Origin of the sequence: Marinilactibacillus kalidii (assembly GCF_017599325.1) — a bacterium.
Taxonomy (GTDB): domain Bacteria; phylum Bacillota; class Bacilli; order Lactobacillales; family Carnobacteriaceae_A; genus Marinilactibacillus; species Marinilactibacillus kalidii.
In genome coordinates this window covers 57,672-105,006 of the sequence record NZ_JAGFVM010000005.1, presented here as the reverse complement: position 1 = coordinate 105,006, position 47,335 = coordinate 57,672, and the positions used below count along the sequence as shown (strand labels likewise).

The following is a 47,335-nucleotide window of genomic DNA, read 5'->3' as shown; positions in this document are numbered from 1 at the left end:
CGCAAGGTATTGAACCGCCGTGTACGGAACCGTACGCACGGTGGTGTGAGAGGACGGTAAATCAACTAATGATTTACCTCCTACTCGATTGAAAATGAATTTACCAGTTCAACATACCAAAAATTAGAATAATTAGAATGGCAATTGGAGCAACGAACTTAGCAAAGAATAATAATGCTGGAGCATAAAAAGCATCTTGCAAATCAGCATACTCTAACAATTCATTAGATTTCCATGACCACGTACCATATAGTGTGATAATTAAACCACCAAGTGGTAGTAAAAGATTGCCCGAAAATTTATCCATAAAGTCCAAGAAAGGATCGCCAAATACTTTGATTGTTACCGCTCCGTTACTTAAAGAAGAAGGCACGCCCACTAAGAAAATAACGAAACCAATACCAATGGTCGCAAATTTACGAGAAACACCTAGTCTACGAATAAGGTAAGACACTGTTACTTCTAATAGTGAAATGGCAGATGATAGTGCAGCAAGTGCGAGTAAAATAAAGAAAGCTACACCAACAATTGCACCAAGGCCACTAATATTTTGGAAAATGGTCGGTAACACAACGAAAACCAGGCCTGGACCTTGAGTTGGGTCTATATCGAAAGCAAACAAAGCAGGGAAAACAACTAAACCGGCAATGACAGCAAATAAAGTATCTAAAATAATAATGTAGACAGCTGAAGAAGGTAGCTTTTCTTTTGGACTTAAGTAACTACCATAAGTCAACATGATACCCATACCAAGACTTAATGTGAAGAAAGCTTGGCCAACAGCAGCGAAATAAACACTTGGATCTGAAAATGCCGACCAATCAGGATGGAACATGAAGGTCATTGCTTCACTTGCGCCGCCTAATGTAAGACTATAAATGGCCAATAATATAAGCAATATACTCAAAATAGGCATCATCCATTTTGAGGAAGCTTCAATGCCTTTTTGGACACCTAACATAACGATTGCAATAGTAATACCCATAAAAAGGAATTGCCAACCGATTGGTTCAATCGTGGATCCTACAAACCCATTAAAATAGGTTTCAGTATCTCCAGACACGCCACCAGTAATATAGGTGAAGATATATTTAAGTGACCAACCACCAATAACACCGTAAAAGGATAAAATAATGAAGGCCGCTAGTACACCCATCCCACCAGCTACAACCCAGAAAGATTTCGGAGCTAACTTTTTAAAGGCATCAATGGCATCTGTTTGGGCACGACGACCAATAGCAAATTCGATCAACATTACAGGAAAACCAATAATGAGTACGCTAAGTAAGTAGATGATCAGAAATGTTGATCCACCACCAGCACCCATAGCGTAAGAAAACCGCCAAATATTTCCCAACCCAACAGCAGAACCCATTGCTGCTAAAATGAATCCCCATCGGGATCCCCATTGTTCACGTTCTTTTTTCATAGTTTGTTCTCCTTTTTTTTAAATTATCAGTAGCCTAAATCAATTGTAACTGCAGTAAAATAAATTATTATAAAATAATGGCAGTAAGGCTTACTGATTTCTCAATATTCTACGTTAAAAAATGAGAGAAATCAATATAATTATCTAAAAAAATAATAACTATTTATATTTTAACGATGAATACGTTTTTACGAAGACAAGTTAGGTTTTTGAGTTTATTTACTTAAGTTAATTAAATTATTTGCCTATTTACTTAATAAAATTCACCTAAGATATAAAATAATACTTATCCGATGGTCCTTGTTTTTAGCCTGAAAGGCCCATATTTCACACTCGGTTTTACTCATTATTCTATCATTTTTATAAGATTTAAGATTAGGATAATTCTAACAATAAGAAAACGATTGTTATCCTATTGAGTAATATCTATTAATTCATGACGGAAAATTGAAGGAATCTTATTTCCGAGGAGTGTAAAAGATACGATTTAAGAAGATTTATCTGACTATCTGTGCTGTTTTTATTAAAAAAAAGATAAATTCTACAGTTTTATGAACATCAACAAATATTTAACGTAAAGTCGCATTTTTGACACAGACAGATCAAATCAAGTGAGGTATAATCTAGGTATCGTGAATCACACAGATCCGTTCTTACGTTTAAAAAATACTAATAAACGTATATGAACGCTGTTAAGAAGGAAGGTTATCTTGATATGCATTTACAACAGAAAAAATTTATCTATATTCTAGAATCTGACGTGGAATCTAGAGAATTGTGTATTGAAGATGACGAAGTCATTGAAAATGCAGATGGCGAAATTGACATTCCTCTAGACTCAGTGCTTACAAAGCACCATATGAAATTAGAAGACCTTTTTGAAATGAAAGTAGCCAAAGTGTCATTAGTCGAACAGGCTTGCAAAGATCGTAAATTGGTCAGAAGTATTTCATTCGAACATCTTAGATTAAATAAATAATTCTTTGTGAAAATGACGTGTGTTAGTAGCCGTAAAAATTCCGTGTAGGAGTTTTTACGGCTCTTTTACTATCTTTATTAACGAGTGAAATACAATAAGTCGACCAATAGTCGCTGATTTACAACCGCTAGATTTTACCTTTTTATGGTACAATAATACTGATATCAGAGCTGAATGATCTTAAAAAGTTCTGGTTATTGATTTTATGTGACATAGATAGGTCATGTAAAACGAAAAGGGTGTAGGAGGAAAGATAGATGGAATGGTTATTAGGATTAATTATTATAGCAGTTGTACTTTTAATATATCTTTATGTACAGAATTATTATCTAGATATTGATGAATACGCTATAACGATACCGAGGTTACATCAATCAATAAAAGGAAAAAGAATCGTTCAGATATCTGATACGCATTTGAAACCGAGATATAATAGAGGATTTATTGAAAATCTGATACAGAAAATTAAAACACAAAAACCGGATATGATCGTGATAACAGGTGATTTGGTTCAAGCAGGTTTATCAGATTTGACGGATGTGCCCATTCGTAAGTTATGTGAGGGACTCAGTGCCATTGCACCTACATATATGGTGACAGGGAACCATGATATTCAAACAGCTGATTTTAAAGATTTGACCGATGAATTAGATCAGTCAAATGTACGATTATTGTTGGATGAGGCGGAGTGGATCACTTTTGGGGAAAGCGAAGGTGGCATCGTTTTGATGGGACTTGCAGAGCGTCAGGCAAATGATGAAAGTCCAAAGCCTATATTAAAATATATTGAGCTAACAGCTGAGATGAGTAAGCAACCTAAAATCTTGTTAGCGCATCGTCCAGAACATTTCAAAGAATACCTTGATGATAAAACAAAAGCACCCAGTTTGACCTTGTCAGGCCATACGCACGCAGGACAGATGAGAATTCCATTTATTGGAGGGGCCATTGCACCTGGACAGGGATTTTTCCCAAAATATGATTATGGTATTTTTTCAGACGAACAGGACCAGTCTAAACGTATGATCATCACTAGAGGGATCGGTAATTCTAGTTTTCCATTTAGAATCAACAACCGACCTGAGATCGTCGTAATTACTTTAAACTAAAAGAAGAGGATGATAGAGATGTCAGTTTTACAATTAGGTGTTATTGGAACAAGTAGTATCAGTGATGTATTTGTACAAGCCGCTTTAGAAACAAAAGCCTATGAACTAAAAGCTGTTTATTCAAGATCACTCGAAAAAGCAAAATCTTTTGGTGAACCTTATCATGCTAAAGAAGCAATAGTAGATTTTGATGCGTTTATCAATCATAAAGAACTTGACGTCTTATATATTGCTTCTCCAAATGGCCTTCATTTTGAGCAGACGATAGCTGGACTAAATGCCGGTAAACATATTATTGTGGAAAAACCTGCTTTCACAAATCCAGATCAATGGGAAGAAGCGAGTCAGCTAGCTGAAGCTAAAGGGGTAGTTTTAGTTGAGGCCGCTAGACACATCCACGAAGATAATTTCAAAAAAGTGAAGGAAGAAATTCAATCACTTGATCAAATACAAGGCGCTACTTTAACTTACATGAAATATTCTTCAAGATACGACTTGGTTCTTCAAGGAGAAGAACCGAATATTTTCTCAACGAAGTTTGCTGGTGGTGCCTTGATGGATTTAGGTATCTACACCTTGTATGCAGCGGTTAGTTGGTTTGGTGAACCAGAAGAAGCGCATTATTTTGCTCAAAAAGTTAGAACAGGTGTGGATGGAAAAGGAACAGCGATTCTTAGATACCCTGATTATGATGTGACTTTGCTGTTCGGCAAAACAGCTACTTCGCTTTTACCATCTGAAATTTATAGTATCGACAAAACGCTTAGAGTCAATGCAGTTGTGGGTATCGCTAAATTAGAAGAAATCAATACGAGAGATGCAAGCGTGAAAGAAGTACCGATTCATCCAGCAGCAGAAAATACGCTTTATGAAGAAGCACGTGTTTTTGCGGCGCTAATCAATACATTCGACGAAAAGGATACACAAGAAAAGTTGAAAGAATGGACGGCTTTAGGTAAAGCGGTCAATCGTACGCTATTTAAATTAAGAAAAAGTGCAGACTTGTCATTCAATGACGGTCAGTAAAGGTTGAAGGTATAAACATTATTGTGAGCTGTATTTTTGAGAAGTTCTATAAGGAGTGGTTCTATATGACAAAAGTATCAATTCTATTGATATGCACTGCTGGAATGAGTACAAATATGCTAGTTTCAAAAATGAAAAAAGCTGCTAAAGAACAAGCCAATGATGTTTCCATTGTGGCGGTTCCGGCTACAGAAGCACCGGCACAATTCGCTTCAAAAGAGTTTGATGTTGTCTTGCTTGGTCCTCAAGTCAGTTATATGAAAGCAAATGTGATGAAACAACTTGAGGAAAAAAACGTCGAGGTAGCTGTCATCGATATGAAAGATTATGGTATGATGAACGGAAAAAAAGTTTTAGCGGATGCCTTAAATTTAATTAAGAAAATAGAATGAGTAGGTAAAAAATAGAGCGTTTATTCGTCAGGGTATAGTGACGAGTAAACGCTTTTTTTAACTCGAAAACCAAACTATAACTAATTGTAAAAAAGGACGATTTTAACTTTTTTAAAAAAGATTCACAAATAAGCTTGTATTTGAATTTAAATTTGTGTATAGTAATTTTTGACAAGAGATTTAAATAATTCGACTTATCAAGTCGGCATTTTATCTCGAATTCACATTACATAGAAAAGGAGGGGCTGTACGATGAATAATTTGAAATTAGGTTTAGTACAGCAAAGTCAAATGACATTATACGTTAATATTTTACGACCAAAAACCTCCTTTTTCAAAGTAGAATGGTAGATTAGTTTTTATAGATATACTTGTCAGTGTGCAAGTGCTATTTCTAAAAAAACACACATAGTTGCCACAGTCTATTTCTCATGATGAGGGGTAGACTGTGTTTTTTTATGTGTAATAAAACGCTTTCGATTTAAATTGTATACTACGAAAGTAATGTATAAAAAAATTGAGCGACAAATTATCCTAGTGGATAAACCATTTATATTTTGTAAAAGGACGAAAGGATGAAATTATGTTTGATGTAATAAAGAAATTGAAATTTTTCTTCAAGGAAAATGCAACACAATATATATTATCATTCATTGCCTTAGGTTTAGGAAACCTTTGTGCAGTGCTCATTCCTAATATTGTTGGAAGAATGATCGATGATATTGTTACGGATGTGATGAACACACAGCGCTTGCAGTTCTACAGTATCATTTTTGTAGCTTTGATTGTGTTAACGTACTTACTGGATTTTTCGTGGGTATATGGATTGTTCTCAGGGGCATACAAATTACAAAATCAAATGCGCAGTAAAATGATGCGCCACTTGCTCCGGATGCGAGCGCCCTATTTTGAAAAATTCAGGACAGGCGATTTAATGGCAAGAGGAACGCAAGATATTCGTGCACTTGCTGATACGGCTGGTTACGGGATGGAAGTTTTAATGACATCTACTGTTTACTTGAGTATTCTAGTCATTATGATGGGCGTCTCTGTCAGCTGGGCACTTACCGCAGCAACAATTATTCCTCTATTACCAATGATTTATGTCTTTAGAAAAAAGGGTGCAGAAATCGATGAACGTTACGAAACCGCACAAAAATCATTTTCAAAAGTAAATGAAGATGTGCTAGAGATGGTAGATGGCACAAGAGTGATTCGTGCGTATGTTAAAGAACAAGATTTTATTAATAAATTTAGAAAACAGACAGAAGATTTATACAATAAAAACAACCTAGTATCGAAGACTGGAGCAGTATTTGGTCCGACAGTTAAATTTTTTGAAGGACTTAGTGTTGTGATCGCTTTGAGCTATGGTTCATACTTGGTTGCTTCGGGTGTATTGAGTGTTGGAGACATGATTGCTTTCCAACTATATCTTGGTATGACGATCTGGCCGATCATTGCTGTTTCAGAGTTGATTCTGATTCTTAGACAAGGGAGTGCATCCATGCGTCGTGTAGAAGAAATCATGAACGCGACGGATGGACTAGACTTGAATGGTGAAAAATCGATCTCAGAAGTAGAAGATATCAAGTTTGACCAGTTCGACTTTAGATACAACGGTAGTGAGTCGATCAACTTAGAGAAACTAGCATTAGACCTGACTAAGGGGAAAATGCTAGGTATTGTTGGGAAAACTGGCTCAGGGAAAACGACGCTGATTCGTCAGTTGCTGAATCAATATCCAGTTGGATCAGGCTCGTTTGACATGGGAGACCATGCTTATGCGCAGTACCAAGATCCAGAACTAAGAAGACTCATTGGATATGTTCCGCAAGATCACGTCTTATTCAGTCGAAGTGTAAGAGAAAATATTGCATTTGGGAAAAAAGATGCAAGGGATGATGAAATCATGAGAAGTATTCGTGATGCGTCATTCGAAGAGGATCTAAAGAAAATGGAGCATGGATTAGACACCATGATTGGCGAAAAAGGGATGTCCATTTCTGGTGGGCAGAAACAAAGGATTTCTATTGCGCGCGCTTTGATCAAAGATCCGCAAATTTTAATATTGGATGATTCCCTCTCTGCAGTAGATGCTAAAACAGAACAGCATATCATTTCAAATATTCAAAAAGTGAGACAAAATAAAACGACGGTCATTACGACCCATAGACTCTCTGCTGTTAAACAAGCAGATGAAATTATTGTATTGGATAATGGTCGTATCGCAGAACGTGGGACACACGATGAATTGATTACCCAAAAAGGCTGGTATTATGAACAATTCTTGCGACAAGAAATCAAATCAAAAGAAGCAATTGATGAGGAAGGAGAGGGTAAGTAATGAAAACAGTTAAAAGACTCCTCTCATATATGAAATACTTTAAATGTCAGTTTGGAATAGGCATTGCGTTCCTCTTGCTTTCAACTGTCACTGATTTAGGTGCGCCAATCATGGCGCAACGAATCATCGATAACGTGATCACACCAGCAGCAGAAACAGGAGAAGCATTTAGTGATACGTTAATGCAGTTGATTTTAATCTATGCTTTCTTGATGATGTCTACTGCAGCTTTCCGCTATTTTAGTCAAATCATTCGAATGAAAGCGGCGAATGGTTCAGTTAAAATGATTCGAGATCAAGTATATGAGAAAGTACAAGCACTACCCGTAGAATATTTTGATAACTTACCAGCTGGCAAGGTTGTTGCCAGAATTACAAATGATACAGAGTCACTGCGTCAGCAATTTTACGTAACGGCAATCGGTCAAATTTTGATGAATGTATTGTATGTCATTGGTACATTTACTGCGATTACGATTTTTAATCGCACACTAGGATTGATTTTACTGATTTTAATACCACTCATGTATTTCTGGGCGAAATTCTACAGTAAATATGCAAGTGTGTTTAACCGAAGAGAACGCGACTTGAATTCAGAAGTGAATGCGAAATTTAATGAATCGATTCAAGGGATGTCTATTATTCAAGCATTTGAACAAGAAGAAAAAGTTGATAAAGAGTTTTCTAAAATCAATGATGAATGGTATGACGTTATGAAGAAGTATGTTCTTCTAGATGCGACATCCCAATTCACGATTGCAGATTTATTGAGACGTTTAACGCTGTTGATTCTGATGGTTTACTTCAGCACTCAATATATCAATGGAACACTTGGAATCTCTGTCGGTATGCTTTATCTGTTCAGTGATTACATCTCAAGACTATACGAACCGATCAAAGGAACCATTCAACAAATGACCTTTGTCCAACAAGCCATTGCCGCTGGAGAAAGAGTATTTGAATTGATGGATCAAGAACCAGAAGAGAATGCGACAGAAAAAATAAGCATCACAAACGGTCAGGTTAAATTTTCTCACGTCGGTTTTGGTTATAATGAAGAGAAAAAAGTACTCAAAGATATCCAGTTTACCGCTGAACCTGGACAAACAGTAGCACTAGTGGGTCATACCGGATCTGGCAAAAGTTCGATCATGAATTTACTTTTCCGATTTTACGATCCACAAGAAGGAAAGATTGAGATTGACGGACAAGACACGAAGTTACACTCTAGACAGTCTGTCAGAGAAAAAATGGGGATCGTCTTGCAAGATCCTTTCTTGTTCACGGGTACCATATTATCCAATATTACGTTGGATAATCCCAAAATTTCTAGAGAAACAGCATTAAAAGCTTTAAATGACGTCGGCGGAGACGATATGTTGAGCAAATTCGAAAAAGGCTTGGATGAACCAGTTGTAGAAAAAGGCAGTACTTTAAGTTCTGGCCAACGACAACTGATCTCATTTGCGAGAGCCTTAGCATTTAATCCGAAAATTCTAATTTTAGATGAAGCGACATCTTCTATCGATACAGAAACAGAAGATATCATTCAACATGCGATGGATGTATTAAAAGAAGGAAGAACAACATTTATTATTGCGCATCGTCTTTCAACGATTCAACACGCGAATCAAATTCTTGTACTAGATCAAGGTGAGATCATAGAAGAAGGAGATCACGATTCTCTGCTAGAACAAGGCGGTTCATACGCTGAAATGTATAACATGCAGAAAAAAGGTCAAGAAATGGTTTCGTAATAGAAAAAGGTCCACCTCGTCAATAATGATGAGGTGGGCCTTTTAGATTATATACTAGTTAGCGAATGTTGTATTCTTTACTTTCCAGTCTTCTAACTTTATATGTAACCAGAATCCATAAATACCTAAAGTAATGATAGTTAGAGCGAACCATTTGATCCAATTACCAAATAGCCCCATAGCGCTTCCGGTAAATTTAAGTCTTCTACCATCAATGACTGTATGATTGATTTTCCAACCATAAGTAATGCAGACTGCCCATGGGTAACATATACCTAAGGTAATTGCTGTAATGAATGCTGCAAGTATACTATTAATAATATAGGATAACAAACCGCCGTCAAAAAATGAGGTTCTTCCTTTCTTTGATTCTGTAAACACTGTTTGAGTTGCCTCCATATATAAACTTTCCTTTCGTTCTTTACTTATTGATGAATATCTATCGTTATTCATCAATAAGTTAATACTATCACTATTAATAAAGTATTTAAATACGTTCAGTCAATTATGTATGACAACTTTTTTAATTATTAACGACTATATATTTTTTTATAATCAAAAAAATAAAGTATGTTTTGCTTTATCTCAATTTATTACATACTTCGAAGGTCTATTTTTATAGAATCCACTAGTAGAACAAAACAGTTCCTATTCAAAAATTTGCAACAAAAAGAAAAAGAAACACCTCTTTAATAATGATGAGGTGTGCCTTTTTTACTGATATGGTAATCAAATGACCCTAGAGGGAATCGAACCCCCGACCTAGTGCTTAGGAGGCACTTGCTCTATCCTACTGAGCTATAGAGTCAGAATTAAACGAATGACCTTATTGTACTATGGAAGTTCAATTGATACAAGTTAGGTTTAGGTTAGCATATGGCGTTAAATAAAAGTTTTTTAAGATAATTCGACTTTCTGTTATACTAAAAGAAAAAAGGATGAGTAGATGACGATTGCAAAACGTTTATTGAGTGCTTCAGCACTGGTAATTTTACTTGCTGGCTGTGCAACCGATGAGTCAAACGATGAAGAACAAGCTGCACAAGAAATGGAAGCAGAAACGGATGCGGAAGATCAAGAAACTGAAACAGCTGTTGAAGAGGAAAGCGATGATGAAGGAAGTATTGAAGTTGACAAAGGGTTGCTTAGTACAGAATTGACATTGCCGGCTGAATTAGCCGAAACATTTGATCCTGCTGATCTTGAATTGACAGAAGCCGATGTTACTCAAAATGAAGATGGCTCTTTAACGATCAAATTATCGAGAGCTCAGCATCAAGCGTTGTTAGACGAATTGAAACAAACCATTACTCAATCGGTAGAAGAACTGAAAACAGATGAGAATTATCAATCCTTTAAAGATATCACATTTAATGATGATTTCAGTGAATTTTCTGTTGTTGTTGATAAAGCAGTTTATGAGGAAGGGTTCGATGGCTTCGGTGTAATGGGACTAGCGATATCCGCTCTTTACTATCAAGTTTTTGAGGGCAAAGACCCTGAGAATCTGTCATCAACTATTGAAATTAAAGACGAAGCATCTGGTGAAGTCTTCAGTACAATCGTCTATCCTGATGATCTAGAAGAAAGCTTAGATTTAGAAGAATAAGGCAAATCACTATATAAAAGTAAGCTGTTCTTGGTTATAATAGAAATAAATGTATGAGATGGAGTGAGCTTATGAACGTTTCAACAGAATGGGAAGGCAACCTAGCTTTTAACATGAAGAATAGTAATGGTAAAGAATTAAAAATGGATGCTGGAGAAGCTGCGGGTGGTTCTGGATCAGGCGTATCACCAATGGAAGCTGTCTTGGGTGGTCTTGCAGGTTGTATGGGCATTGACATGTATATGATTCTTAAACCTTATCAAGATAAATTGGAAAGAATTGAAATTGAAACAGATGGTGAAAGAAATGAAGAACCACCAAAATATTTCAAAAAAATTCACATTACTTTACACGTAGATGGGGATGTTCCAGCAAGTAGAGTTTGGCGAGCAATTAAGCTAAGCGACGAAAAATATTGCTCAGTGGCTAATTCTTTGAAAGCTGAACTAAGTTATACACTTTTACTGAACGGCGAAAAAGTAGAAAACGATTAATGTATTGAATGAAGAGGTCACTCGTCGACAAGGCGAGTAACCTCTCTATTACTTTATGGAAAAAGACTATTGCTTTTTTAATTGTAAACGCTTAATATTAACACGGTAATCATGATAGAGGAGGAATCGTATTGGCAGTTATCTATGGAAATATTCAATCAGAAAGACTCATGCGGAAAGTACCGTTTGCGGCAATTTTACCATCTGAATTTCAAAATGGTGAAAAAGTAGAACCCTTTAGAACGCTGTACTTACTTCATGGTTGGAACGATGCATTTGATGCTTGGATCAATCAGACTAGGATCGTTGAACTTGCAACTAAATATAATATTGCTGTAATTATGCCTTCAGGTGAAAACAGCTTTTATGTTGATCTTGAAAATGGTAGTTATTATGGTCAATATATTGGTGAAGAGCTCGTTCGAATCACTAGAGGGATGTTCAATTTATCCCATGATGTCAAAGATACTTGGATAGCAGGATTATCGATGGGTGGATATGGTGCTTTGAGAAATGGGTTATTTTACAATAAAACCTTCTCTAAAATTGGAGCACTTTCAAGTAAAATTCTTCAATCACAAGAAAAAGATCACGATTTAACCGAAGAAAACAGAATGAATCAAGCGATCCAGTATATTATCGGCGCAAAAACTTACCAAGATATGGATCGGGAAAAAGATATTTATACATTAGTAAACAAAGAATCCTTACCAGACTTATTTATTGCATGCGGAACAGAAGATTTTATTTATAAAGAAAGTCTTCGTCTGCACCAATATTTAGATGAGTTGAAGATCGATCATATTTACAAAGAGTCACCCGGTGACCACTCATGGACATTCTGGGATGTTTATATCGAGCAAGTAATTGAATGGATGGTTAGCGACTCAAACCATTAAATTAAAAAAAGATTGGACGGATTAAATTAAAACCCGTCCAATCTTTTTTATGACTCGATTCGAAGCATTCGATAACCGACCCCTATATGCGTTTGGATATAGTCTTCATTAGGACTGTGCTGTCTTAATTTTTTTCTCAATCCAGCCATGAACACTCTCAAAACGGGGACATCATCATAATACTTACCCCATACCTCATTGAGAATATAGTTATGAGTAAGTACTTTTCCGATATTTTTTGCTAATAAACAAATTAGCTTGTATTCAATAGGTGTGACATGGAGTTCGGTATCATCAATCCAAACGATACCAGCTGCATAATCAATTTTCAATGAACCATTTGCAATGATTGATGACTGTATGTTAGAAGACTGCTGATCCGTTCGTAGTCGTCGCAAAATTACTCTTAATCTTGCCAATAATTCCTCGACACTAAAAGGCTTCGTTAAATAATCATCTGCACCAGCATCTAACGCTTTGATTTTATCTTGATCGTCACTGCGGGCACTGATGATAATAATGGGTAGGTTAGACCAACCTCTGACATTTTCAACAATGGAAACCCCGTCCATATCCGGTAAACCTAAATCAAGAATGAGAATATCGGGTTGTTTACTGACTAGTTCCATCAAGCCTTCTCTACCATTCTCAGCAGTACGGTACTGGTAGCCTTCTAATTCAACGGTCGTGGAGATGAGTTTCCGAACAGCTTGATCATCTTCTATAATCAAAATAGTGGGTTTATTCATGTGTTGAAACCTCCTCTGCTTCTAAGGTGAAGCCAAATGTAGTCCCTTTAGGCTGGTGATCTTTTACATAAAGAGTACCACCATGCGCTTCGATAATGGATTGACACAAGAAAAGTCCCAATCCTAGTCCTCTACGTCCATCGGGATTTGCACTATTAGTCGTGTAGAACATATCAAAAATATGCGCTTGTTCCTCAGCAGTCAGCCCATTACCGTCATCAGAGATCTCGATGCGCGCAAGTGGACCATCGCGAAGGGCTGTGATGGAAATAGTTGAACCAGTAGGGGTGTAGCGGACTGCGTTATTTAAAATATTCACAAAAACTTGGACGATCAGTTGGGGATCCATTTTAGCCATGAGTAAATCATCCGAGATTTCTACGGTTAAAGCATGTTCTTTGATAGCAGGATCTAAATGACTGATCGCTTCGTCGATGACTTCTTCAAACAACTCAATTTCAGTCCGCAGTTTTAATTGTCCACTATCCAGCTTGGTGATAGACAATAAGTTTTCAATCAAACGGATCAGCCAAGCGGAATCATCTTGAATCGTTTGATAAAGCGCTTGTTTATGTTCGACAGATAACTTGTCTGCACTAGCTGACAACAAACTGGCATTTCCTGAAATGCTAGTCAGGGGTAATCTCAAGTCGTGCGAGATAGCACGTAATAGTGTTGATCGCAGTTTTTCTTGTTGCATCTCTGTGTAAAGTTCATTTTGTGCTTCAGTAGCTTTTTCTTTATCAAGTGCTAGTGCACATTCATCTAACATGGCGATCGCTAAACTTTTTTCGAATATACCAAGTTTTTCTGATCGGTCGTAGACAATGCCGGCAACAGCTAACGGCTTTTCTCGGCCACGTATAACTAGATAAAGACATTTTGCATTCGAAAGTGTCTGTGTGCTAGCGCCAGCGCGTTTGTTATTAGTAAAAGCCCATTCGGCAACTGCTTTTTCATGTTCATTTAAAACAGATTGCTCATCACCAATTGCATTACCATGATCAAAAAATAGCGGTGTAGTCAAATGACCTGCTTCAGATGGATAGAAAACGATCGAACGATTTGTCAATTTCATGATTTGTTGAGCCGTCTCATTATAAATGGCTTGTTCATCAGAAGCTTTCTGTAATTTTTGACTTGTTTCTAAAAGAACTTCTGTGTAATAAGCCTTACGAGAAGCTTGTCTGGCTTGTTCAGCGATGCGCTTCGTTAAAGTCGATGTAATCAGCGCAGCGACTAACATGATAAAAAACGTGATGATATGACCGGGATCACTGACTTTAAAAGTGAAACGCGGTTCAGTAAATGTAAAATTGAAAATCAACACACTCACGATAGAAGCAATCAAACTATATTTTCGACCTTTTGTAAGTAGGGCATTAATCAAAATACCAAGAATATAAATAATGATGATATTTGCTTCGCTGAAACCAAGTGAATAGAACCATAATCCAATGAGTGTACAAATGAGCAGAAGAAAAATAGACTTCAAAGATTCTAAAAAAGAAAAAGAAAAGTCAACGATTTTTTTCTTCCGTGGAGGCTGACCATCTTGATTATCCGGTATGATATGCAAATCAATATTGGGATCATAATCTAATAATTTATCGACAAAAGATTGCTTAGATCGCCACTTGGTCAGATGTTTCGTGCGACCAGCAACGATTTTTGAAATTTTGCTAGCTTGAGCATATTCGATGATCTGTTTCGGTATATCCTCACCATAAATCGTCACGATTTGTGCACCTGAGTCTTCTGCCAAACGAATATTTGCTTGAAGGGACGATTGATAAGACTCGCTAGGATCATCGTCAGCAACTTCGACATAAATGGCAGTCAAGCGGGCACTGAAAGCACGAGCCATTCTAGCTGCCGTTCGAATCACTTTCATATTTGAAGGAGACCCTGATAAACAAACCAAAATATGTTCATTAGTGAAAGCAGGTGATGTCTTGCTCACGCTCGCATGCTGATTGGCTTTGCGATTGATATGATCCGCTGTTTTTCTAAGCGCGATTTCTCTTAATGCGACTAATTTTTCAATCGTAAAAAAGTGGGAAAGTGCCTGGGCGATTTTGTGTTTTTGGTAGATACGACCTTTATTCAACCGGTCAATCAACTCTATTGGTTCAATATCGACTACTTCAATCTGATCTGCTAAATCAAATAAACGGTCAGGAATACGCTCACGAACAACCACACCGGTTATTGCTGAAACTTGATCATTTAAACTTTCAATATGCTGAACATTGACAGTCGTATACACATCGATGCCTGCTCGCAATAATTCCTCTACATCTTGAAATCGCTTCTGATGACGACTGCCTTCCGCATTGGTGTGCGCCAACTCATCTACTAAAATCAAATCCGGCTGCCGATTCAAAGCCGCATTCAGATCCAGTTCTTGTAAAGTCATATTTTTATAAGAGAGAGATAAAGGGGATAACTGTTCAAAACCATGCAATAACGCAGTTGTTTCTGGCCTGTCATGCGGTTCAACATACCCAACCACTACATCCATACCATCTTTTAGTATTTCTTGAGCATCACTTAACATCGCATAAGTTTTACCTACACCAGCCGCATAACCAAAATAAATTTTGAGCTTACCGACGCGTTGGCTCGTTTCAGAAACATATGCTAAATCTTCTTGATCGCTTAAATCAGTAGCTACCATTTTCTATTCTCCTTAAAAAAAGCCCTTCTATATTAAAAGGATTATAGCACAGTTATGCGGCTAAAGATGTTAGGATTTTCAATGTCGCATTAAGATAGTATAAAGATTGATGAAGCACGCAATCTTTATGTCATCTTAATCCTAATCGGTATTTGCTTATCCCGACTTAATCATCTAACTGCTAAGATAACTTCATAAGCTGATAGACAGCAAACCTGTTTGATCAGTAAACATAAAAAAGGAGTTTATTATGGACATCGTTATTTTAGCAACCGGTATGATCGGAATGATTTTACTTGTTTACTTGTTTTACGTGCTGTTTAGGGGGGAAGACCTATGAGTATGATCGTTATTCAGCAGCTGCTATTTATACTGATCCTTATTGGTCTATCAATTCCACTAGGTATCTATCTTTATAACATTATGATTGGAAAATCTGTTTTCAAAAATAAAACAGGCAACCGATTAGAAGGAAGATTGTTTAAAGTAATGGGCGTAAAAGCGGAAGAGATGACGGCCAAGAAGTACGCGATCTCAGTTCTATTATTTAGTATAGTCGGTCTATTTTTCGTTTTTATCGTACAACTTGCCCAACGATTTTTACCATTTAATCCAGAGAATATTGAAGGCACTTCATTGGATTTGGCCTTTAATACGGCAGCTAGTTTTGTATCCAATACAAATTGGCAAGCTTATTCGGGAGAAACAGGTTTATCCTATTTCACGCAGTCTATCGGATTGACTGTTCAGAACTTTGTTTCTGCTGCTTCAGGCATAGCCGTATTGTTTGTATTGATTAGAGGATTTATTTTGAAACAAAAGCATACTGTCGGTAATTTTTGGGTGGATCTAACACGGATTACCTTATACGTCTTGATGCCATTGTCCATTGTGGGTGCGATCATTTTAGTATCCCAAGGTGTGGTGCAATCTTTTTCAGGCTATCAAGCAGTAACGACCTTGCAAGACGGTGCTGCTCAAACCATTCCACTGGGACCTGCAGCCAGTCAAATTATGATCAAACAATTAGGGACCAATGGTGGTGGATTTTTTGGATCTAACTCAGCATTTCCATTAGAAAACCCAACAGCATTATCAAATCTGATTCAGTTACTCTCTATTTTACTCATTCCTGCAGCGCTATGTGTAACGTTCGGTAAAGCTGTGAAAAATCACAAACAGGGTAGAACAATCTATATTGCGATGATGACGATTTTTATCCTGACACTAGTCGTAACTACGATAAGTGAAGCTTACGGTGTACCGCTGTTTTCCGGCGCAACTGGACTTGGAAATATGGAAGGTAAAGAAGTGGTCCATGGAATCGGCATGTCTTCACTATGGGCAACGGCGACTACTGCGGCTTCAAATGGATCTGTTAATTCGATGCATAATAGTTACACAGCTTTTGGCGGTATGATGCTCATGTTCTTGATGCAAATTGGTGAAATCGTTTTTGGAGGGGTCGGTAGTGGCCTTTATGGAATAATTGCCTTTGTACTCTTAACCGTGTTTATAGCCGGACTGATGGTCGGTAGAACACCTGAATATTTGAGCAAAAAAATCGAACCATTCGATATGAAAATGGTTTGTCTCATTGTACTCGTGCCACCTGTTTTGACGCTCATCGGAACAGCGATTGCGGTCGTAGCGCCTGGTGCGCAAGAGTTGGTAACGAATGAAGGTGCTAGAGGATTTTCAGAAATCTTATATGCGTATTCTTCGATGGGCAATAATAACGGTAGTGCATTTGCAGGATTTAGTGCGGATAATCCGTTGACGAACTTACTAGGCGGAAGCATCATGCTCATGTCAAGATTCATCCCATTAGTCGCAACGATCTTTTTAGCCGGTAATATGGCTAAGAAAAAATCGATTGCTGTCAGCGAAGGCACGCTATCTACGACAAGTAACTTGTTCATTGGCTTATTGGTCGGTGTCATATTGATTATTGCTGCATTAAGCTTCTTGCCGTCGTTGGCATTAGGTCCGATAGCAGATTACTTCACATCACATTAAGAGGGAATGACAAATGAAAAATCAAACAAATCAATCAAAATTATTTATTGATGCAATCACACAATCATTTTCCAAATTATTGCCTCAAGTACAGGTGAAAAATCCTGTCATGTTGATGGTATATATTGGAGCGATTTTGACGACAGTCCTTTATTTCCTATCATTTATCGGAATTCAAGATGAAGCTGGAGGCTATGTGTTTTCGATAGCCCTGATTCTCTGGTTTACCGTGTTGTTTGCTAACTTCGCTGAAGCTATCGCCGAGGGAAGAGGGCGAGCACAAGCCGACACATTAAGAAAAGCAAGAAAAGAAGTACAAACCAAAAAAATCAAATCAATCGATCACCCAGAAGATTTTGACGTCGTTTTATCTGTTGATTTGAAAAAAGAAGATTTAGTGTATGTTGAAGCAGGTGAACAAATACCTATGGATGGAGAGGTCGTATCAGGAGCGGCTTCTGTCGATGAAAGTGCCATTACGGGTGAATCTGCGCCTGTTATCAGAGAGTCCGGTGGCGACAGAAGCGCTGTTACAGGTGGAACGACACTCGTTTCTGACTGGTTGATCATACGCGTGACCGTAGAAGCAGGAAATAGTTTTCTAGATAAAATGATCAGTATGGTAGAAGGTGCTTCACGAAAGAAAACACCGAATGAGATCGCGTTACAGATTTTACTCGTTACCTTCACGATCATCTTTTTAGTGGTTTCTGGGACCTTATTACCATTCACACAATTCACGAGTGAATATGTAGGAACAGGATCGCCGATTTCGTTAACGAATGTCGTAGCATTATTGGTCTGTCTTGCACCGACAACTATTGGTGCCTTGTTATCTTCTATTGGTATAGCGGGAATGAGTCGACTAAACGAAGCCAATGTACTAGCCATGAGTGGACGAGCAATTGAAGCTGCAGGAGATACGGATGTACTCTTGCTTGATAAAACAGGAACGATCACATTAGGAAACAGACAAGCCAGTGAATTTGTACCGGTAAACGGTACAGAAAAAGAAGCATTGGCTGAAGCAGCACAGTTGTCTTCTCTTGCGGATGAAACACCTGAAGGCCGTAGTATTGTGAAACTAGCGAAAGATGAATATGGTTTGAGAAGTCATGATTTATCTAGTTTACAAGCGACTTTTGTACCGTTCTCAGCTCGAACGCGAATGAGTGGGATCGATTATGACGGTAATGAATGGCGTAAAGGCGCTGCTGATACTATCAAGCAAGCGATCCAGGCGAAAGGTGGCACGTTTCCAGAAGAGTGTACGCGTATCGTGAGTGATATCGCAAAGGCAGGTGGAACGCCCCTTGTTGTTACAAAAAATGAAACGGTTCTAGGAGTCATTCATTTAAAAGATATTGTTAAAAGCGGGGTCAAAGATCGCTTCAGTGAACTCAGAAATATGGGGATTAGAACAATCATGATTACGGGTGACAATCCTATGACAGCTGCAGCGATTGCAGCGGAAGCAGGCGTTGATGATTTTCTAGCGGAAGCTACGCCGGAAGCAAAATTGGACTTGATTCGTCAATATCAAAAAGAGGGTCATCTCGTTGCAATGACAGGAGATGGTACCAATGACGCACCAGCACTGGCTCAAGCAGATGTTGCAGTAGCCATGAATACAGGAACACAAGCAGCTAAAGAAGCAGGAAATATGGTTGATTTGGATTCAAACCCTACTAAACTGATTGATATTGTCCGTATCGGTAAGCAATTATTGATTACTAGAGGGGCGCTAACGACATTTAGTATCGCTAATGATGTTGCAAAATACTTTGCAATCATTCCAGTCTTGTTTTTCTCGATTTATCCACAATTAGAAGCACTTAATTTCATGGGCTTGACCAGTGCAACAACAGCAATTTTGTCCGCAGTGATTTATAATGCTTTGATCATTATTGCCTTGATACCATTGGCGCTAAAAGGTGTGAAGTATAGAGGATTATCTGCAGAGAAGTTGTTACGACATAATATGCTTGTCTATGGGCTAGGTGGACTGATTGCCCCTTTTATTGCGATTAAACTGATTGATGTCATACTCACGATTATGGGTATTGGATAAGGAGAAGAATACATGAAAATACTAAAATCATTGAGAACAGCCGTCACATTATTTTTATTTTTTACAATTGTCTGTGGTTTTTTATATACAGGTGTCGTAACGGGTATCGCTCAACTAGTTTTTCCAAATCAAGCAAATGGTAGCATGATCCAAACGACGAACGCTGCAAATGAAGAAGTGACAGTTGGATCAAAATGGATTGCGCAACCTTTTACAGAGCCAGTTTATATGATTGGAAGACCCGATTGGGACAGTAACTTATCCCCGACAAGTGAAGCGTTAAAATCACTCGTTCAAGAAAGAATGCAATGGTTACAAGAACTTGATCCTGAGAATACTCAGCCGATTCCTAATGATTTACTTTCTGCATCAGGAAGTGGCGTGGATCCCAATATCTCACCCGAAGCAGCTGCATATCAAGTGAGTAGGATTGCGAAAGCTCGTGATCTTTCAGAAGAAGTGATTGAAACAATCATCCAGCAACAGACAACTGGACGCACATTGGGTATTTGGGGAGAACCGGCAGTAAACGTGTTGGGCGTGAATCTAGCCTTAGACGAAATTTAAAAAGAATCAGCTAGAGACAAAAGTTTTATCGTTTTAACTATAGAGATAACGCCTGGGAGATTGTATGTTTACAATTCTCTCAGGTTTTTTTCTACATTAAATCTATTGTTTTATTAGCCTAGTAAATCAGTTCCCATGCTAGCCAGAGTTTATTTAATTTTTTACTCGATTTTCTACGAACTGAAAAATAAATGAATCACCAATTGTCTTTTACTTGTCCGAAAAGTGAATACATTAGGGAAGGGATCGGTTCAACTATCGAGAAAGTCGCGTGCAAGCTCTCGATGCTTTCGTAAACCCCTTCGGAGATCCTTCATTTTCAAATGAATCTGAGAAACTTGATAGAAATCTTCAGAAAAGATCAAATCAAAAGAAAAGGCTTGCAAAAAAGATAAGTCTCCGCTATAATCAATTTATCGAAACGTTTCGAAAGGGAGTGAATCGAAAATGACAACTGTCGACGCTTCGTTTTTTTCAAAAAGTCTTGAAAGAAAGATTTCTTATTCAGCGGTGATCCCAAAGGACAACAGACAATCCGGTAATTATAAAACGCTATACTTGCTTCATGGCTATAGCGGAGACCGAAGAGATTGGTTTTTTGCAGGAAACGTTGAACAATTAGCAGAGACATACAATATTGCGATTATTTTACCGACAGGCGAGAACAGCTATTATGTTGACCATCCTAATGGGTCTAAATACGGACAGTTGATTGGTGAAGAACTGATTGAGGAAACGAGAAGTTTATTCCCGTTATCTTCTAAACGAGCAGATACATGGCTTGGAGGATTATCGATGGGTGGCTATGGCGCTTTACGGAACGGTCTATATTATTCAACTACCTTTAGTAAGGTTGTAGCATTATCCAGTCGTATCATTACAAAGTCTGGGCAAGAAGAAGCATTCAGTTATCCAGCACGAATCATGGATGTATTAGTGGGGAGTCAATCGTTGCAAGCGATTCCTGATGAGATAGACTTATTTCATTTAGTAGAAAGTGAAACTGAACTGCCGGCACTGTATATGGCTTGCGGAACAAGTGATTTCTTATATGAAGATAATGTTGCGTTTCATCAGAAATTGAAACAGCATCATATCGAACATGAATATGTAGAAGACGAAGGTGATCATAACTGGGACTTTTGGAATAAACATATTGTATTAGCATTAGACTGGTTAACAGCTTAAATTTTTTTAGCTCCTTGTCGAAACGTTTCGACTGAAAACATTTAACTGATCAATTACAATAAAAAAATGGAGGAATACAAATGAAATTTAATAAATTAGCTTTAGGTACAACTTCTTTAGTAGCAATGAGTTTATTGGCTGCATGTGGAAGTAGCGACGATAGTGCATCAGATGGCAGTGGAGAAGGATCGTCAGATACATTATCTGTATGGGTAATGGGTGATGGAAACGAAGTAACACAACCGATTTTCGACTCTTTCACAGAAGAAACGGGTATTGAGGTAAATGCACAAAGTATTCCATGGTCAGCAGTACATGATCGACTGTTAACGGCTGTTGCATCAGGTGAAGGTCCCGATGTTGTTCAAATGGGTTCAACCTATATGGCTGAATTTGTTGATGCAGGTGCTTTGATGGATATTACTGAATATGTTGAATCAGAGGAAGAACTTAGTACAGATAATTTCTTTGAAGGTAACGTAGAAACAACTGTATTCGATGAAAATTATTATGCCGTGCCATGGTATACAGAAACAAGAGCGCTTTATTATCGAACAGATTTATTGGAAGAAGTTGGCTATCCAGAAGGACCAAGCAACTGGGACGAATTGTATGACGCAGCGACTAAGTTATCTGACCGTGGAGATGACTATTACGGATTCACCATTCCATTAAATGAACAAACATTTGGACCAATGTTCGCTAAACAAAATGGTTCTGAAATCATTGATGATGAAGGAAAAGCAGTCATGAATGAACCTGAATTTGTTGAAGCAATCGATTACTTGAACAGTTTCGTAGAATCTGGTGCTTCTCCAAGCCAAGATTTAGGTATTGAGATTTCTCAAAGTTTCGGTGGCGAAGGTATCAACCCAATGTTTATCAGTGGACCTTGGATGATTTCAGCGATTCAAGATCAAACAACGGATATTGAAGGTAAATGGGCAGTTAGAACATTACCAGAAGGACCTGTCAGCAATGTTTCTAATACAGGTGGCGCTAACTTAGCCGTTTGGAATAACTCTGATAATCCAGATGAAGCGATTCAATTGATTGAGCATATGACAAGTACAGACAGTATGTTAACGTACTATGAAAATTCAAGTTCTCTTCCAGCAAGAATGGCAACATGGGATGAAGAACCATTCCAAGATGAGAACGTAGCCGTTTTCGGAGAGCAACTAGAAAACTCAGAACACATGCCAGTTATCGCAGAATGGGATAGAGTATCTCAAGCGTATATCACTAGCTTTGAACAAATTATTGTTGGTGGCGCTGATGTTCAAGAAACATTAGACAACTTGAATCAAGAAGTACAAACAATCATCGACTAAAAATAATATAAAATTCAGAGGATGATAAGCTTGACATTCATTCTCTGAATTTTGATTTTAGAGAGGAACTTTTTCATGAAAAGTAAAAAAGCACCGTATTTCTTTATTGCACCCGCTATAGGTTTATTGCTGACATTTTCAATTTTCCCTATCATATTAGCGTTAATCATCAGTTTTACAGATATGAGTTTAGCCGGTTTAGCAGATTATTCTCGTATCAACTTTACAGGACTACAAAATTATCAAAATATACTTCAAGATAGTGTATTTCTGAAATCTATTACCAATACATTATTTTATGTCATATTTGGTGTTCCGCTCGTTATTTTATTCTCTTTAACGATTGCGATTTTGATCAATATGGGTAAAAGTCGTTATTTCTCTTTCATGCGAGTGGTTTTCTACTCACCTTCCATTACAAATATCGTTGCCGTTGCCATCGTTTGGGCGTTCTTATTTAACCCAAGTCAAAGCATCGGATTGATCAACCGAGTAATCGGAACAATTGGTATTGAACCAATTGGATGGCTCACGGACACCGGTGTCTCAAAAATATCATTAGTTATCTTGGCAGTCTGGAGAAGTATCGGGATCAATATGCTAATATTCTCAGCAGCATTACAAAACATCCCTGCATCAATGTATGAAGCAGCAGAATTAGATGGCGCAACGAAATGGGAACAAATTCGTTTCATTACTGTCCCTCAACTTAAATTCTCAACTTCTTTCGTAACGATCACTACGATCATTGGTTGGTTACAATTCTTCGAAGAGCCATTTGTTATGACAGAAGGTGGACCGTTGAATAGTACAACAAGTGTGGCGCTCTTTATCTATCGTAATGGGTTCCAAAACAATCAATTTGGATATGCAGCCGCAGGATCATTATTACTATTTGTCGTGATTATCTGTGCAACACTTGTCCAACTTAGATTACAAAGACGAGCAGATTAAGAAAGGGGATAACAAGTTATGATTAATATTAACAGAAAATTAAAAATTACCATTGGCGTTGTATTAGGAATATGGGGATTGATCACAGTTATTCCATTTGCTTGGATGATTTTATCTGCTTTCAAAACCAATCCAGAAATTGTTTCCGCTCAACCGAATTTACTTCCAAATGAATGGACACTGGATAATTTCAGAGAACTTTTTGAACGATTGAACTTTGATGTGTACTTGCTGAATACGGTAATTATCACAGCACTAAGCTTTATCGGTTTGTTGTTGAACGCAATGGCAGGATTTGCTTTTGCACATTACGATTTTAAAATGAAAAACTTTCTCTTTGTTTTAGTATTAGCAACAATGATGATTCCAGGACAAGTAACGATGATTCCTGTGTATCTACTATTGAATCAGATTGGTTTGACCAATACGTATTTAGGTATCGTTTTACCAGGTTTGACAGGTGCGTTTGGGATTTTCTTGTTTAGACAATTCTTTTCAAGTATTTCGGAAGAATTTTTTGAAGCTGCTCGTCTTGACGGCGCAAGTGACTTTTATGTCTTTTTCAGAGTAGCCTTACCGCTCTCTAAACCGATTATTGCCGTACAAGGTATTTTGACTTTTATCGGAGGATGGAATTCATTCCTATGGCCTTTGATTATTGCGAATGATCAACGATTCTATACATTATCTGTTGGCTTGCAATTACTACAAGGACAACATGGTACAAATTATGCCTTACAAATGGCTGGGGCTGCCTTCATGGTCGTTCCGATCTTGATTATATTCATTATATTCCAGAAATATATTCTTACTGGTTTCAACATCTCTGGTGGAAAATAAGCGTACAACAAGGAGTTAATTATGAAAATAGAAGCTTTAAAAGCATTACTAGAGGACATGACGATCGAAGAAAAAGTTGGCCAGACGATTCAGCTATCAGCAGATTTTTTCTCTGACCAATCAGAAGATATTACAGGCCCAATGAATGAAATGGCGATGACGGAAAAGAAAAAGTATCAGGTTGGTTCTGTTTTAGGCCTTTCAGGTGCAAAAGAGACGATTGATCTACAAAAAGAGTTTATGGAAAAAAATCGTCAGCATATCCCACTTTTATTTATGGCAGATATTATTCATGGCGATCACACGATATTCCCGATTCCTTTAGGATTAGGAGCAACTTGGAATCCTGAGGCCATCAAATTGACAGCAGAAATCTCTGCTAAAGAAGCGGCTGCACAAGGCTTACATGTTACCTTTTCACCTATGGTCGACCTCGTTAGAGATCCTAGATGGGGAAGAGTTATGGAAGCGACAGGAGAAGATAAATTACTCAACAAGCGCTATGCCAGAGCGTTTGTTGAAGGGTACCAAGGAGAAGATCTGAAAAACGATTTGACCAAACTAGCAGCATGTGTGAAGCATTTTGCAGGTTACGGTGCACCAAGAGGCGGGAGAGATTACAATTCCGTTGATTTAAACGAAAACACTTTAAGAGAACACTACCTTCCGGCCTATCAAGAAGGCATCGATGCGGGTGCTAAACTAGTTATGACAGCATTCAATACGATCGATAATATACCCGCTACTGGTAATAAAGGATTAATGCGAGACGTATTAAGAGATGAAATGGGCTTTGACGGTGTATTGATTTCTGACTGGGGTGCGATTGGAGAACTCGTTCCACATGGCGTGGCAGAAGATAACCGAGCTGCTGCAAAACAAGCGATCACGGCAGGAGTCGATATCGAGATGATGTCTGCTGCTTATAGCGAACATTTAGTTGATCTCGTGAAACAAGATGATTCGTTGGCGACACTTTTAAATGAATCGGTTTGGAATATCTTGAGATTGAAAAATGACTTAGGCCTTTTTGAGCAACCTTACCGTGGTGCAGATGAAGAGACCGAAAGCCAATCAGTTTTTTCAACTGATAACAAACAAGCCGCATTGACAGTCGCTGAACAGTCGATCGTCTTACTTGAGAATAATGGTGTACTACCACTCAATAAAGAAGACAGAATCGTGTTGACTGGTCAACGAAGAGATTCAAATGACATTTTAGGCGCTTGGTCTTGGAAAGGGGATCTTTCGAAAACGGAAACCTTGAAAGAAGCCATGAGTAAGACTGTAGGTTCAGAGAACTTGAGTGTCATTGATGATGCTACCTTTTTAGAAGGACAATATAGTTTCTTTATGGATGATATCCGCTTAGCAGATACAGTGGTCGTCGCCATTGGTGAAAGTTCGGAAATGAGCGGTGAAGCGGCGAGTCGTACGAATATCAAATTACCAGAAAACCAATTAGTTTTGCTTAGAGAATTAAAAAAATTAAACAAAAAAGTTGTCGCTGTCTTGTTCAATGGACGTCCATTAGATTTATCAGATGTGATCCCGTTAGTCGACGGACTAGTTGAAGCGTGGTTCCCAGGTACAATGGGTGCTCAGGCAATTACCAATGTCTTATTCGGGAAAGTGAATCCTTCTGGCAAATTGCCAATGTCTTTCCCTAGATCAATCGGACAAATACCATTAACGTACAACGAAGATAGTACAGGTCGACCGTTGACAGATGAAAAAAGAGGCGAAAAATACTTTTCGAGATATTTGGATACTGAAAACACAGCCTTATATCCATTCGGTTTTGGTCGTTCTTATACGCGCTTTGAGTATGCTGGATGCACCTTATCGAAGCAGACGATGTCAGCAGATGATGTGTTGACTGTCTCTGTAACGATCAAAAATACTGGTGAAGTAGAAGGACTTGAGACTGTTCAACTTTATATTCGAGATAAGGTTGCTGAAGTAGTAAGACCGGTCAAAGAATTGATCGACTTCAAACAAGTAACGCTTACTGCCGGAGAGTCCAAGACGGTTTCCTTTGAAATAACGGAAGCACAGCTTCGCTATACACATGCAGATAACACTGTCAGCAGTGATGCTGGAACGTTCCTGATTGGTGTAGGCACAGATAGTCGGGTCTCGTTAAGCGAGTCATTTGTACTAGAAAAAGAATAAAAGAGATGAAATAAAATTGTTGAAGAGTTGAGGGGTAATAAAAATGAAGGCAATCGTTCAGTCACAAAAATACATGCATACCGTAAAAAAAGGCGCAACCGCTGTTACTTTCTTGCAGTCTGGCGACCTATATAAAATCAGCCATAAAGACTACATGATCAATCAGATCGAAGCGAATATGATTGATGGATCATTGAATAATCTTTATTTGAGAATTTTCGATGAAAAAGGAAACGTTGAGAAAGTAGTCCCAATGCTAGGCATTCAATCGAAAAGTGTATTCTCTATTGGAGAGCACCAAGCGACTTGGACAGGATCAGTTGATCAAATCGATTATACGGTTCGTTTCAGCTTAGCTGAAGAAATGCTCTGGTTCTGGGAAGTCACACTCAAAGGTTCAGGACAGTCTGTAGATATTGTTTACGGGCAAGATTTAGGATTAGCAGCGGAAGGATCACTTAAAGCTAACGAAGCTTACGTGGCGCAGTATGTTGATCATATGGTAAGCGAAACAGAACAAGGATACGTCGTTAGTTCGAGACAAAACCAACCGCAATCCGGACGTTTCCCTTACTTGCAACAAGGTAGTCTAACAGGTGTTGACGGCTTTTTAACAGATGGCTTCCAGTTTTTCGGAAAGTCTTATAAAGAAACGAATCAACCGGTTGCATTGAAAAAAGGACCACTCGAAAATCGTAAAAGCCAATTTGAATTTGATTATACGACGTTGAAATCCCGTTCAATGATTGTGAACGATACAGAAACAAAAACGGTCGTTTTTTATAATCTCTTTAAAGCAGATCACCCAGAAGCAGTGACCGAAGTAGAAAATCAAGAAGATGTCCAAGCTGCTTATAAAACATTAACAAAAGAAACCGTTACGCCTTGTGAGCCTGTTGTCAGACAAGCAGAAATCGGCGAACCTTTAGAGACGACAACGATCAATCAAGAATCGCTTAAAGCACTTTATCCTTCAAGGATTCAAGATGAAGTGATCGATGGTCAAATCGTTTCATTCTTTACGGATGAGCAAGCACATGTCGCTTTGAAAGAAAAAGAACGAATGCTTGAGCGTCCACACGGTCAAATTTTATTCACGCATAATAAAACTGTTCCAGATGAATCTATTATGAGTACGACTTCTTGGATGTTTGGTGTATTCAATGCGCAACTGGTAATGGGTAACACGGACATGAACAAAGCAATGTCTAATACGCGTAACGCACTGAACTTTTTCAAAACAAGTGGGCAACGCGTCTACGTTAAGATAGATGGTGTCTATCGTTTACTGACGATGCCTTCATTGATGGAGATTGGAATCAATTATGTGAAGTGGGTCTATCAGACAGAAGCAGAAACCTTTACTGTAGTCAATCTTGCTTCGTCTCATCAGTCAACGATTGAATTGACGGTTAGCAGTAAGAGCGGAAAAGCCTATGAATATTTGGTTACCAATCAAGTGACGATGAATAGCAGAGAATATCAAACACCAGTCTGGATAAAAGAAACAGATAATGGCGTTGTTGCGACATTTGATGAACAAACAGTCGCGCACAAAAAATTGCCAAATCTTGCCTATAAATTTGAGGTTCGTCACGCTAAAGCATCAGTTGTGGATGAGCGTCAATTCCTAACAGGTGTAGAAGAAGGGACAGCGATGCTGCTTAACTTCAAAATTGAAGCGACAGAGAAGTTTACAGTAACAATGGCTGGAGCGCTGGACGGAGAACACTTTGAAACAGCTGAACTAGACTTTGAAAAAGAGACAGCGGCATTCAACCAGTTCTTTAAACAATTGAGTAACGGATTTTCTATGAGTGGACCAGCACAAGTAAAAGCAACAACAGAGAAAATGAATTTGACAACACAGTGGTATACGCACAATATGCTTGTTCATTATCTTGTACCACACGGTTTGGAACAATTTGGTGGTGCAGCATGGGGAACAAGAGATGTCTCTCAAGGACCAGCAGAGTATCTGATGGCGATGCAGCAATATGATAGTACGCGAGAAGTCATTAAACGCGTTTATAGCCACCAACATTTTCAAGATGGCAACTGGCCACAATGGTTCATGTTTGATTCTTATGTAGAAGTACAAGCTGATGAGAGTCATGGCGATGTTATCGTCTGGCCACTGAAAATGCTTGCGGATTATCTGGAAGTGACGGGCGATCACAGTTTATTAGAAGAAGTTGTGCCGTATTTTGATCAAGCTACTCAAACCTATGCCGATCAAACAGCATCCATTAAAGCGCATGTTGAAAAGCAGTTAGCTTATATTCAAACGCATTTCCTATGGGATACACATCTTTCTTCTTATGGCGATGGCGATTGGGATGATACCTTACAACCGCATGACCAAAGCTTGAAGAAAGATATGGCGAGTAGTTGGACAATTGCATTGACTTATCAAACACTTAACAAGTTTAGCCAAGTCATCGAACCAGTGGATGCAAACTGGGCGACAGCAATCAAAACATTAACCGAGGATATCGAACAAGATTTTAAAAACTATATTTCTTCTAATGATGTTGTACCCGGTTTTGTTTATATGCCAAGTGAGCAAGAAATCGTGAAAATGATTCATCCAGAAGATACGACTACGGGCATACAGTATCGTTTACTCCCGATGATCAGAGGAATGATCAGTGAGCTATTTACGAAAGAACAAGCAGATGCGCATTATGACTTGATCAAAACGCATTTAAACACTCCGGATGGCGTACGCTTAATGAATCGACCAGCAACGTATCAAGGCGGTGTCAGTCGCCAATTCAAGCGTGCTGAGCAAGCCGCTAACTTCGGACGTGAAATTGGTTTAATGTATGTTCATGCGCATATTCGCTATATTGAAGCCATGGCAAAAACAGGGCATGCAGATGAAATTTGGAAAGGGTTAGAAACGATTAATCCAATCAACATTTCATCCGTCGTTAAAAATGCAGAAGTTCGTCAAAGTAATACCTACTTCAGTAGTTCTGACGCAGATTTCTCTGATCGCTATGAAGCGCAAGATCATTTTGATCTTGTTAAAACGGGCGATGTAAAAGTCAAAGGTGGTTGGAGAATTTATTCCAGCGGACCGGGGATTTATATGAATCAATTGATTTCAAGTGCTTTAGGTATTCGCATTCACGCTAAGAATCTTATACTGGATCCTGTTTTGATGAAAGAGCAAGACAAAATGCAAGTCACTTACACTTATAATGGTTATCCAATGACGATCCAATATCACTACGTGGAAACGGAACAGGTAACTGTTCAGGTAAATGGCGAAGACATTGATCAAAACGCTTTAACTAATCCATATAGAAAAGCGGGTATAGAGATCAAACAAACAGATTTAGAAAAAATGTTATCAGAAGATACCAACCATTTAGATGTGTATTATCCTGTTTATTAAAGATAAAATTCTAATAAAACAAGCGGATACATGATAAATTGTATATAATAGAAGAGAGCGTTTTTTTGAAGAGTTTACTTTGAGATAAAAGGACTAATCATTTACAGAAATAAGGAGGTTGAGATATGACAGGCATAAAGGAAATTGCAAAAAGAGCAAATACATCTATTTCAACCGTCTCTTATGCTCTGAATAATAGTCCGAGAGTCAGCGAAAAAACGAAGCAGCGTATTTTGAAGATCGCCAAAGAGATGAACTACGTACCAAACAGAGCGGGGCAGAATTTACGCAGAAAACAAACGCGAATCATTGGTGTTCACTTGTCCAGTTATAGCGGTAGTTTTTACGGTGAGTTATTGGATGGTATTCAAAATATGGCTAAAGAACTTGGTTTTGATATCATTGCTTGTTCAGGTGAAAAATCAAGATTATTTTTACCACAAGGCATGATTGACGGGATCATTGTTTTAGACCAGTTCTATCCAAATGAACAACTCCTTGAGTATGCAGATGCTGGACATGCTATCGTCGTGTTGGATAGACAACTGGAGCATAAAAACATTCGACACGTACTGCTAGACAACCGTGAAGGCATCAAGCAAGCGGTTCAGTCCCTTGCCAGTTCACCAGCTGAAACGGTCCGTATTATCAATGGCCCGAAAGGGAACTTCGATAGTCGGGAACGATTAGAGACAGCAACGCGAGAAATCAGCAAATTGGGTAAAACATTTAGAATATATAAGGGCTGGTTTACTGAAGAGTCAGGATTTATCGCTGCTCGCGAAATCGCGCGAGAAGTCGGGGATGAACAGACTGTTGAAATCTTAGCATTAAATGATGAGATGGGTATTGGCGCTTATAATTATTTTAAAAAAAATGATTGCTTTTCGGATACCACTATTAATATTACAGGCTTTGATAATTTGATGGTCAGTCGTTACCTTGATCCTCGAATGAATAGTGTCTCTTTCTCTAAAAGAGAATGGGGCGCCCTCAGCATGAATACACTCTACAAAATGTTGAACGGTCAAGAAACAGAAGACAAACTGATTACTACGCGTTTTTTGACCAGCTAAACCAGAAAAGGCATTGCTGAAGCAGTGCCTTTTTTGTGTTATATTTTCAATAAAGATGAAAAAGGAGCCTCTTTATGGAGAAACTGACCATTCGCACGATTACAGACGATAACTGGCGAGCCATCGTTACGCTCACAGTGAAACCCACTCAAGCGGCTTTTATCAGTCCAAATGCTGAGTCTATGTTGGAATCATTCTATGAGGAACGTTACAATTGGCACATTTATGGTTTGTATGTTGATAATCTTCCGGTTGGCTTTGCAATGATCGGTGCGTATAATGTTGACTACCAATATATCTGGCTAGATCGTTTCATGATTGATGCCACATCCCAAGGCAAAGAATATGGTAAAAAATTTCTTGAAAAGCTGATTGTCTTCATAAGAAAAAATTGGACCGTTAAGGATATCGTGCTTAGTATCAATCTTCAGAATCTAGCGGCCAAGCAGTTATATGAGTCCTTTGGGTTTAAAGATACCGGCCGTATTGATGAAGAAAATGGCGAGAGCATTTTTGTCTTGAGTCAAAAATGATTGATAGAGCAAAAAAAGAAGGTGCCACCATAAATGGTGGGCACCTTCTTTTTTTAAAGAAATATCGAATTAAGCCCAAGTACCTTTACGGAATACTGGAACACGCGTACCGTCTTCACGAATACCATCAATATTCATTTCATTCGAACCGACCATGAAGTCAACGTGAACATCAGAACGGTTCAATCCAGCAGCTTTCAAATCTTCTTCAGACATTTCAGTCCCACCTTTAAGGTTAAATGCGTAAGCAGAACCTAAAGCGAAGTGATTTGAAGCATTTTCATCAAATAAAGTATTGAAGAAAGTTAAACCTGATTGTGAAATTGGAGACTCATCAGGAACGAGAGCGACTTCACCTAAACGTGCAGAGCCTTCATCTGTTTTAACGAGTTCTTGAATAACTTCTTCACCTTTTTCAGCAGTAACTTTTTCTACTTTACCATCTTTAAAGTGGAAAGCCATACCTTCAATAATGTTTCCAGCGTAGCTTAATGGTTTAGTGGAAACAACCACACCATCTACACGGTTTGCATCAGGAGCAGTGAAGACTTCTTCAGTCGGCATATTTGCCATGAAACGCTCGCCGCGTGTATTAAAGCTTCCAGCACCTTCCCACAAGTGACCATCTGGTAAACCAACCGTTAAGTCTGTTCCAGGCGCTGTATAGTGTAAAGCAACAAATTGTTCTTTATTCAATTCTTCTGCTTTTGCTTCTAATGTTTTATCTTTTTTAGCCCAAGTTTCGATTGGGTTCTCATCGTATAAATGTACGGCTTTGAAGATTGCATCCCATAAAGCATCTAATTGTTCTTCTGAAGAGGTTAGATCAGGGAAAACTTTTGAAGCCCATTTTTCTCCAGCAGCAGCAGCCACTAACCAACTTACTTTGTTTGCTTGAGTCGCTTTTCTCATAGCAGACATTGCACGTCCAGCAGCAGTTTGATAAGCCGCGATTTTTTTACTATCCAATCCTTGTAAAGAGTCTGGATCAGAAGAGCGTAAGCTGATACGGCTTGCGCCTTTTTCAATATGATCTAAACTTTCGTCCACTTTGTATTGAGGGATATCCGTTAATATTTCTTGTGAAGCATGTTCGAACGTTGAACGACTAACGATGTCATCAGTCCATTTTACGATCACTTCTTTAGCGCCTTTTTGATAAGCTGCTTCTGTTACTAATCGTGCTAGGGGCGCTTGGTCAACATCTACGCTTAATACGACTGTGTGGTTCTCTTGAACGTTCACACCAGTCGTTACGATCAAGTCCGCATATTTCTTCAATAAATTGTCAAAATTTGGTAATGTCATTATTACATCCTCCTAAATATGATAAAACACTCATCAACTATCATATCACAGATATGCAAATTGCGCGAGAATGTGGTAGTGAGTATAAAAATCATTTAATGATTATGGTGATTTTAGCATTGAATTTAGAAAATTTGTTATTATTTAACTGTACCGAAAATAAGGATTAAATGGGAGTCTGTAATTGTTTATTAATAACGTTTGTTATAAAAAGGTTGAAATAACGCTGTTTTAATAACTTTTGTTTTTTAGTATACTATTATCGTGTTGTATAATCGACCTTTTCTTTACATGTTAAGTATGTTATACTAGTATCAATTATCAGCTAGGCAAGGTTGAAAATTATGAATTGAGGGAGACAAGGAAGGTGCCAAGACAAAGAACAATTTTAAGAGAGAACATATTGGATGCTTCTATGGAACTCTTGCGATCAAGCGGTTTTAGTCACTTTACAGCGAGGCAAATTGCGATAAAGATGAACTCTTCAACCCAACCGATTTACAAAGAGTTTAAAAACATGGAAGATTTAAAAGTAGGCCTATTAGAATATATAAAACACTATCTTTCCGAAAAAGTGTTTATTATTCAAAATGCTACGGATGCTCTTGGTGAAGTATGTAATAATTACATTCTATTTGCTAAGAAGGAACCTGTACTTTTCTCAGCAATTTTCATGGATCGAGAACTTGAAGCTGTCCAATTGCATGACTATTCTTACGAAAAGATCGAAAACATTGTGATCGAAAATGCCTCTAAGTGCATTGACGACAAAATCGACCCTTTCCTGAACACATTATGGCCTGCCATTCATGGCGTGGCAATATTAGTGGCTCAAGGAAAAATCAATTATGATGAAGATCAGATTAATAAGAAAGTCAAAGAGATTGTTGATATCAGTATGAGTACTCTTGACTAATAACTCAAAAAAAGGAAGACACACCGATTGCTCGGCATGTCTTCCTTTTTTTATGGTTAGATGACAGAGATTACTATAAAATGATGATTTGATGAAGAGGGAAAGATATACTAACACTTCTTACATAGAACATGATAAAATGAATAACGATTGAATTTTTTATCATAGGAGTGTGCAAAAATGGCTAAACTATTCGAACCTATAAAAATTGGTAACCTAACCCTGAAAAATAGAATCGTCATGGCGCCTATGTGTATGTATGCCGTTTATCAAGAAGACGGAGAACTCACAGACTTTCATGAAGCACATTACGCAAGCCGAGCAATCGGTGGCGTTGGACTCATATTTCTAGAAGCAGCTGCCGTTTCAAAAGCAGGACGCATCACCAATCAGGATCTAGGTATCTGGAACGAACAGCAAACCATCAAATTAAAAAAACTGGTTCATACGATACATGAACTGGGGAGTAAAGTGGGCATTCAAATCGCTCATGCTGGACGCAAAGCAGAACATGCACCAGATGCTGTCGGACCAAGTGCCATCGCTTATAGCGAAGCTTACCGTACACCAAATGCTTTGACAGAAGAAGGCGTCAATAACATTATAAACGAATTCAAAACAGCCGCAGCACGTGCTGAAAATGCCGGATTTGACGCTGTACAGATACACGCAGCCCATGGCTATCTGATCAACCAATTTTTGTCACCACTAACGAATAACAGAACGGACGACTACGGCGCACAGACGCTTGAGAACCGTTATCGATTACTTAAACAAATTATTGAAGTAACCAAAACCGTTTTTTCTGGAAACATCTGGGTACGATTCTCAGCAACCGATTACGATGACGCAAGTACAACTATAGAAGAATATGACCAAATCAACCAATGGATGAAAGAACTAGGCGTCGACGTTGTCGATGTTTCGAGCGGTGGACTGCTGCCTAGACGCCCTGATGCCGTTTATCCAGGATATCAGACCAAATATGCTAGTCATTTCAAAGCCTATTCGGATCTTTTTATCTCAACTGTCGGTAAATTAGGGGATCCGGTATTGGCAAACTATATACTAGAAGCAGGTCAAGCTGATCTCATTTCACTAGGCCGACCCCTGTTAAGAAATCCCAATTGGGCAGCGATCGCTGCAAAAGAACTGAACGATAAGCAATTTGAAGCGTACAATCCCTCATATAGTAGAGGATTCGACGAATAACGATCTGCAAAAATAGAAGCGAGGCTACAACATGAAGACACTATCTGTCATTATTCCTGCGTACAACGAGGAAGAAGTACTACCCCAATTAATCGAAAGACTAAATGAAGTCAGTGAAAAACTGAACAATTATGCTTTCGAATTCTTATTCGTAAATGATGGTAGTACAGACAATACATTACATTTACTGAAGGAATTGAATAAGCAAGATAAGCGGATGAAATTCGTTGATCTTTCTAGAAACTTTGGAAAGGAAACAGCGATGTTAGCTGGCTTTGACTATGCGAATGGAGACGGTATCGTTATCATTGATGCCGACTTACAACATCCACCTGAAATCATGGAAGAAATGATTCACTGGTGGGAACAAGGGTATGAAGATATCTATGCTGTTCGTAAAAAACGAGAAGGCGAATCTTTCTTAAAAGAATGGACTTCAAAAACGTATTACAAAGTCGTTCAAAAAATGACACCTGAAAAAGTTATTCCACAAGCCGGCGATTTTCGCCTGTTGGATAAAAAATGTATTGTAGCACTCAGACAATTAAGAGAAAAAGAGCGCTATACTAAAGGAATGTACGGATGGATCGGTTTCAAGAAAAAAGAAATCACCTATTATGCCGAAGAACGTGCCGCTGGCGAAACAAAGTGGAACTATAGTAATTTGTTCAAGCTAGCGATTGATGGCATCACTTCCTATAGTACGGTACCTTTAAAAGTCTGGTCATATATTGGCTTCACCATTTCATTATTAGCCTTTATGTTCTTGGCAGTTGAAACCATTAAAACGATGCTATTTGGAACAAATGCGGCAGGCTATCCAACATTACTAGCGGCTATTCTGTTTCTAGGCGGTATCCAGTTGATTTCTCTAGGGGTTATCGGAGAATATTTGGGAAGAGTCTTCGTGGAAACAAAAGGAAGACCCCCTTATTTCATCAGAGAATCATCACCTGAAGATTCAGAAAAGGAAGAGAAAAATGATTGAGCAAGCTAAAGGACTATTTAAAAAATATGAAGAAGTTATCTATTATCTTTTTTTTGGTGTGCTGACAACGGTTGTCAACATTGCAATCTTCTATCTGTTTGATACGGTTTTAGCTGTTCCGTATCTTTTCGCCAATGCGATCTCGATCGTGGCGGCTATTTTATTTGCTTTCGTCACCAACAAGCTCTATGTCTTTAAATCACAATCAGCAAGCAAAGGAGAAGCTTTCAAGGAGTTCTATCTGTTTGTCGGATTCAGACTGTTGTCTGGGGTATTCGATATGATCAGCATGTTTATCCTTGTCGATTTCTTAACGATCAATACAAACGTTTCAAAAATAATCACTCAATTTATCGTCGTTGTTGTCAACTACGTCTTCAGCAAGTGGTTTATTTTCAAACAGAAGGAAGTTTAAAATGAGTGAAACAAATCAGTCAATGCATGCGTTGATTACCAAACGAACACTTTTGAATTACACAGCACTATTTATCATGATGATGGTCGCCATCTTTAGTTACTACTTTTTAGTTTCAGGCGCCTCTTTTATTTGGACTACGGACGGGTATACGCAACATTACTTACTGTTCCAAGACTATCTTGAAAGACTTCGAGGTGTTTTTTCAGGCCAAGGATTTGCTTTGTGGGACTGGACGATTGGTATGGGTGCTGATGTTATACAGTCTTATGGCTATTACGTCATTGGTGATCCCTTCGTTTATCTCGGTTTGTTATTTCCAGCATCTATGACGGAGTTAGCCTATCATGCTCTTATATTCTTGAGGATTTATTGTATCGGCGCCGCATTTTTACTTTACGCTAGAAAAATGCATTTTTCTCACGATGCAGGACTAGCTGGTGCGATTTTATATGCATTCGCAAATTACGGCATATTTAGTATGTCTAGACATCCATTTTTTGTCTTATCATTAATTTGGTTTCCACTGCTCTGTTTAGGCATTGAAATGATTTTAAAAAAAGAATCAAGTATGCCGTTCACCATTATTGTGACATTGAGTGCGCTCAGTAACTTTTACTTTTTCTACAAACTGACGATTTTGATTTTTATCTATGCCATCGTAAGATATTTAGTGGTTTATAAATCAGAGCGAACCTTTTGGAAAGTCTTTTTATCAACAACGATTGCTTATATTATTGGACTGATGATCTCAGCAGTGGTCTTTATCCCGATCGTCTACGGATTTCTACAGTCATCCAGAAGTCCGGGTGGTATCGACATCAACTGGTTCATTTATCCGCTGGAATATTATCTAGCATTACTCAAACACGCCATTTCTCCAGGTAGTTACTTCTGGACGATTGGTGGATTTTCATTGTTCTCTTTTATCGCTTTATTGTCGATCAAAAAGAAACCGGGCATGACGGTCGTCAAAATCGTTTTATCAATACTCGGTCTATTTCTACTCTTTCCGTTTTTTGGTTCTTTCATGAATGGATTATCTGGACCTTATAATCGCTTTTCTTTCGTTTTCGCCTTCTTTATGGCGTTAGCCGGTGCTTACTTGATTGATCAAAAAGATGACTTGGCGCCAAATGCGAAGAAGAAGTCAGCAATACTACTCATTGCTTATACGATTCTTTCACTCTTATCTTTCTTTTTCCCTCAAGTACTGACCGCGTACATGCTCGTACCAGTAGTCATTGGTTGGGCGATGTGGTGGGTATTGTTTTCAAATAAAAGACCAAACGGATGGCATAAAAACACCGTGATTCTTGGTTTGATCATTTTGAATATGGGCATGAATACCGCTACTTATTACTATTCATTCGGTGGGAATATGATTGCAAATGTGCTGGATTACGGAACTGTCGATGACCGCTATGAGCAAGCACTAGGTGGCTTAGAAACGCCGATGACCGGGGAGACATCAGTCGATCGTACTGGCGTCACATCGGATGATGACCAAATTAAAAACCAGTTTATCCATTTAGATACGATGGGATTGAATTCTTATTTATCCGTCTCAAATGGCCTTATTTCTGAATTTGCTCGTGCCTTGGAGCTTAGTAGTTATCAAACGATCCAACCGCTTAGAAACGGCCTAGATGATCGCACAGAGCTGAATCAGTTCTTGGGTGTCCAATCAATCGTGACAGAAACGGAGAATGAATCTTTACTTCCATTAGGGTATGAGGTAGCTGAAACCAATGAGGAAAAAACCTTTATCAAAGCAAAAACAGCTGATGCCTATCCACTCGCTTATGCAGTAGATCAAGGGCTATCAACATCCAGGTTCATGGAATTTAATGCAATTCAAAGAGAAACATTACTTTCTAGAGGCGCTATTTTAGAAAAGGGTGATATGAAGACAGCTAAACTTCAGCAAATGGATACTGCAACGAATATTGTAGACGTTCCTTATACCTTAGACTTGTCAGAAGAAACGCCCGTCACACTTACGGATCAATACTACGTAACAGAAGGTCAAGGAATCGATTTGACCTTAACGGTTGACACAACCGAATTACTGAATCATGCTGAATTATATGTTCGCCTAGACGGATTAGATTATCATCCGCTAAACGCATCACCTTTAATCAGACAACAAACGAACTACCGTGTTATTGCATCGAACGGTGAAACAGAAAAAAGTGTCTATCAAGCAGACCGATACAGTTTTAGTTCTTATTTCAAGAGAAATTCGATGCTGATCAACTTAGGTTATGAAGAGGAAAGAACCGATAACAAGGTTCACATTCACTTCAATCGCCCGGGAAAATATGCCATTGATACGATAAAACTATTCGCAAAACCATTAGACGAGAACCGCCTCACTGAAACCGCAGCACCCGCAAAAGCGCATGAAATGGAGATAACAAAGTTTGAAAATGGCACCGTAGAAGGAACGGTTAATAGTGCGGACAATGAAATGCTTGTCACGACAATTCCTTATTCAATCGGCTGGGAAGCAACACGAAATGGAGAGCCAATTGAAACAGTGAAAGCCAACATCGGTTTTATCGGTTTGCCGCTGATAGAAGGGGAAAACACAATTACATTAACCTATAAAACGCCCTTCCTAACATTAGGGTACATTTTAAGCTTATCTGGTTTGATCATATTAGCTGCCCAGCAGTTTTTCTACTTTAAGATCAAATCCAAGAAATAAAAAGAATTGCTTGAAACATCACTCCCTTAAAGGCTTTAACGATAGAGAAACCCATGAGAGAATTGTACTTTTACAATTTTCTCATGGGTTCTTTTTGTACTGTGTACGCTTAAATTGTTCATCATGAAGAACAGATACGTCCTATTACTACGAACAAAAAATCGAATACCCTTCAAAATAGCTTTTAACTGTCTGAAAATGAGTACTGAATCATCTACAAGCATCCTAAGGAGACGAGTTAGATAATCCATCATTTTCAAACGCATTTCTCAAACATCATAGAAACCGATAAAAAAGAAGCGGCTAGGACAAAAGCCTAAGCCGCTTCATTTCTTTTAACTATTTAATTAGAATGATGTTTCGTCTGGGTTGTGTGCTTGTCCAGCACGACCTTTTAATCCATCAATGGTTTTCAAGTCAGCATCTTCGATTTCGAAATCAAAGATATTGGCATTCTCATGAATACGTTCTTCATGCACGGATTTAGGGAGTGGTAAGAAACCACGTTGCAAGCTCCAGCGTAAAACAAGTTGGGCGATAGACTTGTCATATTTTTCAGCAAGTTCTTTTAATTCATCTATTTCAAAAATCTTACCAGTACCTAGTGGGCTATACGCCTCAGAAACGATGTCGTGCGCTTGGTTATACTTCACGATTTCTGGTTGCATGTCACTTGGGTTTAATAGGATTTGATTTAAAGTAGGTTCGATTGTTGCTGTTTCTAACAAAGCATCGATATGGTGTGGATGGAAGTTAGACACACCTAAAGCACGAATTTTACCCGCTTCAACGGCTTCTTCCATTGCGCGCCAACTTTGTGCATTGGCTTCTTTCCAGTTATCTCTATATTTGATTGGGTTAGGCCAGTGAATAATGTATAAGTCGATATAATCAGTATCCAGCTTATCTAAAGAATCTTGAATGGCTTGTTTTGCTTCTTCGTAACCATGCTCTTTGTTACTTAATTTAGTCGTTACAAAGATTTCTTCACGTTTTAAGCCACTTTTTTTCAAACCACGGCCAACGCCCGTTTCATTTTTATAAGCAGTAGCCGTATCGATATGACGATAGCCAGCTTCAAGTGCCCAAATGACGGATTGCTCAGCATCTTCATCAGAAGATTGCCATGTACCAAAACCAACTACGGGAATTTCAACACCGTTTTTCAAGGTATACGTATCTGTTAAAGACATTTTTACATTCCTCTTTCCTATAGATTAATAAGTAAAAGTATACCTCAAGCGAAGTGGAAGTGCGAACAATTGAACTGGGATATACAAAAAGTAGCTGAGATTGAAAAGCATTCAATCCAAGCTACTTTTCATTGAAGAGGGTTAATCTGCTTCGCAAGCATCAAAAAGCGCTTTAGCGAAGGCTTGTAGATTTTCTTTATCTTGTTCTTCGGGCTCAAGATCGACTTTCACACTTTCAGCACCTTTGATAGCTCCGGTTTTCTTGAATTGCTCATCAAAATCATCAACAGACTGACAAAATTTATCATAGAAGGTGTCACCAGAACCAAATGCGCCATAAATTTTTCCGGTCAAATCAACTTCTTCAAGTTCTTCATAAAAATCGACGATTTCATCCGGTAGATTTGCATCGGTACCATAAGTATAGGTTCCCACGATAGTAATATCCACATCTTTAAAGTCTTCAGGATCAGCAGAAAAACTTTCCACGAGTTCAACTTCTGCACCAAGTTCTTCAAACGCTGCTTCAATAATCTCAGCACATTCTTCTGTATTACCCGTTAAACTAGCATAAACGATCATGACTTTAGGCATGAATCATAACCTCCTTTTTTCTTTTCTCATTAAGACAGTATAGCAAAGAATAGGGGTGGAAGAAAGACATGAAAGAAAAGCGTTCGCTCAACCATCAAAAAAAGAAGCCACCCGTAATGGGGGACCTCTTAGTGATCAGTTATTTAATATTAATCACGATTTTACCTTTAGCGTGATGTGTTTCACTTAAACGGTGTGCTTCTCTCAAACCTTCTTGCGTGAATGGGAAAGTTTCACCAACAGTCGCTTTTAATTGACCATTTGTCATTAGTTCACCTAATTTAGCCAAACGTTTACCATCTGGTTGTAAGAAGAAGTAGCCAGTCTTGATGCCTTTTTCTTCAGCAAGCTCTTTATCCGGTTCGTCAGTGATAGAAATCAGAGAACCACCTTTTTTCAATACATTAAAACTTTTCTTCTGAATGTCGCCACCCATTGTGTCGAAGACAATATCGTAATCTGAAAGAACAGACTCAAAGTCTTCTTCTTTATAATTGATGAATGTATCTACACCAAGTTCTTTCAAGTATGCTTCGTTGTCGCCACTAGCTGTAGAAGCTACAGTCGCACCAAATGATTTAGCTACTTGAATCGCAACACTACCGACACCACCAGCACCAGCGTGAATCAAGACTTTGTCGCCTTCTTTGATTTCTGCCATTTCAACAAGCGCAGTCCAAGCTGTCTCGCCAACTAGTGGAATAGAAGCTGCTTCCCCAAAGGAAACATTTTCTGGCAACGGTGCAAGTAATTCTTTATCGATTGCAATATATTCTGCATACGTTCCGCGAGGATTTGTTGCAGGTCTAGAGAAAATTTTATCTCCAACAGCGAAATCTGTAACGTTTGCGCCTACTTCTGTAATAATACCTGCTGCGTCCCAACCTAAGATAATCGGAAACTCAAATGGCATCATGCTGCTAAGGTAACCCTCACGCATTTTCCAGTCTACCGGGTTGATAGATGTCGCGTGTAATTCTACAAGCACCTGATCTTCCGTAATTTCTGGTTTAGGTACATCTCTTTCGACTAACTGATCTGCTGATCCATATGATTCGATAACAATGGCTTTCATTTGTATTCCCTCTTTCATTTATTTGATTGATGCAAGTTGTTATTCTTTAACAATGTCATCATAGCAAAAATACTTGAATCATCAAGTAAAGTGCCTCTAGCTAAACTAGTATACTAATTAAATTGTGCAAAATCAAATAGGAAAACTTTCATATAAAGTTCACTCGTCAAAACTTGGAACATGTTATGATAGAGTGTAAGCGGATCATAACTTGATTAAACTAGAAGAAAAGGATGTTTGAATCATAATGGCAAAAACGCAAGTTAAAGAAATTTTACAATCTGACGATACGAAAAAAGAAAAACTTGATTACCTATGGGAATACTATAAATGGCATGTTATTGGAACGATTGCAGCGATTTTGTTTGTGATCTATATTATTTTACAGATGTTTAGCCAACCCCAAGTTTCATTTAGTATAGGTGTATTAGGTCCACAAATAACGACCGAGCAAGCACAGACACTAAATGCAGATCTGGAACAGTTGATGGATCCAGAAGATGAAGAAGGAGATATGCTTGTGACGGTTACAGCTGAAGGTCAAATGTCACAACGTTTCTTTGCCCAATTAACGGCCGCAGAGTACGACTTGATTTTGATGACAGAAGAATCCTTCAATCAATTTGCAACGGATCAGAGTATAGATGGAATAAATATCAGCGGAGTAGAAGAAGAGGCTCTGCGTTATACAGAAGGCACTGAAACCATCATTGGTGTATCTTCCAATTCGTTTCCATTTTTCGAAGAACATGAGGCGACTCAAAATATGGTGGTAATGGTTCCTCAGAATGCGCGTAATAGAGATCAAGTGATGCATTTTTTTGAATCACAAGGCATTGATCCATCAGAATAAAGACTTTCTTTAAAACCGAACACGACATTAAAGATTGCTGATAAAAAGCTAAAAAAATATTTTATAACCGAAAACTATGCAGTTTTGGTTCCGAAATGAACAAATTTTCGGTATAATGGTTCATGACTTTAAGTTTAAACAAAGGACTGATTATGTGATTACTTTAAAATCACCTAGAGAAATTGAAGCAATGGACCAGTCGGGTGCAGTGCTAGCAGATATCCATGAGAAATTGAGAAACTTCATCAAACCTGGAATCACAGGTAAGGATATTGATCAATATGTAGAAAAAATTATTGAGCAACATGGCGCCACTGCCGAGCAAAAAGGTTTCGAGGGATATGAATATGCGACATGTATCAGCGTCAACGACGAAATTTGTCACGGTTTCCCACGAAATGAAAAATTAAATAAAGGCGATCTCATAAAGGTGGATATGGTCATCAATTTAAATGGTGCTTTATCAGACTCTTGCTGGAGCTACGCAGTAGGTGGGGCATCAGAAGAAGTACAGAAATTGATGGATGTCACCCTAAACGCACTCTATAAAGGCATTGAAGCCGCTCAAGTCGGTAATCGTATCGGTGATATTGGCCATGCGATCCAGTCGTATGTAGAACCCGAAGGCTTTTCCGTTGTCCGCGAATTTGTTGGTCACGGTGTTGGACCGACGCTTCATGAAGGACCAAGTATTCCGCATTTTGGTGAAGCTGGAAAAGGCAAGCGATTAAAAGAAGGTATGGTCATTACCATTGAACCGATGATCAATACAGGTACTTGGCAATCAAAAATGGACGATAATGGTTGGACTGCCCGTACTAAAGATGGCTCATTAAGCTGTCAATACGAGCACACATTAGCGATTACAAAAGAAGGACCAAAAATTTTAACGAAGCAAGCTGGCGAATAAGGTCACTCAGAAAATGAGAATAGATTCAATCTGGAAGTACGGGAGAAAAACCGTCTGCAAAAACGGTTATAGACTCCTTGCTTTCAGATTTTTTATTGTCACTTTTGCTTCAGCACATATGAATACGTCCTACTTAGGATTTTCTGATATGATATTTTTACATTATAGTTGAGGAGAATCATCTTATGAAACAAAGAGTCTGGTTCGCGGATATACTGAGAATCATGGGGATCGTAATGGTCATCTTTATCCATGTTATCTCAAAAGATACCCACCGATATGAATTAGAGACCTATCAATGGCAATTCATGAATATTTTAAACGGCATCAGTCGTATTTGTGTTCCCATCCTATTTATGGTGAGCGGGATGTTCTTTCTGGATCCAAAAAAAGATATCGAACCAAAAACCATGTATACAAAATATATTTGGCGGCTCGTACGAACCTTTCTATTTTGGTCTATCGTCTACGTATTGATGAGCCGATTCAGACAACCTGCTCAGCCGATCGTTGATGAAGTAGACCAAACGGTTCTAGAAATCGTTCAAGGCTACTTTCACTTATGGTTTCTGTACCGATTAACCGAAGTATACATCATGACACCTTTTCTTAGACCGATCACACGCGACAAACAACTTGCTTTATACTTCTTGCTCGTCAGTTTTGTCGTAGGTATACTGATTCCGACGATCAACCAGTTTCCAGTCAGATCAACTGCGACCGTCGTTGACAATGGCTTGAATGTTGATATCACGCTTGGTTATGCAGGATACTTTATGGCAGGATATGTGCTTAACCGAATCCAATTGACAAAGAACTGGCGCTACGGCATTTATTTGCTAGGATTGGTCGGTTTTGCAGTCACGATCATTGGAACGGCAGTCCGCTCGGTACAAGATGGCGTAATGTATTCTTTGTTCTACGAATATTTAACACCGAATGTATTTTTTGCTTCGATTGCAACATTTGTCTTTTTTAAATATACCATTGAACCGATCGAGTTATCAGACCGTGTGAAAAAACTGATTTTACATTTTTCTAAATATTCATTTGGTATTTACCTGATTCATGTTCTTGTTAGGGATTTGATTTGGGACCAAGGAATCAATACGACATTTGCGTCTCCGATTTTATCCATTCCGATTATGGTTCTCGTTGTCGGCTTTGTGAGTTACGTATTGATCTGGGTGCTTATGCGTTTATGGAAAAGAACAATCGCAAAATGCCAAGATGTCCTGAATGAAAAATTGAATAGAACGTCATAACTTTTCATCAAAAAAAGCATCATTTTTTATGAACGTGAAGGAGAAAACCGTCAGTGAGATACAAAACGCATTTAGCAACAACCCTCGCAATTACGCTTCCTGTCATGGATTCAGCGCAAGCATTGACGATGAGTGGGGTGGCCCTATTAGCAGTTGGGGCAGTATTCCCAGATATAGATGAACCGAATTCATATATCGGTCGTCGCTTAAAAGGGGTAAGTGGTGGTGTTAAGGGACTATTTGGTCACAGAGGTTTGACGCATAGTCTAGTTGGTTTGATAGCTATTTCCTATCTTTTCTATATTATCGCTCAGTGGCTATCGTTTCCAGTAGAATTGATTCAGTGGTTTAGCCTCGGCTACTTAGCACATCTAATAGAAGATTCATTCTCCAAAAAAGGCATTGCTTGGTTACAGCCATTTTCTAAAAAAAGTTTTCAATCTGGATTTAAAATCATCTACTATTCTACCGGTGGATTGGCAGAGCAAGTAATCTTTTTTGTTTCGTTAGTCGCAATTCTTTACCATTTAACTCAACTAAGATTAGATGATTTATCTTTTGTATATTTGAATCGACTGGCGCATAATTTGTTTTAGAACGATAAATAGTCAGGAAATCCTACTAGTGGATTTTCTGGCTGTTTTCTTTTCACTAGTAAAGATTGAACAACAAGACGGACGGAAACTAGTATTTTTTGATAAAATCTGATACTATTTTAAATATGAGACAATGAGATTTTCAATATAGGAGGGTAGGATATATGCCGAAGTATAAGGAAATCGCAGAAATAATTAAAGAACGCATCAACACGCATGTCTATACGGTCGATGAGAAATTGCCTGATCAACAAACGCTTGCAAAAGAGTTTGCTACAAGTCGAGTGACGATCAAAAAGGCCTTAGATTTACTTCGAGCAGCAGGGCTACTCTATACCATCCAAGGATCTGGATCGTACATAAAACGAAACGCATTGATGAAAGCACAAACGAGTATACAAATCGGTCATAATGTAGGCTTGACGACAGCCGTTCAGAAAGAAGCACAATTAGATAATAAAGTCATCACGTTCACTGTTCGCTTTCCTGATGAAAAAGAAAGACGACATCTACTGATCGATCGAGAAACACCTGTTTATTTCTACCAGCGGTTGAGAATTATCGGTGGTAAACCCTATTCATTAGAAAATACCGTTATGCCTGTTCACCTGATAAAGGGGATAACAGAAGAAGTTTTAAATGATTCTGTTTATCGGTATATCCGTGAAGAACTTGGGATTATCTTTAAAGATAATCGTCAAATTGTACGAGCTTCAAAACCAACGGCGCTTGATCAAGTTCACTTGGACTGTAAAGAAACGGATCCCGTTCTAGAAGTAGAAAAGATCATGTACCTAACTACTGGCACGCCGGTCGAATATTCTATCGTACATCATAGATATGATATGGTAGAAATGCTATTTGAAAATCAAGATCATTGAGGGCTATTACGAAAAGACGGGCTGTTCATTTAAAATGAGCAGCTTATTTTTTTAATTAAATATTTGTATATACAAATATTTAATTAAGCTTTACATTTATGAAGAAACACGTTAAACTGTTTTTGAAAGCCGTTACATATAGAATGGAGGAGGAAATAGGATGTTAGAAGATAGTAAATTTGTTAGTACACTCAATCAAGTAGCTTACAAGATCAATAGCTATAAATATATCATAGCAATCAAAAATGCTTTCACCTTACTATTGCCGATCATTATCACAGGTGCTTTTGCTACGCTTTTCTCGAATATGGTGTTCGACAGTACCAATGGCCTAGCACAAATTAGTTGGTTAGGATGGCTAGAAGGATTAAAACCCCTTTCCCAGATGGTGAACTATGCCACGATGAATATGATGGCACTGGGTGCAGTATTCTTGATTGGGAATGAAATGGCGAAGTTGAATGACTTGGAAGGCCACTTTCCAGGTTTACTAGCAGCCTTATCTTATATTGCCATTATTCCGACAACCATGAACGTGGTTGTTGGCGATCAAACCTTTGAAGCAGCTAATGTGATCTCAAGAGATTACACAGGTTCAGGTGGTTTGTTTCTGGGCATGATTGTAGCGATTGGATCAATTGAATTGTATACCTGGTTAGGTAAACAAGATAAACTGAAAATTTCCATGCCAGATTCAGTACCGACAAACGTGTCGCGCTCTTTTTCAGCACTGATTCCAACCGTCTTCACGATTATCATCGTTGCAGCAATTGGTTTTGCCAT

39 protein-coding genes and 1 tRNA gene (1 of these 40 running past the window's edge) are annotated in these 47,335 nt (G+C 38.4%); 31 read left to right on the top strand and 9 right to left on the bottom strand.

Annotation, left to right across the window (positions count from 1 at the left end):
• Positions 1-100 precede the first annotated feature (100 nt).
• Positions 101-1,429 (bottom strand): sodium-dependent transporter, encoded by a 1,329-nt coding sequence (locus J5J05_RS01765; RefSeq protein ID WP_208558968.1) that lies wholly within the window; start codon positions 1,427-1,429, stop codon positions 101-103.
• Positions 1,430-2,144: 715 nt separating this feature from the next.
• Here J5J05_RS01765 and J5J05_RS01760 point away from each other — a divergent pair.
• The 6 genes from J5J05_RS01760 to J5J05_RS01735 all read left to right on the top strand — a co-directional run bounded on the left by J5J05_RS01760 (position 2,145) and on the right by J5J05_RS01735 (position 9,039).
• Positions 2,145-2,408, top strand: a complete 264-nt coding sequence (locus J5J05_RS01760) for a hypothetical protein (protein WP_208558967.1) — start codon at positions 2,145-2,147, stop codon at positions 2,406-2,408.
• 257 nt (positions 2,409-2,665) lie between these two features.
• On the top strand, positions 2,666-3,517 hold the full coding sequence (locus tag J5J05_RS01755; RefSeq protein ID WP_208558966.1) for a metallophosphoesterase: 852 nt from the start codon (positions 2,666-2,668) through the stop codon (positions 3,515-3,517).
• An 18-nt stretch (positions 3,518-3,535) separates the two neighbouring features.
• Positions 3,536-4,543, top strand: coding sequence for a Gfo/Idh/MocA family protein (locus J5J05_RS01750; protein ID WP_208558965.1), 1,008 nt, complete (start codon positions 3,536-3,538; stop codon positions 4,541-4,543).
• Between the two features lie 65 nt (positions 4,544-4,608).
• Positions 4,609-4,935 (top strand): PTS sugar transporter subunit IIB, encoded by a 327-nt coding sequence (locus J5J05_RS01745; RefSeq protein ID WP_208558964.1) that lies wholly within the window; start codon positions 4,609-4,611, stop codon positions 4,933-4,935.
• Positions 4,936-5,518: 583 nt separating this feature from the next.
• Positions 5,519-7,282, top strand: a complete 1,764-nt coding sequence (locus tag J5J05_RS01740; protein ID WP_208558963.1) for an ABC transporter ATP-binding protein — start codon at positions 5,519-5,521, stop codon at positions 7,280-7,282.
• On the top strand, positions 7,282-9,039 hold the full coding sequence (locus tag J5J05_RS01735) for an ABC transporter ATP-binding protein (protein WP_208558962.1): 1,758 nt from the start codon (positions 7,282-7,284) through the stop codon (positions 9,037-9,039). Before J5J05_RS01740 ends, J5J05_RS01735 begins: the two co-directional genes overlap by 1 nt.
• 54 nt (positions 9,040-9,093) lie before the next feature.
• Here the strand turns inward: J5J05_RS01735 and J5J05_RS01730 are convergent, their stop codons facing one another.
• Complete coding sequence (locus J5J05_RS01730; RefSeq protein ID WP_208558961.1) at positions 9,094-9,438, bottom strand: DUF898 family protein; 345 nt, start codon at positions 9,436-9,438, stop codon at positions 9,094-9,096.
• A 335-nt stretch (positions 9,439-9,773) separates the two neighbouring features.
• Positions 9,774-9,847, bottom strand: a tRNA-Arg gene (locus J5J05_RS01725).
• A gap of 138 nt (positions 9,848-9,985) precedes the next feature.
• Here J5J05_RS01725 and J5J05_RS01720 point away from each other — a divergent pair.
• From J5J05_RS01720 to J5J05_RS01710, 3 genes are all read left to right on the top strand, one after another.
• Positions 9,986-10,648 (top strand): hypothetical protein, encoded by a 663-nt coding sequence (locus tag J5J05_RS01720; protein WP_208558960.1) that lies wholly within the window; start codon positions 9,986-9,988, stop codon positions 10,646-10,648.
• A gap of 71 nt (positions 10,649-10,719) precedes the next feature.
• Complete coding sequence (locus tag J5J05_RS01715) at positions 10,720-11,142, top strand: OsmC family protein (protein ID WP_208558959.1); 423 nt, start codon at positions 10,720-10,722, stop codon at positions 11,140-11,142.
• Positions 11,143-11,273: 131 nt separating this feature from the next.
• Complete coding sequence (locus J5J05_RS01710) at positions 11,274-12,041, top strand: alpha/beta hydrolase (protein WP_208558958.1); 768 nt, start codon at positions 11,274-11,276, stop codon at positions 12,039-12,041.
• Positions 12,042-12,088: 47 nt separating this feature from the next.
• Here the strand turns inward: J5J05_RS01710 and J5J05_RS01705 are convergent, their stop codons facing one another.
• A complete protein-coding gene (locus tag J5J05_RS01705; RefSeq protein WP_208558957.1) occupies positions 12,089-12,790 on the bottom strand; it encodes a response regulator in 702 nt (233 codons plus the stop codon).
• A complete protein-coding gene (locus tag J5J05_RS01700; RefSeq protein WP_208558956.1) occupies positions 12,783-15,470 on the bottom strand; it encodes a sensor histidine kinase in 2,688 nt (895 codons plus the stop codon). Before J5J05_RS01700 ends, J5J05_RS01705 begins: the two co-directional genes overlap by 8 nt.
• Positions 15,471-15,806: 336 nt before the next feature.
• Between J5J05_RS01700 and kdpA the strand changes: the two genes are divergently transcribed.
• The 11 genes from kdpA (at position 15,807) to J5J05_RS01645 (ending at position 31,633) form a co-directional block, all read left to right on the top strand.
• On the top strand, positions 15,807-17,489 hold the full coding sequence (gene kdpA / locus J5J05_RS01695; protein ID WP_208558955.1) for a potassium-transporting ATPase subunit KdpA: 1,683 nt from the start codon (positions 15,807-15,809) through the stop codon (positions 17,487-17,489).
• Positions 17,490-17,502: 13 nt separating this feature from the next.
• A complete protein-coding gene (kdpB, locus tag J5J05_RS01690) occupies positions 17,503-19,560 on the top strand; it encodes a potassium-transporting ATPase subunit KdpB (RefSeq protein WP_208558954.1) in 2,058 nt (685 codons plus the stop codon).
• A gap of 12 nt (positions 19,561-19,572) precedes the next feature.
• Positions 19,573-20,127: a K(+)-transporting ATPase subunit C gene (gene kdpC, locus J5J05_RS01685; RefSeq protein ID WP_208558953.1), complete on the top strand. Its 555-nt coding sequence runs from the start codon at positions 19,573-19,575 to the stop codon at positions 20,125-20,127.
• 447 nt (positions 20,128-20,574) lie between these two features.
• Positions 20,575-21,315 (top strand): alpha/beta hydrolase, encoded by a 741-nt coding sequence (locus J5J05_RS01680; protein WP_208558952.1) that lies wholly within the window; start codon positions 20,575-20,577, stop codon positions 21,313-21,315.
• Between the two features lie 80 nt (positions 21,316-21,395).
• A complete protein-coding gene (locus tag J5J05_RS01675; RefSeq protein ID WP_208558951.1) occupies positions 21,396-22,649 on the top strand; it encodes a sugar ABC transporter substrate-binding protein in 1,254 nt (417 codons plus the stop codon).
• A 75-nt stretch (positions 22,650-22,724) separates the two neighbouring features.
• The gene (locus J5J05_RS01670; protein WP_208558950.1) at positions 22,725-23,603 is read left to right on the top strand and encodes a carbohydrate ABC transporter permease; all 879 of its coding nucleotides are present in this window, start codon (positions 22,725-22,727) and stop codon (positions 23,601-23,603) included.
• An 18-nt stretch (positions 23,604-23,621) separates the two neighbouring features.
• Positions 23,622-24,443, top strand: coding sequence for a carbohydrate ABC transporter permease (locus J5J05_RS01665; protein ID WP_244244564.1), 822 nt, complete (start codon positions 23,622-23,624; stop codon positions 24,441-24,443).
• 21 nt (positions 24,444-24,464) lie between these two features.
• Complete coding sequence (locus J5J05_RS01660) at positions 24,465-26,618, top strand: glycoside hydrolase family 3 N-terminal domain-containing protein (RefSeq protein WP_208558949.1); 2,154 nt, start codon at positions 24,465-24,467, stop codon at positions 26,616-26,618.
• Positions 26,619-26,661: 43 nt separating this feature from the next.
• Positions 26,662-30,024 (top strand): GH36-type glycosyl hydrolase domain-containing protein, encoded by a 3,363-nt coding sequence (locus J5J05_RS01655; protein ID WP_244244563.1) that lies wholly within the window; start codon positions 26,662-26,664, stop codon positions 30,022-30,024.
• Positions 30,025-30,149: 125 nt separating this feature from the next.
• Positions 30,150-31,100: a LacI family DNA-binding transcriptional regulator gene (locus J5J05_RS01650; protein WP_208558948.1), complete on the top strand. Its 951-nt coding sequence runs from the start codon at positions 30,150-30,152 to the stop codon at positions 31,098-31,100.
• Between the two features lie 74 nt (positions 31,101-31,174).
• A complete protein-coding gene (locus tag J5J05_RS01645; protein WP_244244562.1) occupies positions 31,175-31,633 on the top strand; it encodes a GNAT family N-acetyltransferase in 459 nt (152 codons plus the stop codon).
• Positions 31,634-31,702: 69 nt separating this feature from the next.
• On the opposite strand, the gene J5J05_RS01640 is transcribed toward J5J05_RS01645, so the two are convergent.
• Positions 31,703-32,941: an aminopeptidase gene (locus J5J05_RS01640; RefSeq protein WP_208558947.1), complete on the bottom strand. Its 1,239-nt coding sequence runs from the start codon at positions 32,939-32,941 to the stop codon at positions 31,703-31,705.
• A gap of 367 nt (positions 32,942-33,308) precedes the next feature.
• Between J5J05_RS01640 and J5J05_RS01635 the strand changes: the two genes are divergently transcribed.
• The 5 genes from J5J05_RS01635 (at position 33,309) to J5J05_RS01615 (ending at position 39,185) form a co-directional block, all read left to right on the top strand.
• Positions 33,309-33,857 (top strand): TetR/AcrR family transcriptional regulator, encoded by a 549-nt coding sequence (locus J5J05_RS01635; RefSeq protein ID WP_208558946.1) that lies wholly within the window; start codon positions 33,309-33,311, stop codon positions 33,855-33,857.
• Between the two features lie 180 nt (positions 33,858-34,037).
• Positions 34,038-35,069 carry an NADPH dehydrogenase NamA gene (gene namA, locus J5J05_RS01630; protein WP_208558945.1) on the top strand — a complete coding sequence of 344 codons (1,032 nt, stop codon included), beginning with the start codon at positions 34,038-34,040 and terminating at the stop codon, positions 35,067-35,069.
• Between the two features lie 31 nt (positions 35,070-35,100).
• Entirely contained in the window at positions 35,101-36,057 is a 957-nt protein-coding gene (locus tag J5J05_RS01625) for a glycosyltransferase family 2 protein (RefSeq protein WP_208558944.1), read from the top strand.
• Positions 36,050-36,472: a GtrA family protein gene (locus tag J5J05_RS01620; protein ID WP_208558943.1), complete on the top strand. Its 423-nt coding sequence runs from the start codon at positions 36,050-36,052 to the stop codon at positions 36,470-36,472. The genes J5J05_RS01625 and J5J05_RS01620 overlap by 8 nt, the downstream gene beginning before the upstream one ends.
• Before the next feature lies 1 nt (position 36,473).
• Positions 36,474-39,185 (top strand): YfhO family protein, encoded by a 2,712-nt coding sequence (locus J5J05_RS01615; protein WP_208558942.1) that lies wholly within the window; start codon positions 36,474-36,476, stop codon positions 39,183-39,185.
• A 347-nt stretch (positions 39,186-39,532) separates the two neighbouring features.
• Here the strand turns inward: J5J05_RS01615 and J5J05_RS01610 are convergent, their stop codons facing one another.
• The 3 genes from J5J05_RS01610 to J5J05_RS01600 form a co-directional block, all read right to left on the bottom strand.
• Positions 39,533-40,378, bottom strand: coding sequence for an aldo/keto reductase (locus J5J05_RS01610; RefSeq protein WP_208558941.1), 846 nt, complete (start codon positions 40,376-40,378; stop codon positions 39,533-39,535).
• Between the two features lie 141 nt (positions 40,379-40,519).
• Entirely contained in the window at positions 40,520-40,972 is a 453-nt protein-coding gene (locus J5J05_RS01605) for a flavodoxin (protein ID WP_208558940.1), read from the bottom strand.
• A 139-nt stretch (positions 40,973-41,111) separates the two neighbouring features.
• Positions 41,112-42,047, bottom strand: coding sequence for an NADP-dependent oxidoreductase (locus J5J05_RS01600; protein WP_208558939.1), 936 nt, complete (start codon positions 42,045-42,047; stop codon positions 41,112-41,114).
• Between the two features lie 247 nt (positions 42,048-42,294).
• On the opposite strand from J5J05_RS01600, the gene J5J05_RS01595 reads away from it, so the two are divergent.
• The 6 genes from J5J05_RS01595 to J5J05_RS01570 form a co-directional block, all read left to right on the top strand.
• Entirely contained in the window at positions 42,295-42,900 is a 606-nt protein-coding gene (locus J5J05_RS01595) for a hypothetical protein (RefSeq protein ID WP_208558938.1), read from the top strand.
• Positions 42,901-43,054: 154 nt separating this feature from the next.
• Positions 43,055-43,810 carry a type I methionyl aminopeptidase gene (gene map, locus J5J05_RS01590; protein ID WP_208558937.1) on the top strand — a complete coding sequence of 252 codons (756 nt, stop codon included), beginning with the start codon at positions 43,055-43,057 and terminating at the stop codon, positions 43,808-43,810.
• A gap of 185 nt (positions 43,811-43,995) precedes the next feature.
• Positions 43,996-45,075, top strand: a complete 1,080-nt coding sequence (locus J5J05_RS01585; protein WP_208558936.1) for an acyltransferase — start codon at positions 43,996-43,998, stop codon at positions 45,073-45,075.
• 53 nt (positions 45,076-45,128) lie between these two features.
• Entirely contained in the window at positions 45,129-45,671 is a 543-nt protein-coding gene (locus tag J5J05_RS01580; protein WP_208558935.1) for a metal-dependent hydrolase, read from the top strand.
• A 164-nt stretch (positions 45,672-45,835) separates the two neighbouring features.
• Positions 45,836-46,552 (top strand): GntR family transcriptional regulator, encoded by a 717-nt coding sequence (locus tag J5J05_RS01575; RefSeq protein WP_208558934.1) that lies wholly within the window; start codon positions 45,836-45,838, stop codon positions 46,550-46,552.
• 160 nt (positions 46,553-46,712) lie between these two features.
• Positions 46,713-47,335, top strand: partial view of a PTS sugar transporter subunit IIC gene (locus J5J05_RS01570; protein WP_208558933.1) — the 5' portion only. The gene runs 715 nt beyond the window's last position; only the first 623 of its 1,338 coding nucleotides appear in the window; the start codon lies at positions 46,713-46,715; its stop codon lies beyond the right edge, outside the window.

What these genes read in the sequence shown, in the direction of transcription:
- J5J05_RS01765 (WP_208558968.1), bottom strand. Translation starts at nt 1,429, where the DNA reads ATGAAAAAAGAACGTGAACAATGGGGATCCCGATGGGGATTCATTTTA.
- J5J05_RS01760 (WP_208558967.1), top strand. Translation starts at nt 2,145, where the DNA reads ATGCATTTACAACAGAAAAAATTTATCTATATTCTAGAATCTGACGTG.
- J5J05_RS01755 (WP_208558966.1), top strand. Translation starts at nt 2,666, where the DNA reads ATGGAATGGTTATTAGGATTAATTATTATAGCAGTTGTACTTTTAATA.
- J5J05_RS01750 (WP_208558965.1), top strand. Translation starts at nt 3,536, where the DNA reads ATGTCAGTTTTACAATTAGGTGTTATTGGAACAAGTAGTATCAGTGAT.
- J5J05_RS01745 (WP_208558964.1), top strand. Translation starts at nt 4,609, where the DNA reads ATGACAAAAGTATCAATTCTATTGATATGCACTGCTGGAATGAGTACA.
- J5J05_RS01740 (WP_208558963.1), top strand. Translation starts at nt 5,519, where the DNA reads ATGTTTGATGTAATAAAGAAATTGAAATTTTTCTTCAAGGAAAATGCA.
- J5J05_RS01735 (WP_208558962.1), top strand. Translation starts at nt 7,282, where the DNA reads ATGAAAACAGTTAAAAGACTCCTCTCATATATGAAATACTTTAAATGT.
- J5J05_RS01730 (WP_208558961.1), bottom strand. Translation starts at nt 9,438, where the DNA reads ATGGAGGCAACTCAAACAGTGTTTACAGAATCAAAGAAAGGAAGAACC.
- J5J05_RS01720 (WP_208558960.1), top strand. Translation starts at nt 9,986, where the DNA reads ATGACGATTGCAAAACGTTTATTGAGTGCTTCAGCACTGGTAATTTTA.
- J5J05_RS01715 (WP_208558959.1), top strand. Translation starts at nt 10,720, where the DNA reads ATGAACGTTTCAACAGAATGGGAAGGCAACCTAGCTTTTAACATGAAG.
- J5J05_RS01705 (WP_208558957.1), bottom strand. Translation starts at nt 12,790, where the DNA reads ATGAATAAACCCACTATTTTGATTATAGAAGATGATCAAGCTGTTCGG.
- J5J05_RS01700 (WP_208558956.1), bottom strand. Translation starts at nt 15,470, where the DNA reads ATGGTAGCTACTGATTTAAGCGATCAAGAAGATTTAGCATATGTTTCT.
- kdpA (WP_208558955.1), top strand. Translation starts at nt 15,807, where the DNA reads ATGAGTATGATCGTTATTCAGCAGCTGCTATTTATACTGATCCTTATT.
- kdpB (WP_208558954.1), top strand. Translation starts at nt 17,503, where the DNA reads ATGAAAAATCAAACAAATCAATCAAAATTATTTATTGATGCAATCACA.
- kdpC (WP_208558953.1), top strand. Translation starts at nt 19,573, where the DNA reads ATGAAAATACTAAAATCATTGAGAACAGCCGTCACATTATTTTTATTT.
- J5J05_RS01680 (WP_208558952.1), top strand. Translation starts at nt 20,575, where the DNA reads ATGACAACTGTCGACGCTTCGTTTTTTTCAAAAAGTCTTGAAAGAAAG.
- J5J05_RS01675 (WP_208558951.1), top strand. Translation starts at nt 21,396, where the DNA reads ATGAAATTTAATAAATTAGCTTTAGGTACAACTTCTTTAGTAGCAATG.
- J5J05_RS01670 (WP_208558950.1), top strand. Translation starts at nt 22,725, where the DNA reads ATGAAAAGTAAAAAAGCACCGTATTTCTTTATTGCACCCGCTATAGGT.
- J5J05_RS01665 (WP_244244564.1), top strand. Translation starts at nt 23,622, where the DNA reads ATGATTAATATTAACAGAAAATTAAAAATTACCATTGGCGTTGTATTA.
- J5J05_RS01660 (WP_208558949.1), top strand. Translation starts at nt 24,465, where the DNA reads ATGAAAATAGAAGCTTTAAAAGCATTACTAGAGGACATGACGATCGAA.
- J5J05_RS01655 (WP_244244563.1), top strand. Translation starts at nt 26,662, where the DNA reads ATGAAGGCAATCGTTCAGTCACAAAAATACATGCATACCGTAAAAAAA.
- J5J05_RS01650 (WP_208558948.1), top strand. Translation starts at nt 30,150, where the DNA reads ATGACAGGCATAAAGGAAATTGCAAAAAGAGCAAATACATCTATTTCA.
- J5J05_RS01645 (WP_244244562.1), top strand. Translation starts at nt 31,175, where the DNA reads ATGGAGAAACTGACCATTCGCACGATTACAGACGATAACTGGCGAGCC.
- J5J05_RS01640 (WP_208558947.1), bottom strand. Translation starts at nt 32,941, where the DNA reads ATGACATTACCAAATTTTGACAATTTATTGAAGAAATATGCGGACTTG.
- namA (WP_208558945.1), top strand. Translation starts at nt 34,038, where the DNA reads ATGGCTAAACTATTCGAACCTATAAAAATTGGTAACCTAACCCTGAAA.
- J5J05_RS01625 (WP_208558944.1), top strand. Translation starts at nt 35,101, where the DNA reads ATGAAGACACTATCTGTCATTATTCCTGCGTACAACGAGGAAGAAGTA.
- J5J05_RS01620 (WP_208558943.1), top strand. Translation starts at nt 36,050, where the DNA reads ATGATTGAGCAAGCTAAAGGACTATTTAAAAAATATGAAGAAGTTATC.
- J5J05_RS01615 (WP_208558942.1), top strand. Translation starts at nt 36,474, where the DNA reads ATGAGTGAAACAAATCAGTCAATGCATGCGTTGATTACCAAACGAACA.
- J5J05_RS01610 (WP_208558941.1), bottom strand. Translation starts at nt 40,378, where the DNA reads ATGTCTTTAACAGATACGTATACCTTGAAAAACGGTGTTGAAATTCCC.
- J5J05_RS01605 (WP_208558940.1), bottom strand. Translation starts at nt 40,972, where the DNA reads ATGCCTAAAGTCATGATCGTTTATGCTAGTTTAACGGGTAATACAGAA.
- J5J05_RS01600 (WP_208558939.1), bottom strand. Translation starts at nt 42,047, where the DNA reads ATGAAAGCCATTGTTATCGAATCATATGGATCAGCAGATCAGTTAGTC.
- J5J05_RS01595 (WP_208558938.1), top strand. Translation starts at nt 42,295, where the DNA reads ATGGCAAAAACGCAAGTTAAAGAAATTTTACAATCTGACGATACGAAA.
- J5J05_RS01585 (WP_208558936.1), top strand. Translation starts at nt 43,996, where the DNA reads ATGAAACAAAGAGTCTGGTTCGCGGATATACTGAGAATCATGGGGATC.
- J5J05_RS01575 (WP_208558934.1), top strand. Translation starts at nt 45,836, where the DNA reads ATGCCGAAGTATAAGGAAATCGCAGAAATAATTAAAGAACGCATCAAC.